The following is a 57,312-nucleotide window of genomic DNA, read 5'->3' as shown; positions in this document are numbered from 1 at the left end:
TACCAGCGCTTCCTCTGGGCCCTGCGCAACGGCGCGCTGCCGGCCGGGCGGATCATCGCCAACGCCGGCGCCGGCGAGCACAAGCCGGCCACCTCGACGATCAACTGCACGGTATCGGCGAGCATCGGCGACTCCATGGACGACATCCTCGACAAGGTCCACGAGGCCGGCATGACCCTCAAGGCTGGCTGCGGCATCGGCTACGAGTTCAGCACCCTGCGCCCGCGCGGCGCCTACGTGTCCGGCGCTGGCGCCTACACCAGCGGGCCGCTGTCGTTCATGGACATCTACGACAAGATGTGCTTCACCGTCAGCTCTGCCGGCGGGCGGCGCGGCGCGCAGATGGCCACCTTCGACATCGCCCACCCGGACGTCCGCGAGTTCATCCGCGCCAAGCGCGAGGACGGTCGGCTGCGCCAGTTCAACCTCAGCCTGCTGGTCAGCGACGCCTTCATGCAGGCGGTGGAGGCCGACGCCGACTGGCCGTTGGTGTTCCCCCTGCATCCCAAGGAGCGCGACGAGGTCGATCTCGACGACCCCGAGCAGGTGATCTGGCGCGACTGGCCGATCCAGGACGGCTACCTGACCGACGACCAGGGCCGGGTGGCCTGCAAGGTGCACGGCAAGGTCAAGGCCCGCCACCTGTGGGACATGGTGATGGTCTCCACCTACGACTTCGCCGAGCCGGGCTTCATCCTCATCGACCGGGTAAACCAGTGGAACAACAACTGGTGGTGCGAGCAGATCCGCGCCACCAACCCTTGCGGCGAGCAGCCGCTGCCGCCCTACGGCGCCTGCCTGCTCGGCTCGGTGAACCTCACCGCCTTCGTCATCGACCCCTTCGGTGCGGAGGCGCGCTTTGACTGGGAGCGCTTCCGCGAGGTAGTGCGGGTGTTCACCCGGATGCTCGACAACGTGGTGGAGATCAACGGCCTGCCGCTCGAACAGCAGCGCCGCGAGATCTTCGACAAGCGCCGCCACGGCATGGGCTTCCTCGGCCTCGGCTCGGCGCTGTGCATGCTCAAGCTGCGCTACGGCAGCCCGCAGGCCTGCGCCTTCACCGAGGAGGTGAGCCGCGAGATGGCCCTGGTCGGCTGGCAGGTAGCCCTCGAGCTGGCCCGCGAGAAGGGCCCGGCGCCGTTGCTGGAGCGCGAGTTCGAGGTCACCCCGGCGATGCTGCGCCTGCGTCCGGAGATGGCCGCCGACGGCTACCGGGTCGGCGACAAGGTGCCCGGGCGGATCCTCCACGCCCGTTACTCGCGCTACATGCAGCGCCTCGCCGAGCACGCCCCGGAACTGGTCGAGGCGCTGGCCGAGACCGGCGCGCGGTTCACCCACCACAGCTCCATCGCGCCCACCGGGACCATCAGCCTGAGCCTGGCCAACAACGCCTCCAACGGCATCGAGCCGAGCTTCGCCCACCAGTACTCGCGCAACGTGATCCGCCCGGGGCGCAAGACCAAGGAGAAGGTCGAGGTGCTCAGCCACGAGTTCCTCGTCTACCGCCAGTTGATCAACCCGGATGCGCAGATCGGCCAGTTGCCGGACTACTTCGTCAGCGCCGACGACATCGGCCCGCGCGAACATGTGGACATCCAGGCGGCGGCGCAGAAGTGGATCGACTCGTCGATCTCCAAGACCGCCAACGTGCCCACCGACTACCCCTTCGAGGACTTCAAGGACATCTACCTGTATGCCTGGCGCCAGGGCCTCAAGGGCTGCACCACCTTCCGTTTCAACCCGGCGGCCTTCCAGGGCGTGCTGGTCAAGCAGAGCGACCTGGAGAACACCCGTTACCGCTTCAAGCTGGAGGATGGCAGCGTGGTCGAGCTGCGCGGCGACGAGGAAGTCGAGTACGACGGCGAGACCCACAGTGCGGCGAACCTGTTCGACGCGCTGAAGGAAGGCTATTACGGCAAGTATTGAGCGTGTGGCGCGGCCCGCCGGCCGCCGAGAGACAGCGCCGAGGACAACACATGGCCATCAGGATCGATAAGAAAATCACCGGCTTCGAGGTGGTCGACTTGGCCGCCGAGCGTGAGCGCCAGGCCGCCGAGGAGGCCGCCTCCGTCGTCCAGCTGGACGAGACCCTGCAGCGTCCGGAAACCCTGGTCGGGGTCACCTACAAGATCAAGTCACCGCTGTTCGAGCACGCGCTCTACGTGACCATCAACGACATCATCCTCAACCCCGGCACCCCCCACGAGGTGCGCCGGCCCTTCGAGATCTTCATCAATTCCAAGGGCATGGAGCACTTCCAGTGGATCGTCGCGCTGACCCGCATCATGTCCGCGGTGTTCCGCAAGGGGGGCGACTGTACCTTCCTGGTCGAGGAGCTCAAGGCGGTATTCGACCCGCGCGGCGGCTACCTGAAGCGCGGCGGCATCTATATGCCGTCCATCGTCGCCGAGATCGGCGAGGTGCTGGAGCGCCACCTGATCGCCATCGGCCTGATGCAGGGCCAGCAGCTCGACGAGGAGCAGCGCCTCTACCTGGCCGAGAAGCGCGCCGCCTACGAGGCCCAGCTCGGCGTCAACAAGGCCGAGCCGGGCGACGGCTTCCCGCCCGGCGCGCAGCTGTGCGGCAAGTGCAACACCCAGGCGGTGGTGAAGATGGATGGCTGCGCCACCTGCCTGAACTGCGGCTACTCCAAGTGCGGCTGAGCTAGTTCAGACGCACCGCCAGGCGCGCCACGTGGGCGCCCTGGAAGCGTGCCAGGGCCAGCTCCTTGTCCGTCGGTGTGCGCGCACCGTCCGGGCCGGCCAGGGTCGCCGCGCCGTAGGGCGAGCCGCCGCGCACCTCGCCGATGTCGGAGAGTTCGGCGGCGCTGTAGGGCAGGCCGACGATCAGCATGCCGTGGTGCGCCAGGGTGTGCCAGAACGAGGTGATGGTGGTCTCGTTGCCGCCGCCGGTGCCGGTGGAGGTGAACACGCTGCCCAGCTTGCCGACCAACGCGCCCTTCACCCACAGCCCGCCGGTCTGGTCGAGAAAGTTGCGCATCTGCGCGCTCATGTTGCCGAAGCGGGTCGGCGTGCCGAACAGGATGGCGTCGTAGTCGGCCAGCTCCTGCGGGGTGGCCAGCGGCGCGGCTTGGTCGAGCTTGGCGCCGGCCTGGCGGGCGATGTCCGCGGGCATGGTTTCCGGCACCCGCTTGAGGGCCACCTCCACCCCGGGCACGCCGCGCGCGCCTTCGGCCACAACCTCGGCCATGCGTTCGATGTGGCCGTACATCGAATAGTAGAGCACCAGGATCTTCTTCATCGCGGGGACCTTCGAAACTGTCGGTTGGATGCTTCAGCCTAGACCCGTCTGGCGCCGCCTGCGCGACGCCGGCGCCCTGGGCCGCTATCATCGCCGCACACGCAAGACGGGGGATCCGAGATGCTCAATGGCCTGTGGCTGGGCTTTTTCATGGTCGCCGGCATCGCCGCGCTGGGCGCCTGGCTGGTGGGGGGCGACGCGGCGGTGTTCGCGCGAATGGTGGAGAGCCTGTTCGCCATGGCCAAGCTGTCGGTGGAGGTGATGATCCTCCTGTTCGGCACCATGACCCTGTGGCTGGGCTTCCTGCGCATCGCCGAGCGCGCCGGGCTGGTGGACGCCCTGGGGCGCGCCCTCGGTCCGCTGTTCGCCCGGCTGATGCCCGAGGTGCCGCGCGGCCATCCGGCGCTCGGCTTCATCACGCTGAACTGCGCGGCCAACGGCCTGGGCCTGGACAACGCCGCCACGCCGATCGGCCTGAAGGCCATGAAGGCCCTCCAGGAGCTCAACCCCAGCCGCGACACGGCGAGCAACGCACAGATCCTCTTTCTGGTGCTCAACGCCTCCTCGCTGACCCTGCTGCCGGTGTCGATCTTCATGTACCGCGCCCAGCAGGGCGCCGAGGACCCGACCCTGGTGTTCCTGCCGATCCTCCTCGCCACCAGTGCCTCGACCCTGGCCGGCCTGCTCAGCGTGGCGCTGGTCCAGCGCCTGCGCCTCTGGGACCCGGTGGTGCTTGCCTACCTGCTGCCGGGCGCCCTGCTGCTCGGCGGCTTCATGGCTTTCCTCGCCACCCTGAGCGCCAGCGCCCTGGCCGCGCTGTCCTCGCTGCTCGGCAACCTGACCCTGTTCGGCCTGATCCTGGTGTTCCTGCTTGCCGGGGCGCTGAAGCGGGTGAAGGTCTACGAATGCTTCGTGGAGGGCGCCAGGGAGGGCTTCGAGGTGGCCAGGAACCTGCTGCCCTACCTGGTCGCCATGCTCTGCGCGATCGGCGTGCTGCGCGCCTCCGGGGCCCTGGAGTTCGCCCTCGACGGCATCCGTCACCTGGTCGCCTGGGTCGGCTGGGACACCCGCTTCGTCGAGGCGCTGCCCACCGCGCTGGTCAAGCCGTTCTCCGGCAGCGCGGCGCGCGCCATGCTCATCGAGACCATGCAGACCCACGGGGTGGACAGCTTCCCGGCGCTGATCGCGGCGACCATCCAGGGCAGCACCGAGACCACCTTCTACGTGCTCGCCGTGTACTTCGGCGCGGTGGGCATCCAGCGTGCCCGTCACGCGGTGGGCTGCGCCCTGCTCGCCGACCTGGCCGGGGTGCTGGCGGCGATCGGCGTCTGCTACTGGTTCTTCGCCTGAGCCGGCTGGCCGGCGCCGTCTACCACTCTGAAGCGCAGCACGCCGATCAGTTGATCGTTCTCCGTGATCACCCGCACCTGCCAGTCGCCGACCGGCTGCGGCGGGAAGTTGCGCTTGTGGGTCCAGGCCCGGTAGCCGGCCTTGCGCCCGCCGTGGATGTCCAGGGCGATGCGGTCCACTTCCCGGCCGTTGTGCCGCCAGACGTGGTAGATGCGCTCGGCCAGGCCGCGCGGCGCGCTGATCGCGGTGTAGGCGTAGAGGCCCTCGGCGCGCAGGCGGCCGACCTCGATCTCGCTCAACGGCTCGCCGGGGGCGCGCTGGCGGTTGTCCACCCGATGGGTCACCGCCACCTCGGTCAGCCACAGGCTGGCCGGCGGCACCCAGGAGCGCAGCAGCCAGCCGGCGCCGCCCAGGGCCAGGGTCAAGGCGATCAGCGCCAGGCCGCGCCACCAGCGCTGTACCGGGAAGGTGGTCAGCAGGCTGGGGAAGGACAGCAGCACGGCGGTGCCCAGGGCCAGCTTGTAGCTTTCCGCGGTGGTCAGCTGGAAGATCACCGGCAGGGCGGTGAGCATCACGGCGAACAGGGTCAGGGTGTGCAGCGCTAGGTACAACCAGCGGCGCGGCACCAGGCCGCGGAAGTACAGGGGGTCGATGATCGACACCAGGGCGCCGAGGCCGAGCAGCCCGGTGAACAGTGCCTGGCCGCTGTTCCAGGTGGTGGTGAAGAAGAAGAACGGCAGGACGAAGAACAGGCTTTCCTGGTGGATCAGCTGGGTGCCGTAGCTGATCAGCGGCTGGGGGATCCTGCGGCCGATCAGGCGGGTCAGCACCCGGGTGAACAGGCCCTCGAGGACCAGCCACAGCCAGCTGACCAGCATGATGACCGCCATCACCATGGCCGAGCGCGACTGACGGTCGACCAGCACGAAGCTGGCCACTCCGGAGATGAAGCCGAACGCCGCCACCACGCCGGGATAGCGTTGCAGCAGGGCGATCAGACGGGCGATGTAGGCTTTCCAGCGCGGCGGGATCATGATGGGGATGGGTTTCCGGCAGGTGCGCAGCATACTGCCCGGGGCGGACGGGTAAAAGCGCGGCGCGACGGATGCTGTCGCGTTCCGCCATGCCGGCTGGCCGCCGCTGCCACTGCCGATGGCACCGCCGGCCACTAGGCTGGTGAACTACAACAAGAAGACCGAGCCTTGCGCGATGAACTACGACGAAAGCCATCAACAGATTCTCGGGCTGGTCCTGGCGCTGATGATCTTCGGGGTTTCCCTGGAGCTGCGTCTGCGCCAGTTCGCCAGCATTCTGCGCCGTCCGCAGCCGGTGCTCGCCGGCATGCTCGGGCAGTGCCTGATCCTGCCCTGGGCGACCCTGGCGGTGACCCTGCTGGTCGACCTGCATCCCGGCCTGGAGCTGGGCCTGCTGCTGGTCGCCTGCTGTCCCGGCGGCAACCTGTCCAACGTGATGACCCATCTGGCGCGCGGCAACGTGGCGCTGTCGATGAGCATGACCGCGCTGTCCAGCCTGCTGGCCCTGGTCCTTTTGCCGATCAACTTCACCCTGACCGGCTCCCTCAACCCGGAGGCCTCGGCCTACCTGGCCGGGCGCCTCGATGCTCTGGAGATGGATGCGCGGAGCATCCTGGTCAGCCTGGTGTTTCTCCTCGGCCTGCCGCTGCTGCTCGGCATGCTGGTGGGCAACCTGGCGCCGCGTTTCGCCGAGCGCATCATGCCCTGGTTCAAGCGCTTCGCCCTGCTGGCCTTCGCGGTCTTCGTGATCGCTGCGGTGGCCGGCAACTGGCAGCTGTTCGCCGAGAACCTCGGCCTGGTGCTGTTCATCGTGGTCCTGCACAACCTGAGCGCCATCGTTCTCGGCTGGCTGATGGCGAAGCTGGCCCGCCAGGCGGGCGCCAACCTGCGCGCAATGGTCATCGAGATCAGCATGCACAACTCCGGGCTCGGTCTCGGGTTGATCTTCGCCCAGTTCGGCGGTGAGCCGAACATGGCCCTGGTAGCCGCCTTCTGGGGCACCTGGCACATGGTCAGCGGCGCTCTGCTGGTGCTGTTTTGGCGCAACCGGCCGCTGCCGGCCGCGGAGGAGGGCCTGCCATGCGCGTCCTGATCACCGGCGCTGCCGGCTTCATCGGCCAGCAGGTGCTTGCCGACCTGACCGTCTACCACCCGGAATGGTCGCTGATCGCCAGCGACATCCGGCCCCTTGGCCAGCAGTGGCTGAAGCCCAACGTCGAGGCGCTGACCCTGGACATCGCCGACGCCGCCGCCGTGCGCGACTGCGTGGCGCGCTGGCGGCCGCAGGCCATCGTCCACCTCGCCTCGGTGGTCACCCCGCCGCCGGGGATGAGCGAGGCGCGCCTGCACGCCATCGACGTGGGCGGCACCCGGGCGCTGCTCGAGGCGGCCATCGAATACGAGGTGGACCAGCTGGTGGTGACCAGCTCCGGGGCCGCCTACGGCTACTACCCGGAGAACGCCGAGTGGATCGACGAAAGCCATCCGCTGCGCGGCCATGCCCAGTTCGCCTATGCCAAGCACAAGCGGGAGGTGGAGATCCTCCTCGCCGAGGCTCGCGAGCGCCATCCGTGGCTGCGCCAGCTGGTGCTGCGCCCGGGCACCATCCTCGGCAAGCGGGTCGACAACCAGATCACCGCGCTGTTCCGCAAGCGCGCGGTGATGGGGGTGAAGGGCAGCGACAGCCGCTTCGTGTTCATCTGGGACCAGGACGTGGTGAACATCATCCGCCTGGGCCTGGAGCGCGCTGCCGAGGGTATCTACAACCTGGCCGGGGACGGCGCCCTGAGCCTCAGGGAGATCGCCGAGATCCTCGGCAAGCCCTACCGGCCGCTGCCGCCGGGGCTGATCCGCGGCGTGCTGGGCCTGCTCAAGCCCCTCGGCCTGACCCAGTACGGTCCCGAGCAGCTGGACTTCCTGCGCTACCGGCCGGTACTCGCCAACCGCCGGCTCAAGGAGGAGTTCGGCTACCAGCCGCGCTACAGCAGTCGTGAGGCCTTCCTGGCCTTCCTCGCCGCCCAGGGCATCGAGGCGCGCGGCTAGGCGCTCAGGACCCGTCGGTGGGCGCCGCCCGGCCGGCCTGGGCGGCGTAGCGGGCGCGGTATTCGCCGGGGGTCAGCCCGGTCCAGTGGCGGAAAGCGCGGAAGAACACGCTGGGTTCCGAATAGCCGAGCAGTACGGCGATCTCCGCGGCCGGCAGGCGGCCGTCGCGCAGATGGCGCTCAGCGAGCTGCCGGCGGGTGTCGTTGAGCAGCTGCTGGTAGCTGCTGCCCTCCTCGGCCAGGCGCCGCTGCAGGGTGCGCTCGCTGAGATGCAGGGTGCGCGCCAGCTCGGCGCGGTTCGGCTCGCCATGGGCCAGTTGGGCGCCGAGCAGGGTCACCACCCGGGCCACCAGGCTCTCGCTGGGCAGCCGGGCGAGCAACGCCTCGGCGTGCTGGCGGAGCAGCTGCTGCAGCGGCGGGTTGGCCTGGATCAGGCTGGCGTCGCGCAACGCGGCGGGCAGCACCAGGGCGTAGTCGGCGGCGCAGAAGCGCAGCTCGCAGGCGAACAGCTCGCGGTAGGCGGCCTGCTCGGCCGGCGCCGGGTGGCCGAACTCGGCGCGCAGCAGGCGGAAGTCGTCGAGCAGCGGGGCCATCATCCGCACCCAGAAGCTCATCAGCGCCAGCACCCGGGTACGGGTCGCCGGCCGCCCGGGGTGCAGCGGCCGGTAAATCAGGCGCAGTGCCTCGGCATCCTCCTCCAGGCACAGCTCGCCGCCCTCGCCCACCAGGCGCTGGTAGCGCAGCCCGGCGGCCAGGGCCTCGCTCAGGGTCGGGCTGCTCTGCAGCAGGTAGCCGAGCACGCTGAACGGCCCCGGCGCCAGGTGCTGGCCAAGGGCGAGGCCCGGTTCGGGGTGATCGATGCGCTCGCCGAGTAGCTCCCAGAGGCGTTCCTGGATGGCGAAGGGCACCCGCGCGTCGGGGTCGGCCAGCTGGCTTTCCTCCAGGCCGATGGCGGCCAGCAGGGCGCCGCGTTCCAGGCCGAGGCGCTGGGCGGCATGCAGCACCGCCTGGGTGACGCTGGCGCCGACGGAGGCGTGGGGACTGTCGATGAGGCTCATGCGGGGGATTCTGCCCAAGGCGCTGTGCCGGCGTCCAACTTCCGCTCAGGGCGAGGAAGATCGCTGCCCTTCCTCCTCGCTGCCGGTAGCCAGGGCGCCGCTGTCGCGGCCCTCCAGCACCAGGTAGGCGCTGCTGCAGAACAGCGAGTTGAGGCGGCGCATGTCGGCGATCAGCTCCAGGTGCAGGGAGCTGGTCTCCAGGCTCTGCAGGTTGCGCTGGTGCAGGCGCCCGACGTGGGCATGGGCCAGGCGCCGCTCCTGGGCGCGGAAGCGGCGCTTCTCGCGGAGCAGCTGGCGGGCGCTCTCCTCGTCGCCGTAGACGAACACCGCCATGCCCAGGTGCAGGTTGGCCAGCAGACGGGCGTGCAGCTCGCTGAGCTCCTCCAGGCCGTGGTCCGAGAAAGGCTGGCGCTGGCCGGTCTTGGGATCCTGGATCTTGCCGAGCATGGTCTCGATCAGGTCGCCGGCCTGCTCCAGGTTGAGGGCCAGTTCGAGGATCTCCGCCCAGCGCCGGCGCTCCCGGGGGCTCAGGCTCTCCTCGTCGATGCGCGCCAGGTATAGCTTGACCGCGCTGTACAGGCTGTCCACGTCGTCGTCCAGGCGGCGTAGCTCGCGGCTGGCCTCCGGGCGGGTATCGCGCAGCACCTCGAGCAGGTGCTGCAGCATGGTCTCGATCAGGTCGCCGAGGCGCAGGGTCTCGCGCACCGCGTTGGCCAGCGCCAGACCGGGGGTCTGCAGGGCCGCCGGGTCCAGGTAGCGCGGGCGCATCACCCCGTCGTCCTGGGGACGGTCCGGCAGCAGGCGCTTGCAGAGGCGCGCCATCCAGCCCACGCTGGGCAGCAGCAGTAGGCAGCGCAGGCTGTTGTAGAGCAGGTGGAAGAGGATCACCAGGCCCTGGGGGCTGAGCGCCAGGCTGTCCAGCCAGTTCGCCAGAGGCTCCAGCGCCGGGATGATCAGCAGCAGGCCGAGCAGCTTGTAGAGCAGGCTGCCGATGGCCACCCGCCGGCCGGCCGGGCTCTGCAGGCTGGCGCTGAGCAGCGCGGTCAGCCCGCTGCCGATGTTGGCGCCGACCACCAGACCGATGGCCACCGGCAGGCTGATCAGCTTGGCCCCGGCCAGGGTCGCGGTGAGCAGCACGGCGGCCAGGCTGGAATAGGAGATCACCGCGAACAGCGCGCCGACCATGGCGTCGAGCAGCAGGTCGCCGGTCAGCGAGGCGAACAGCACGCGGATGCCCTGGGCCTGGGTGATCGGCTGGGCGGCGGCAACGATCAGTTCCAGGGCGAGGAGGATCAGGCCCAGGCCGATGGCCACCCGGCCGAGCTGCCCGGCGCGGGTCTGCTTGCGCGACAGGAAGAAGATCACCCCGAAGAAGATCAACAGCGGCGACAGCCAGTGCAGGTCGAGGGTCAGCACCCGGGCCATCAGCGCGGTGCCGACGTCGGCGCCGAGCATGATGGCCAGGGCCGGGGCAAGGCCCATCAGGCCCTGGGCGACGAAGGAGGTGACCAGCAGGGCGGTGGCATTGCTGCTCTGCACCAGGGCGGTGACCCCGATGCCGGCGAGGAAGGCCAGCGGCCGGCGGCGCATGTTGCGGCCGAGCAGGGTGCGCAGCTGGCTGCCGAAGACCCGCAGGATGCCGGTGCGGACGATATGCGTGCCCCACACCAGCAGGGCCACGGCGGAGAGCAGATTGAGCAGGGTCAGCATGGTGCGGCTTTCCCCCTTCAGCCGGCGGTTACAGGAATGCCTGACAGCAACGGGCACCTCCTGCCTAGCTTTACCGAGAAGGTGCCGAAAAAGCCAGCTTAGGCCGTATTGCCCGGTCGCGGCGGCTCCATCGGTGCGTGGCGAACTGCTACCCTAGCGGCCAATCTCTGGCTGGCGACACCTTGCGATGCTCTCCCTCTACCACGCCCCCGACCTGGAAACCCTCGGCGAGCTGGCCGCCACCCTGCTCGCTCAGCCGCAGCGCGACCCGCTGGCCCCGGCGCGGGTGGTGGTGCCCAGCCACGGCATGGGCCGCTGGCTGACCCTCGAGCTGGCGCGCCGGCAGGGCATCGCCATGCACCTGGAGCTGCAGCTGCCCTCGGCCTTCGTCTGGCAGCTCAGCCGCCAGGTGCTCGGCGAGCTGCCGGAGCAGTCCGCCTTCGCCCCGGCGACCCTCGCCTGGCGCCTCTACGACTGGCTCTGCGAACCGGCCAACCTGGCCCGCGCGCCGCGCCTGGCGCGTTACCTGGAGGGCGGCGACGAGCGCCGCCGGCTGAGTCTGGCGACGCGCATCGCCGACGTCTTCGACCAGTACCTGCTGTACCGCGATGACTGGCTGGCCGCCTGGGAGCGCGGCGAGCGCTGCGATCTCGGCCCGGACGAGGACTGGCAGGCGCTGCTCTGGGCCGAGCTGACCCGTGACGGCCACCCGCACCGCGCCCGCCTGCTCGACGACCTGCTGCGCCGCCTGTACGCCGCCGAGCCCCTGGCCGGCCTGCCCGAGCGCCTGCTGGTGTTCGGCATCAGCAGCCTGCCGCCGCACCACCTGCGGGTGCTCGCCGGCCTGGCGCGGCACACCGAGGTGGTGCTGTTCGCCCTCAACCCCTGCCGCGAGGCCTGGGGGGAGATCCGCGACCTGGCCGAGCTGGCCCGCCAGCCGGCCCTAGACCCCGACGACTGGTACCTGGACGTCGGCCACCCGCTGCTCGCCAGCCTCGGCAAGCAGGGCCGCGACTTCTTCGACAGCCTGTTCGCCACCCTCTTCGCCGAGCAGGGCCAGGAAGTGGGCATCTACCCAGGCGACGCCGAGCTGCGCGACGACAGCCTGCTGCACGCCCTGCAGCAGGACATCCTGCGCCTGCGCACCCGGCGTCCCGAGGAACGCCTGGAACTGCGCGACGACGACCGCTCCCTGGAGCTGCACATCGCCCACTCCCCGCTGCGCGAGGTGGAGATCCTCCACGACCAACTGCTCGCCCGCTTCGCCGCCGACCCCGGGCTGAGCCCCGACCAGGTGGTGGTGCTGACCCCAGACATCGAGCGCTACGCGCCCTTCATCGAGGCGGTGTTCGCCCCCCGCGAGGGCGTGCCGCGGATTCCCTACAGCCTCGCCGACCGCAGCCGGCGCGCCGAGGAACCACTGCTGGAGGCCTTCATCGAGCTGCTCGGGCTGCCGGAAAGCCGCTTCGCCGCCGAGGAGATACTCGCCTGGCTGGAACAGCCGGCGATCGCCCGGCGCGCCGGCATCGAGCGCGAGGAGCTGCCGCTGCTGCGCGACTGGCTGCGCGATGCCGGGGTGCGCTGGGGCCGCGACGCCGCACACCGCGCCAGCCTGGGCCTGCCGGCGGAGGACTCGTTCACCTGGCGCGAGGGCCTCGACCGCCTGCTGTTGGGCTTCGCCGCGCCGCCGCAGCTGGCCGGCGACGCCCCGCCACTGCTCGGCGAACACTGGCCGCTGGATGCTCTGGAAGGCGCCCGTGGCCAGCTGCTCGGCCGCCTGGCGGCCTTCGTCGACCAGCTCGGGGCCTTCGCCGAACGCCTGCAGCGCCCGCGCCCGCTGGCCGAGTGGGCCGACGCGCTGCAGCAGCTGATCGACGCCCTGTTCGACGAGAGCGAGGCCGGCGAGCCCCTGCTGCTGCTCAGCCAGGCCTGCGCGGCGCTGCGCGAGCAGGCCCGCGACGCCGGCATCCAGCGCCCGGTGGAGCTGGCCCTGGTGCGCCAGCAGCTCGGCGCCCTGCTGGATGCCGGTGGGGGGGCCAGCGGCTTCCTCACCGGCGCGGTGACCTTCTGCACCATGGTGCCGATGCGCAGCCTGCCGTTCCGCCTGGTCTGCCTGCTCGGCCTCGACGACGGCGCCCTGCCCCGCCGCACCCCGGCCGCCGGCTTCGACCTGATCGCCCAGCACCCGCGGCGCGGCGACCGCGCGCGGCGCCTGGACGACCGCTACCTGCTGCTGGAGACCCTGCTGTCCGCCCGTGACGCCCTGTACCTCAGCTACGTCGGCCGCGACCCGCGGGACAACGCCGAGCTGCCGCCCTCGGTGCTGGTCAGCGAGCTGCTCGAGGCGGTGGACGTCACCGCGCGAGTTCCCGGCGACGACCAGGCCCGGGCCAGTGCGCGGATCTGCTTCACCCACCCGCTGCAGCCCTTCGCCCCCGGCAACTTCGCCGGCGACCGCCTGGCCGGCTTCGCCGCGCCCTGGTTCCGCGCCGCACGGCGCCTCGCCGAGCCGCCCGCCGCCGCGCCCGCGCCCTTCGCCACGCTGCTGCCGGAGCCGGAGGACGCCGACTGGCTGCGCATCGAGCCGGCCGATCTGCTGGCCTGCTTCCGCCACCCGGCGCGCTTCCTTCTCGAGCGGCGCCTCGGCCTGCGCCTCGCCGAGCCGGAGGAAGCCCTTGCCGGCGACGAACCCTTCGCCCTCGAGCGGCCCGCCTACCGCGGCCTGCGCCAGCTCGCCCTGCAGGCCGTGGAGCACGGCTGGAGCGAGGACGACGAACGGCGGGTGGCGCGCGCCGCCGGCTGGCTGCCCAGCGGCGAGCTGGGCCAGGCGCTGTGGGGCAGATTGCGCGGCCCGGTGCGCGCCTTCGCCCCGCGGCTGTTCGAACTGCGACCGGCCACCGCGCCGCAGCCGCTGGCGGTGGATATCGAACTGGCCGGGGTGCACATCCACGGCTGGCTGGACGGGGTCACCGCCGAGGGCCTGTTCGAGTGGCGGCTGAACCGCCCGGCGGCCTGGGACCTGCCCGGCTTCTGGCTGCGCCACCTGCTGCTCAACCTGGCCGCCGGCGAAGGCATCGCCCGCCACAGCCTGCTGATCTCCCCGGACGGCGATTGGCAGCTGGGCCCGCTCCATGACGCCGCGGCGCTCCTCGAACCCTGGCTGCGCGCTTACCGCCAGGCGCTTTGCGAGCCGCTGCCGTTCCTGGTGCGCAGCAGCTACGAGTTCGCCCGCGCCAGGTGCACGCCCAGCGCGCGCAGCCGCAAGGATCCCCTGGAGGCCGGCCGCGCCGCGGCGCGCGTCGCCTGGCTGGGCGGCGAGTTCAGCCCGCTGCCCGGCGAATCCCAGGACCCCTGGTACGCCCTCGCCTTCCGCGACCGCGAGCCGCTCGACGAGCGCTTCGAAGCCCTCGCCGAGGAACTGCTCGGCCCGCCGCTGCAGGCCCTGGCCGCGGAGGACGACGCATGAGCCTCGACCTGCAGACCTCGCCGTTCGACGGCCGCAGCCTGATCGAGGCGAGCGCCGGCACCGGCAAGACCTGGACGCTCACCGCGCTCTACACGCGCCTGCTGCTGGAGCGCCAGCTGAGCGTCGGACAGATCCTGGTGGTCACCTACACCACCGCGGCCACCGCCGAGCTGCGCGAACGCATCCGCAGCCGCCTGGCCGAGCTGCTGGCGATCTACGAAGGATCGCCCAGCACCGACCCCTTCCTCGTCGCGCTGCACGCCCGGCATCCCGACGACGCAGCGCGCCGCCGACTGCTGCTGGCGGTGCACGGCTTCGACGAGGCGGCCATCTTCACCATCCACGGCTTCTGCCAGCGCGCCCTGCAGGACGCTGCCTTCGAGGCCGGCGGCGACTTCGACAACGAGCTGGTGCAGGACGACCGCGAGTTGCTCGACGCCCTGCTCGCCGACGCCTGGCGCCACGAGCTGGCCAGCGCCGAGCCGGCCTGGGCGCGCTACCTGGCGCAGCGCAGGATCACCCCGGCCTGGCTGCGCGAACGGCTGCGCAGCCACCTCGGCAAGCCCTACCTGCGCGTCGAGCCCCAGGCGCAGGCGCACGGCGACGAGCTGGCCGCCGCCGAGGCCGCCTGGCAGCAGGCCGCGGCGCTCTGGCAGCGCGACGGCGCCGCCTGGCTGGCCGAGCTGCAGGCCCACGGCGGGCTCAGCCAGAGCACCCACAAGCAGGCCAAACTGGCGCCCTGGGCGGCCGGCCTGGACGCCTACTTCGCCGACCCGGCGGCGCTCTTCCAGGCCCCGGAAGGCCTCGCCAAGCTGGGCGCGGCGGCTCTCGCCAAGGCGACGAAAAAGGGCGCCACGCCGCCCGCGCACCCCCTCGCCGAGGCCTTCGACCGCCTGCGCGAGGCCCTGGAGGCCGCCGCCCCGGCCGGCGAGCGGCGGCTGATCGCCCTGCAGGTGCGCCTGCTCGCCCAGCTCGACCGTGAACTGCCGGCGCGCAAGGCGGCGCAGCGCCTGCTGGCCTTCGACGATCTGCTCAACCGCCTCGATCAGGCCCTGCAGGGGCCGGCCGGCGCCGAGCTGGCGGCGGCCCTGCGCGCCCGCTACCCGCTGGCGCTGATCGACGAGTTCCAGGACACCGACCCGATCCAGTTCGCCATCTTCGACCGCATCTACCCGTCCCAGGCTCCGGAGGCCGCGCTCTGCTTCGTCGGCGATCCCAAGCAGGCCATCTACGCCTTCCGCGGCGCCGACCTGGCCACCTACCTGAACGCCCGGGACAGCGCGGCGCGGCGCTACGACCTGCCGAACAACTACCGCTCCACCGCCGAGCTGATCGCCGCCCTCAACCGGCTGTTCGCCCGCCCGCAGCCGTTCGCCGTGGCCGGCCTCGACTACCCGCCGGTGAACGCCGGGGCCAAGGCCCGCGACCGCCTGGTGCTGCCCGACGCACTGGCCGGCGCGCCGCTCGGCCTGGTCTGGCTGGGCGACGAGCCGCTCAACAAGCAACAGGCCGGTGAACGCGCGGCCCTCGACTGCGCCCGGCGCATCGCCGCCCTGCTCGCCGCCAGCGCCCGCGGTGACGCCTACTTCGACACCGACAAAGGGCGCCGGCCGCTCAAGGGCGGTGACATCGCCGTGCTGGTCGCCAACCACCGCCAGGCCGCGGAGATCGCCGAGCAGCTCGCCGCACGCGGGGTGCCCAGCGTGCGCCGCGGCAACCAGAGCGTCTGGCACAGCGAGGAGGCCGGCGAACTCGCCGCGGTGCTCGCCGCCTACGCCGAGCCGGGCCGCGAGGGGGTGTTGCGCTACGCCCTGGCCACCCGCCTGCTCGGCCGAGACGCCGCCCGGCTGGCGCGCTGCCAGGACGACGAGCGGGAATGGGACCGCGAGCGCGAGGATGCCGAGCTGTACCACCAGCTCTGGCAGCAGCATGGCTTCATGCGCGCCTTCCGCGTCTGGCTGGACCGCGAGCAGGTGGCCGAGCGCCTGCTCGCCCTGCCCGACGGCGAGCGGCGCCTCACCAACCTGCTGCACCTGGCCGAGCTGCTCCAGGCGGAAAGCCTCCGCCGCCCCGGCCTGGAACCGCTGCTCGCCTGGCTGAACGCCCAGCGCGCCAGCGAGGGGGCCGGCGAGGACGCCCTGCTGCGCCTGGAAAGCGATGCCGAGCGGGTGCAGATCGTCACCATCCACACCTCCAAGGGCCTGGAATACCCGCTGGTGTTCTGCCCCTACCTGTGGGACGGCCGCCTGCTCGGTGCGCATACCGACAGCGCGCGCTGCCACGACGAGGCCGGCCGGCCGCTGCTCGACCTGGGCAGCGCGGAGCTGGACGAGCGCTTGCAGCGCGCCCGCCACGAGGTGTTCGCCGAGAAGCTGCGTCTCGCCTACGTGGCCCTGACCCGGGCCCGCGACCGCCTGTGGCTGCACTGGGGCCCGGTGGCCCTGCCGGCGGTCAGGAAGGACGGCAGCCTCCCCGACGAGGGCCTGCACAGCAGCGCCCTGGCCTGGCTGCTGCACGGCCGCGAGCTGCCGGGGCACGAGCCGCTCGGCGAGCTCGCCGGGCATCTGGTCGGCCGCGACGGTGCGGCCCTGCGCGCCGAGCTGGACGAACTGGTGGCCGGCTGCGCGCACCTGCAGCGCCTCGAGCCGCTGGCGGAGGAAGCCAGCGCCGGCGGCGAGCAGCGCGCCGAGGCGCCGCGCCAGCTGGCGGTGCTCGATCGCCCGCTGAGCAGCGCCTGGCGGGTCGGCAGCTTCTCCGGCCTGGCCGCCGGCCGGCACATGGAGGCCCCGGACCGCGACGCCCTCGCGCTGCCCAGCGCCAGCGAGCCCGGCACGGGGATCTTCGCCTTCCCCCGCGGCGCCCGCGCCGGCACCTGCCTGCACGCCATCCTCGAGGACTGGGCGCGGGGCAAGGGCGAGCTGGACGCGCTGGTGACCAGCCAACTGAGCGCCCACGGCCTGGACGCCGGGCTCTGGGGCACCACGGTCAGCGAGCACCTGCGCCGCGTGCTGGACTGTCCGCTGGACGGCCAAAGCCTGCGCCTGGCCACCCTCGACCCGTTGCGCCGCCTGCCCGAGCTGGGCTTCACCTTCCCGGTGGCCGGGCTGGACGTGACGCGCCTGCGGAGGATCCTCTGCGACCCCGCCCACGGCCTGGCCGCGCCACTGCGCGAGGCCGCCGCGCGTCTGGAGTTCGAATCGCTCAAGGGCTTCCTCAAGGGCTTCATCGACCTGACCTTCGAGCACCGGGGGCGCTGGTACATCGCCGACTACAAGTCCAACTGGCTGGGCCCGGACGCCAGCCACTACGGCGCCGAGCGCCTGCTCCAGGCCTTGGCCGGCGAGCACTACTACCTGCAGTACCTGATCTACCTGGTGGCCCTGCGCCGCTTCCTGCGTCAGCGCCTGGCGGACTTCCGCGACGAGCAGTTGGGCGGCGCCTGGTACCTGTTCCTGCGCGGCATGCCGGAGGCCGGGGTGTACTTCGCCCGCCCGGCGGACAGCCTGCTGGAGGCGCTGGATCAGCTGTTCGCCGGGGAGGTGGAGGGATGATCGTCCGCCCCTGCCCCGCCCCATTCACGCCCCTATCCTGCGAGGCCCAGCCATGACCCTCGCCGACCTCCCCCTCGGTCCCCTGGAACGCGCCCTGCTGGACAGCCTGCGGCGCCTCGACCCGCAGGCCGACGACAGCGTGCTGGCCGCCGCCGCGCTGTGTAGCCAGGCACTCGGCGCCGGCGACGTATGCCTGCCGCTGGCGCGCTGGGCGGGACGCCGGCCCTGGCCGGAGCAGCCCTTTGCCCTGCCCGCCCTGGCCGCCTGGCAAGAGCGCCTGCGGGCCTCGCCGCTGGTCGGCGCGCCCGGCGTCTATGCGCCGCTGATCCTCGACCAGGGGCGCCTCTACCTGGCCCGCTACCAGGCTTACGAGGTGCGCCTGGCGGAGCAGCTGCTGGCCCGGGTCGAGCGCCGCCCGGCGGTGGATGAAGAACGCCTGGCCGAGAGCCTGGCGCGGCTGTTCGCCTTCAACCGCCAGCAGCCGGACTGGCAGCGCCTGGCCGCCGCCCAGGCGGTGCGCGGCAACCTGGCGGTGATCTCCGGTGGCCCCGGCACCGGCAAGACCACCACGGTGGTGCGTCTGCTCGCCGCGCTGCTCGAACAGCCCGGCGGCGAGCGTCTGGCCATCGGTCTGGCGGCGCCCACCGGCAAGGCCGCGGCGCGCATGGCCGAAGCGATCCGCAACGCCAAGGCCGAGCTGCCGGTCAGCGCCGCGGTGAAAGCCGCCCTGCCCGAGGAGGCGCGCACCCTGCATCGCCTGCTCGGCAGCCGCGGCGACAGCCCGGCGGTGCGCCACCATGCCGGCAACCCTCTGCCCCTGGACGTGCTGGTGGTGGACGAGGCGTCGATGGTCGATCTGGCGCTGATGGCCAAGCTGGTCGACGCCCTTCCGCCCCAGGCGCGGCTGATCCTGCTCGGCGACAAGGACCAGTTGGCCGCGGTGGAGGCCGGCGCGGTGTTCGCCGAACTGTGCGAGGGCCAGGGCTTCTCCGCGGCCACCGCCGCCGAATTGCAGCGCCTCACCGGCCAGCCGGTGCCGGCCGGGGCGCCGCGCTCGCGGCTCGGCGAGGCGGTGGTGCTGCTCACTCACAGTCACCGCTTCGCCGGCGACAGCGGCATCGGCGAGCTGGCTCGACGGATCAACGGCGGCGACGTCGCCGGTACCCTGTCGCTGCTCGAGGAGTCCCGTGAGGATCTGGCTTGGCAGGGGCAGCCGAGCCCGGCGATCCTGCTCGAACGCCTCGAGCAGGGCTATCTGCCCTATCTGGAGGCAGCGCAGACGGGCGATCCGGCCGCGGCCTTCGCCGCCTTTAACGCCTTCCGCGCGCTCTGCGCGCAGCGCGAGGGTCCGTTCGGCGTGGCCGGCCTCAACGAGGGCCTGGAGACGCGCTTCAAGCGCCGCCTGCGCCGCGAGGCGCGGGACAACTGGTACCCCGGGCGGGCGCTGATGGTGCGCCAGAACGACTACGCCCTGGGGCTGTTCAACGGCGATATCGGCCTGTGCCTGCCCACGGCCGAGGGGTTGCGGGTGTTCTTCGAGGGGGAGAACGGCTTTCGCGCCTTCGCCCCGGCGCGCCTGCCCAGCCACGACAGCGCCTTCGCCATGACCGTGCACAAGAGCCAGGGCTCGGAGTTCGCCGAGGTGCTCCTGGTGCTGCCCGAGGCGCCCAGCCCGCTGCTGACCCGTTCCCTGCTCTACACCGGGATCACCCGCGCCAAGCGCAAGGTCGAGCTGTGGGCCCTGGCCGAGCGCCTCGCCGACTGCGTGCGGACCCGCGCCGAGCGCGCCGCCGGGCTGGCCGCGCGCCTGGCCCTGGCGGAGGCCGCGCCGCCGGGCGACGAGCAGCTGCGCCTGTTCTAGGGGCGCAGGCCGAGCAGGGCGCGCAGCAGGCGCCGGTCGTGCTGGTAGATGTCCGGGGCGTAGCGGGCGCGGCCACGGTCATCCACCTCCACCGTCCAGTAGCCGATCAGCAGCGGCAGCTTGGGGCGTACCCGGTATTCCTGGGTGCGCCCGCTGGCCAGGCGCAGCTCCACCTCGGCCAGCTCCTCGGCGGGCAGCAGCCGGGCGAGCAGGCTGTCGACCGCCTCGACGCGCACGCAGCCGGAGCTGAAGAAGCGCGGCGACTTCTCGAACAGCAACTGGCTGGGGGTGTCGTGCAGGTACACCGCGAAGGGGTTGGGGAAGCGCAGCGCCAGGCGGCCCAGCGGGTTGTGCGGGCCGGCGGCCTGGCTGAGGCGGATCGGTCCGGGGTTGTCCCAGTCGATCAGCGCCGGGTCGAGGCGCTGGCCGGCGCGGTCTTCGACGTTCATCTGGTGGCGTGCCAGGTAGCCGGGATCGCGGCGGATCGCTGGCAGCTTGTCCTCACGGAAGATGGTCGGCGGCACTATCCAGCGCGGGTTGAGGGTTAGGCGGTCGATCTGCGAGACCAGCAGCGGGGTCTGGCGGTCCGGGCGACCGACCTGGGTGCGGGTGCGCCAGAGCTCGCGACCGTCCTCCAGGACCAGCAGCTCGGCGGCCGCCACGTTGATCGCCAGGCGCGCCCGGGCCAGGTCCTCGGCCAGCCAGCGCAGGCGTTCCAGGTTGACGCGCAGCTGGTCGCGGCGGGTCAGGGCATCGACGTTCAGCTCGGCGAGGCTGGCCGGGCCGAGCAGGCCGTCGGGCTTGAGGGCGTGGCTGCGCTGGAAGTCCTCCAGGGCGGCGACCAGCTCGAGGTCGAACAGGCTGTCCTGGCGCTGGGCAGCGGTGGCCGGCAGATAGCCCTCGGCGGCCAGACGCTGGCGCAGCGCCGGCACTCGCGGGTCGCTGCGTCCGGGGCGCAGCAGCGGGCCGTCCGCCAGCGCGCTCCAGCTGGGCAGCGGGCGTTGCCGCTGCTCGGCGTAGAGGGCGCGCAGGGCCTGGTACTGGGGCAGGGCGGGGCGCGCCGCGGCGAAGGCCCGGGCCGGTTCGGCGAGTTCGCGCAGAGCGATGGACAGCGCCTTGGGGGCCGGATCCGGGCGCGGCAGCTCCTCGGCGCGCCACAGCGGCTCCAGGCGGGCCTGCTCGAGGCGCCCGCCGGCCAGGTGGCGCAGGGCCTGCAGGTAGGCGTGGCTGGCCAGCAGGTCGGCGCAGCCGGGGGCCGGCTCCAGGCGCGCTGGCAGCGTGTAGTCGGCCGGGTTCAGGCCGTCGTCGGCGAGCTGCTCCAGCTGTTCGCCCAGGGCGGCGAGGTGGGCCTGGTCGCGCCAGGCAGGCCGGTCGTCGCGTTGCCGGTAGAAGGCGTCCAGCTGGGCGCGTGCGGCGGCGTCCAGGCTGGCCGGCAGGGGCGCGCAGCGCGTCGGCAGGTCGTCGAGCAGCAGGCGCAGCGGCGGGACGGGAGCGTTGGTTTCCGCGGCGGCGCTGGCGCAGGCCAGAGTCAGCAGGGCGGTGCAGAACAGGGGAATACGGAACGCGCGCATCGCAGGTCCAGCGGGAAAATGCCAGCCGGCACCATAGCACAGGGCCGCCGCGCCCCGGCGCGGGGCAGGCGGGGCAGTGGTCGGGAAGCTAGCGCTGCTCGCTCTGCGGGGTGACGCGCAGCACTTCCTCGATGGTGGTCAGCCCGGCGGCGACCTTCTGCGCGCCGGACAGCCGCAGGCTGCGCATGCCGTCCTTGAAGGCCGCGCGGCGCAGGGCGATGAGGTCGGTGTCGGCGTTGATCAGCGGCTTGATGTGGTCGTTGACCAGCATGATCTCGTAGACCCCGGCGCGCCCGCGGTAGCCGGTATCACGGCACTCCAGGCAGCCCACGGCGCGCTGCGCGTGGCTGGGCAGCGGCGCGCTCCACGGTCGGGTGAGCTCCTGCCAGTCGCTCGCCTCGAGCTGTACCGGGGCCTTGCAGTGCGGGCAGAGGGTGCGCACCAGGCGCTGGGCCATGACCCCCAGCAGGGTGGCGCGCAGCAGGTAGTAGGGCACCCCCAGCTCGAGCAGGCGGGTGATCGCCGAAGGGGCGTCGTTGGTGTGCAGGGTGGAGAGCACCAGATGCCCGGTGAGCGCCGCCTGGATGGCCATCTCGGCGGTCTCCAGGTCGCGGATCTCGCCGACCATGATGATGTCCGGGTCCTGGCGCATCAGCGCGCGCACGCCGCTGGCGAAGGTCAGGTCGATGTTGTGCTGGACCTGCATCTGGTTGAACGCCGGCTCGATCATCTCGATCGGATCCTCGATGGTGCAGACGTTCACCTCCGGCGTGGCCAACTGCTTGAGGGTGGTGTACAGGGTGGTGGTCTTGCCCGAGCCGGTCGGCCCGGTGACCAGGATGATGCCGTTGGGCTGGCGGGTCATGGACTGCCAGCGGCGCAGGTCGTCGGCGGAGAAGCCGAGCTGGTCGAAGCTCTTGAGCAGCACCTCGGGGTCGAAGATGCGCATCACCATCTTCTCGCCGAAGGCGGTGGGCAGGGTGGACAGGCGCAGTTCCACCTCGCCGCCGTCCGGGGTCTTGGTCTTGATGCGGCCGTCCTGCGGCTTGCGCTTCTCGGCGACGTTCATCCGCCCGAGGGTCTTCAGGCGGCTGACCACTGCCATGGTCACCTGGGGCGGGAACTGGTAGACGTTGTGCAGCACCCCGTCGATGCGGAAGCGCACCGTGCCCTGCTCGCGGCGCGGCTCGATGTGGATGTCGCTGGCGCGCTGCTGGTAGGCGTACTGGAACAGCCAGTCGACGATGTTGACGATGTGCGCGTCGTTGGCGTCCGGCTCCTGGTCCTGGGCGCCGAGGCTGAGCAGCTGCTCGAAGTTGCCGACGCCACTGACCTTCATGTCGGTGGCGCTGGCGCCGCTGACCGACTTGGCCAGTCGGTAGAACTCCACGGTGAAGCGGTGGATGTCCGCCGGGTTGGCCACCACGCGTTTGATCGGCCGCTTCAGGACGTGCTGCAGGTCGGCCTCCCAGCGCCGCACGAAGGGCTGGGCGCTGGCGATGGTCACCGAGTCGCGCTCCACCGCCACGGCGAGGATGCCGTGGCGCTGGGCGAAGGCGTAGGACATCAGCGGGGTGACCGCGGCCACGTCGATCTTCAGTGGGTCGATGCGCAGGTAGGGCTGTCCGGACCACTCCGCCAGCCAGGCGGTGAGGCTCTCCAGGTCCAGCTTGCGGCCGGGCCGCTTGAGGTCGTCCAGCTCCTGGCTGGCGAGGAATTCCAGGGGATGCTGCTGGTTGTTCACCGCGCTGCGGCGGATCGCCAGGCATTGCTCGGCGGCGTCCTGGTCGATGCGGCCCTGGGCGACCAGCTCCTTGAGCAGGTCGGCGAGATCGAGAACGCGGTCGGCAGTCGGGGTGAAGACGGACATCGGATCTCCGGCAGCTGGCGGTGGAGCAGGGGAGGCCGGCGGCCTCCCCTTTGTGCTGCAGCTTAGCGGGTCAGGCGCTTCCAGGCCTTGAGCGTGGCCACAGTATGGGCCTGGGCGCTGCGCGCGACCAGTTGCTCGGCGCTTTCCGCCGGCTGCCCGGCCAGCTCCGCCAGCTTGGCCAGCTCGCCGTACAGGCGGTCCACTTCCGGCAGCTCCAGCACGCCGCGGGCCAGGCGTAGCCAGACCAGCATGCGCTCCAGGCGCGGCAGCTGCTCGCCGAGGTCGGCCGGCTGCTGCTGGTAGCGCTGCAGGTTGAGGGCGGCGGCCTCGTCGCTCAGCTCGCGCTTCAGCCAGTTGCCCAGGGGCGCGGCGCCCTGGCGTTCGCCGCGATGGCTGCGCTGGCTGGTCCAGGCGCGGCGCAGCAGCCAGAGGGAGGCAGCCAGGGAGAAGCGCCCCCAGCGCGTGTCCTCCAGCTCCGCGGCGAACTGTCCGGCGGCGGCCTGGCGGGCGGCTTCGTCATGCTGGCCGGCGAGGATCCGCGGCCGCCAGTCGTCGAGCAGGGCGTCGAGGCTGGCGCGCAGCTCGTGGCTGGTGGCCCGCGGCGCGGCTTGACCGAGGCTGCCGAGCAGGGCGCGGAGGTCGATCAGTTGCTCCAGCCAGTCGGCCAGCAGGCGCCAGTGGCCGCTCCAGCGGTACTGTTCGGCGAGTCGCTGGCTGTTGCCCAGCAGGTGCCAGGCGAGGGCGGCGAAGGCCTCGTCCAGCGGCTGCTCGGCGGTCAGTGCGGGCAGTGGCAGGCGCACTTGGTAGCTGTCTGCGTCGAACAGCCGGTAGCCGCGCTCGGCCTTGCTGATGTCGCAGGGCATCAGCGGCAGGTCGGCGGCCAGGGCCTCGGCCAGCTCCAGCACGGCGGCCGGCTCGCCCTGGCGCAGCTCCAGCTCCAGCTCGCAGATTTCCTCCTCACGGTCGCCGGCGACCACCTTGCCCAGGTCCAGGGCGGCCTCGATGACCACCCTGGCCTTGCCGCGGCCCCAGGCGATCTCCGCGTACTCGCGAACGAAGTCGGTGGTGAACGCCGGGTGGATCTGGCGCTTGTCCAGCTCGGCGAGGGCGGCCGGCCAGCAGTCGTCGGTGAGCCGGGCGAGGTCCAGCTCGGGACTGTCCAGGCGCCATTCCCATTCGTTGCGCTCGGACAGCCCGGCGACGCTCTGGCCGCGGCTCTTCAGGGTCTGGATATAGGCATCGCCGTCGCGCCGCACGCGCAGGGCGACCCTGGCGGCGGCCAGGTCGCGGGCGGCGGTGTCGTAGTACTGGTTGTACAGCTCGCGCTGCTGCCAGCCGGACTTGTTGCGCTTCTTCAGCAGCGGGTGGTCGCGCAGGGCGGCCAGAGTGGTGCGGTTGACGCGCAGTTTGATCTCGGTTTCTTTGTTCATCACGGGCAACGGAATGCGGGGCGGCGCGCAGATGGCCGCGGGAACCCGCAAGTCTACAGGAGCGCCGGCCAGTGCGTGCGGCCTTGCATTTGCCTCTAAGATGAACCTGACTGCTGGAGAATGCCGATGCCCCTGCCGCCCCTCAAGGAACAGTTCGCCGCGCTGATCGCCGCGCCCTCGGTGAGCTGCACCCAGCCCGCCCTGGACCAGTCCAACCGCGCGGTGATCGAGCTGCTCGCGCTCTGGCTCGGCGACCTCGGCCTGCGCTGCGAGACCCAGGAAGTCGCTCCCGGCAAGTTCAACCTGCTGGCCAGCCTGGGCAGCGGCCCGGGCGGCCTGGTGCTGGCCGGGCACAGCGATACCGTGCCCTACGACGCGGCACTCTGGGACAGCGACCCGCTGCGCCTCAGCGAACAGGGCGACCGCTGGGTGGGACTCGGGGTCTGCGACATGAAGGGCTTCTTCCCGCTGATCATCGAGGCGCTGCGCCCGCTGCTCGGCCAGCGCTTCCGCCAGCCGCTGCTGATCCTCGCCACCTGCGACGAGGAAAGCTCCATGGCCGGGGCCCGAGCCCTGGCCGCCGCCGGGCGGCCGCTGGGGCGTGCCGCGGTGATCGGCGAGCCCACCGGACTGAAGCCGATCCGCCTGCACAAGGGGGTGATGATGGAGCGCATCGAGATCCTCGGGCAGAGCGGCCATTCCTCCGATCCCGGCCTCGGCCACAGCGCCCTGGAGGCCATGCACGACGTGCTGGACGCCTTGCGCAGGCTACGCGCCCACTGGCAGAAGGAGTTCCACAATCCGCAGTTCGGCGTGCCGCAGCCGACCCTCAACCTCGGCTGCATCCACGGCGGCGACAACCCCAACCGGATCTGCGGGCAGTGCGCCCTGGAGTTCGACCTGCGCCCGCTGCCGGGCATGGACCCCGAGCAGCTGCGCGCGGCCATCCGCGCCAAGCTGGCGCCGATCGCCGCGCAGCACCAGGTACGCATCGACTTCGCTCCGCTGTTCCCCGCCGTGCCGCCCTTCGAACAGCCGGCGCACAGCGAGCTGGTGCGCCTCGCCGAGCGGCTCAGCGGGCACGCCGCAGGAGCGGTGGCCTTTGGCACCGAGGCGCCCTACCTGCAGCAGCTCGGCTGCGAGACCATCGTCCTCGGCCCCGGCGACATCGCCTGTGCCCACCAGCCGGGGGAATACCTGGAGCTGGCGCGCATCCAGCCTACCGTCGAGCTGCTCCGCGAGCTGATCGCCCACTACTGCCTGCGCGGGCCGGATAGCTGACGGGCAGCGCGGGAGGACGCGCGCGGATCATGTATGATCCGCCGGGACGTCCGAATGGTGCCGCGCGGTGCCGTTCCCGCCATCCAGGGCCAACATCGTCCATCTCGCCCGCAGGCTTTCCATGCACGAATACGTCAACTGGCTCCGCCACGCCTCCCCCTACATCAATGCCCACCGGGACCGTACCTTCGTGGTCATGCTGCCCGGCGACGGCATCGCTCACCCCAACTTCGGCAACATCGTCCACGACCTGGTGCTGCTGCACAGCCTCGGCGTGCGTCTGGTGCTGGTCCACGGCTCGCGGCCGCAGATCGAGGCGCGCCTCGCCGCCCGCGGCCTGACCCCGCACTACCACCGCGACCTGCGGATCACCGACGCGGCCACCCTGGAATGCGTGATCGATGCGGTCGGCCAGCTGCGCATCGCCATCGAGGCGCGCCTGTCCATGGACATGGCCGCCTCGCCGATGCACCACTCGCGGTTGCGGGTGGCCAGCGGCAACTTCGTCACCGCGCGACCGATCGGCGTGGTGGACGGCATCGACTACCACCACACCGGGGAAGTGCGGCGCATCGACCGCAAGGGCATCAGCCGCCTGCTCGACGATCGCGCCATAGTGCTGCTCTCGCCCCTCGGCTACTCGCCCACCGGGGAGATCTTCAACCTCGCCTGCGAGGACGTGGCGACCCGCGCGGCCATCGACCTGGGCGCCGAGAAGCTGGTGCTGTTCGGCGAGGAGCCGGGGGTGCTCGACGAGTCCGGCAAGCTGATCCGCGAGCTGCGCCCGCAGCAGGTGCCGGCACACCTGGAGCGTCTCGGCCACAGCTACCAGGCGGAGCTGCTGGACGCCGCCGCCGAGGCCTGCCGGCGCGGGGTGAAGCGCAGCCACATCGTCAGCTTCGCGCAGAACGGCTCGCTGCTCACCGAACTGTTCACCCGCGACGGCTGCGGCACCCTGGTCACCCAGGAGCTGTTCGAGTCGCTGCGCGAGGCGACCATCGAGGACGTCGGCGGGCTGATCGAGCTGATCACCCCACTGGAGGAGCAGGGCATCCTGGTGCGCCGCTCGCGGGAGATCCTCGAGCGGGAGATCGAGCAGTTCAGCATCATCGAGCGCGACGGGCTGATCATCGCCTGCGCCGCCCTCTACCCGATCGCCGACTCGGACAGCGGCGAGCTGGCCTGCCTGGCGGTGCGCCCGGACTACCGCCACGGCGGCCGCGGCGACGAGCTGCTCGAGCGCATCGAGGCGCGCGCCCGGGCCATGGGCCTGAAGACCCTGTTCGTGCTCACAACCCGCACCGCCCACTGGTTCCGCGAGCGCGGCTTCGTGCCGAGCAGCGTGGAGCGCCTGCCGGCGGCACGCGCCTCGCTGTACAACTACCAGCGCAATTCGAAGATCTTCGAGAAGGCCCTGTAGACGGGGAGCGCCTCAGGCGCTCTTCTGGGCCAATCGGTACTGCGCGCGGCCGTCGTCCCAGCCGGCCTCCCAAGCCGCTGCGGGCACGGCCGCGCGGTAGGGCTGACGTTCGCGGGGCTGGCCGGTGAGGCCGACCATGTAGCCTTGCTGGTAGGCCTTCTCCAGGCTTTCCAGGCTCCACTGCCGGTCGTCTGCGCTGAACTCCATCGGGATGCGAGCTGCTAGGGTGAAGGAATGCCATCATCCTAGCCAGCGATGCGGCGGCCGGTCGTGCCGCCGATCCCGGGTTTTGCTCCGCTGGTGCGTTTTGTGACGGCCTCGACGTTCAGACCGCCACGCCGATGATGCTCGCCTGGTAGGCGGCCACGAAGGCGTCGAAGTCGCCGCGCGGCTGGGCCTCCAGCTCCGCCTGCTCGGCCAGGGACTGCGTGGCCAAGGCCTCGAAGGCCTGGCGCTCGGCGTCGCTGAGCGGCAGGGCGCGGAAGAAGGCCTCGTGTTGGCGGCTCTGGCGCAGAGCGAACTGGACGAAGCTCTCGCCGCGCTCGCGCATCTCGGCGAGGATCCGCGCCGAGGGGGTCAGCTCCGGGTCCTCCAGCTTGGCGCGCTGCGCCGCCAAGGCGCGGGCATGGGCGTCGTCGCCGTGGTGACGGTCGAGCAGGGCGGCGATCGGCGCCATGGCCTCGAGCAGCTCCAGGCCCCAGTCGCGCAGCAGCACCTGGCGGCCCTGGTGCTGCAGGTGCAGGCCGGGCCGCCGGCCTTCCTTGACGGTCTTCAGGAAGTTCTCGGTGCAGCTGCGGCACTCGCCGTTCTCCAGCAGCGGGCTGTCCAGCAGGGCGCAGTAGATCAGGAAGAGGTCGAGGAAGCGGGCTTCCTCCAGGTCGATGCCCAGGGGCAGGAAGGGGTTGATGTCCAGGCAGCGTACCTCGACGTACTGCACGCCGCGGGCCATCAGCGCCTGGATCGGCCGCTCGCCGCTGTAGGTGACGCGCTTCGGACGGATGCTCGAGTAGTACTCGTTCTCGATCTGGATGACGTTGGTGTTCAGCTGCTGCCACTCGCCGTCGCGCTTGGTGCCGAACGCCGCGTAGGGCGGGTAGGGGGTGGACACCGCCAGGCGCAGGCTGTCGGTGTAGCTGGCCAGGTCGTTGTAGCAGGGAGTCAGGCTGCTCTGCGCGCTGCTCTGGTAGCCCAGGTCGCTCATCCGCAGGCTGGTCGCCCAGGGCAGGTACAGGGTGTGCTCGTCGAACGCCTGGAGCTGGTGCGGGCGGCCGCGCAGGAAGCCGGCGTCCAGCGCCGGCGAGGCGCCGAACAGGTACATCAGCAGCCAGCTGTAGCGGCGGAAGTTGCGGATCAGGCCGATGTAGCTCTCCGACTGGTAGTCGCGTGGCGGACGGGTGTCGCCCTCGCTGCGCTGCAGCAGTGGCCAGAGCGCCTCGGCCAGGGAGAAGTTGTAGTGGATTCCGGCGATGCACTGCATGGTCTTGCCGTAGCGCAGCGCCAGACCCTTGCGGTAGACGTGCTTGAGGCGACCGATGTTGGAGCTGCCGTACTCGGCGATGGGGATGGCCTCCTCGTCCGGCAGCGGGCAGGGCATGGAGGCGCTCCACAGTCGCTCGTCCCCGAGGTGGGCGTAGGTGAAGCGGTGGATGCGCTCCAGATCGGCCAGGGTGACCGCCGGGTCGGTCTCGGCCGGGGTGATGAACTCCAGCAGGGATTCCGAGTAGTCGGTGGTGATCTGCGGGTGGGTGAGTGCCGAGCCGAGCGCACGCGGGTGCGGGGTGAGGGCAAGCTGCCCGTCATCGTCGACGCGCAGGCATTCGCGCTCGATACCGTGCAGGTTGCCGCCCAGCAGGGGCAGGTATTCGGGGGCGCCAAGCAAAGCCAGGCGACGTTGCAGAAGCTCGCTCAAGATATTGTTCCTTCACACGTCGGTCGGCCCAATATGGGCACTCGCTTGGCTGCCCTCAAGCAGCTGAACCATAAAAAATATGTGCTCAGGTCGTAGGCTGCCAGGGGGGCTGGGACGGGCCCCGCCGCGCGATCGCCGCGGGGCCGTGGTGTGCCGCGGGCGTTCAGCGCTTGAGCTTCTTGGCGTTGGCAAACAGCGCGGCCATGCCGCCGGTCGCCGGCGCCGGACGCTCCTCGCGGGCATGCCGCTCGCTGCGCGGGGCGTTGCCGCGGCCGCCGCGCGGACCGTCAACCTTGGCCCCGGGGGTGTCGGAGAGGCGCATGGACAGGCCGATACGGTTGCGCGGGATGTCCACCTCCAGCACCTTGACCCTGACCACATCGCCGGTCTTGACCGCCTCGCGGGGATCCTTGACGAACTTCTCTGACAGCGCGCTGATGTGCACCAGACCGTCCTGGTGCACGCCGATGTCGACGAAGGCGCCGAAGTTGGTGACGTTGGTCACCACGCCCTCGAGGATCATCCCCGGCTTGAGGTCGGCGAGGGTCTCCACGCCGTCCTGGAAGGCCGCGGTCTTGAACTCGGGGCGCGGGTCGCGACCGGGCTTGTCCAGTTCCCTGAGGATGTCGGTGACGGTCGGCAGGCCGAAGGTCTCGTCGGTGAAGCGCTTGGGATCCAGGCTGCGCAGGAAGGCCGAGTCGCCGATCAGGCTGCGGATGTCGCGGCCGGTATCCTCGGCGATGCGTTGCACCACCGGGTAGCTCTCCGGGTGCACCGCGGAGGCGTCCAGCGGGTTGTCGCCGTTCATCACGCGGAGGAAGCCGGCGGCCTGCTCGAAGGTCTTGTCGCCGAGGCGCGGCACCTTCTTGAGGTCGGCGCGGCTCTTGAAGGCGCCGTTGGCGTCGCGGAACTGCACGATGTTCTGCGCCAGGCTGGCGTTGAGGCCGGAGATGCGCGCCAGCAGGGCGGCCGAGGCGGTGTTGACGTCCACCCCCACGGCGTTCACGCAGTCCTCCACCACCGCGTCCAGGGAGCGGGCCAGCTTGAGCTGGGAGACGTCGTGCTGGTACTGGCCGACGCCGATGGACTTGGGATCGATCTTCACCAGCTCGGCCAGCGGATCCTGCAGGCGACGGGCGATGGACACCGCGCCGCGCAGCGACACGTCGAGATCCGGGAACTCCCGGGCGGCCAGCTCGGAAGCCGAGTACACCGAGGCGCCGGCCTCGCTGACCATCACCTTGGTGAGCTTGAGCTGCGGGTATTTCCTGATCAGCTCGCCGGCCAGCTTGTCGGTCTCGCGGCTGGCGGTGCCGTTGCCGATGGCGATCAGCTCCACCTGGTGCTTGGCGCACAGCGCGGCGAGCACGGCGATGGTCTGGTCCCACTGGTTCTTCGGCGCGTGGGGGTAGACGGTGGCGGTTTCCAGTAGCTTGCCGGTGGCGTCCACCACCGCGACCTTGACCCCGGTGCGCAGACCCGGGTCGAGGCCCAGGGTGGCGCGCGGGCCAGCCGGGGCGGCGAGCAGCAGGTCGTGCAGGTTGCGGGCGAACACGCTGATCGCCTCGTCCTCGGCGCGCTCGCGCAGTTCGCCGAGCAGGTCGGTCTCCAGGTGGCTGTACAGCTTGACCTTCCAGGTCCAGCGCACCACCTCGGCCAGCCACTTGTCGGCGGCGCGGCCCTGGTTACGGATGCCGAAGCGCTCGGCGATCATCCCCTCGCAGGGATGGGCGCTGCCGGGCAGCTCCTCGCCGACTTTCAGGCTGATGCTCAGCACCCCCTCGTTGCGCCCGCGGAAGATCGCCAGGGCGCGGTGCGAGGGCACGCCGCGCAGGGGTTCGTCGTGCTCGAAGTAGTCGCTGAACTTGGCGCCTTCGCTTTCCTTGCCGGGCACCAGGCGGGCGCTGAGGGTGGCTTCGGCCTTGAGGAAGGAGCGCAGCTTGTCGAGCAGGCTGGCGTCCTCGGCGAAGCGCTCCATGAGGATGTACTTGGCGCCTTCCAGCACCGCCTTGACGTCGGCGAAGCCCTTCTCGGCGTCGATGTAGCGCTCGGCCTCCGCCTCTGGATCGAGCTCGGGGTTGCCGAACAGGGCGTCGGCCAGCTCGCCGAGGCCAGCCTCCAGGGCGATCTGGCCCTTGGTGCGGCGTTTCTGCTTGTAGGGCAGGTAGAGGTCCTCGAGGCGGGTCTTGGTGTCGGCGGCGAGGATCTCGCGCTTGAGTTCCGGGGTCAGCTTGCCCTGTTCCTCGATGCTGGCGAGGATCGCGGTGCGGCGCTCCTCCAGCTCGCGCAGGTAGCGCAGGCGCTCCTCCAGCAGGCGCAGCTGGGTGTCGTCCAGGCTGCCGGTGACCTCCTTGCGGTAACGGGCGATGAAGGGCACGGTGGCGCCCTCGTCGAGCAGCGCCACGGCGGCCGCCACCTGCTGCGGCAGGACGCGTCCGGAGGGCAGGGCGGAAAGCTCTTCGGCGATACGTTGGTTGATGCTATCCATAACGGGCGATGACATAGAACTATCCGAACTCCGAGCAGGAAAAGGACAAGCTGCGCTTGCCGCAAAGGGCCGGCATTATACCCGGCGCGTCCGCGCGTGCCCGGATACGACCATCGGCTGCCGGGAAAAATCTGTTAACGAATGCCGGCCCAGTGTCCGCTGCCCCTGGGCCATAATGGCCGACGTTTGCAAAGGAGCCCCTATGAGCAGCACTGCCGCCGCTGAAGGCGAGAAAATCCTCATCGTCGACGACGACCCCGGCCTGCGTCGCCTGCTCGAGCGCTTCCTCAGCGAGCAGGGCTACCGCGTGCGCTCGGTGGAGAACATCGAGCAGATGGACCGGCTGCTGGCCCGCGAACTCTTTCAGTTGCTGGTGCTCGACCTGATGCTGCCCGGCGAGGACGGTCTGTCCGCCTGCAAGCGCCTGCGCGAGAGCGGCAACCAGGTGCCGATCATCATGCTCACCGCCAAGGGCGACGAGGCCAGCCGCATCCAGGGCCTGGAGCTGGGCGCCGACGACTACCTGGGCAAGCCCTTCAACCCCCGCGAGCTGCTGGCGCGCATCAAGGCGGTGTTGCGCCGCCAGGTGCCGGTGGTGCCCGGCGCGCCGGCCAGCGCCGACGAGGAGGTGAGCTTCGGCGACTACCGGTTGTCCTTGGCCACCCGCGAGCTGAAGAAGGGCGACCAGGTGCACATGCTCACCACCGGCGAGTTCGCCGTGCTCAAGGCGCTGGTCCAGCACGCCCGCGAGCCGCTGACCCGCGACAAGCTGATGAACCTGGCACGCGGCCGAGAATGGGACGCCCTGGAGCGCTCCATCGACGTGCAGATCTCCCGCCTGCGCCGGCTGATCGAGCCGGACCCCTCCAAGCCGCGCTACATTCAGACGGTCTGGGGGGTCGGCTACGTCTTCGTGCCGGATGGCAACAAGTGACGCCGTCTGACCGCGGCCTGTCCCGCGAGGTGCGCGGCCCGAGGCCGCCTGACCGATGAAAACTCCCGTCTGGTTCCCGCAAAGCTTCTTCGCCCGCACCCTCTGGCTGGTGCTCGGGGTGGTGCTGTTCTCCAAGGCGCTGACCCTGGTCTACCTGCTGATGAACGAGGACGTGCTGGTGGACCGTCAGTACAGCCACGGCGCGGCCCTGACCCTGCGCGCCTACTGGGCGACCCGCCCGGAGTTCCGCGACGAGGTGGCCAGGGCCGCCGGCCTGCGCTGGCGCGCCGACAGCGAGCCGCCGGCCAGCGAGTACCACTGGCCCTACACCGCGATCTTCCAGCGCCAGATGCGCATGGAGCTGGGCCCGGACACCGAGACCCGGCTGCGGGTCAACCAGCCGTCTTCGCTGTGGGTGCGCGCGCCGAGTCTCGGCGAGGGCTGGGTCGAGGTGCCGCTGTACCCGCACCCGTTGCGCGGCCAGAAGATCTGGAACGTGCTCGGCTGGTTCATGGCCATCGGTCTGCTGTCCACCGCCGCCGCCTGGATCTTCGTCCGTCAGCTCAACGCACCGCTCAAGCGCCTGGTGTTCGCCGCCCGGGAACTGGGCCGCGGGCGCAGCGTGCGCCTGCCGGTGAGCGACACCCCGAGCGAGATGACCGAGGTGTACCGGGCCTTCAACCAGATGGCCGAGGACGTCGAGCAGGCCGCCCGCGAGCGCGAGCTGATGCTCGCCGGGGTGTCCCACGACCTGCGCACCCCGCTGACCCGCCTGCGCCTGTCCCTGGAGCTGCTGGACAGCGACAGTGAGTTGACCGAGGACATGATCCGTGACGTCGAGGACATGGACACCATCCTCGACCAGTTCCTCGCCTTCATCCGCGACGGCCGCGACGAGCGGGTCGAGGAGACCGACCTCGGCGAGCTGGTGCGCGAGGCGGTGGCGCCCTTCAACCAGCCGGAGGAGCGCGTGCGCCTGTGCCTGGAGCCGCTGCCCAGCGTCCCGCTGCGCCGCCTGTCGATCAAGCGGCTGCTCAACAACCTGATCGAGAATGCCCTGCACCACGGTGGCGGCGGCGTCGAGGTGGCCGCCTACCTGTCCGGCGACGGCGCCGCGCCCTACGTGGTACTCAGCGTGCTGGACCGCGGCGCGGGTGTCGACCCGGCCGAGTTGCCGGATATCTTCAACCCCTTCATCCGTGGTGATCGGGCGCGCGGCGGACGCGGCACCGGCCTGGGGCTGGCCATCGTCAAGCGCATCGCCGCCCAGCACGGCGGCAGCGTCGAGCTGCGCAACCGCGAGGGCGGCGGCCTGGAGGCGCGGGTCTGTCTGCCGCTGGGGCTGATGTTGCCGCGCGACGCCGCCTGAGCCGCCCAACGGAGCACGGTATCCGACCAGCCTGATATCAGACTGCCTGCCCCTCGGGCAGACAGGCGAGAACGATGGGCAAATGGCGACGAACGTCGGTAAACCGGCGGGTCACGGCAGGGGAGGCGTGGCCGGTAGTTGGACTATGCTGTCGCGGCGGAAGGACTCGAGGACAGTATGCACGCCGTTTCCGATCGACAGCCCACATGGACTTGGTGGCTCCCCCTGGCGCTGCTCCACCTGGGGTCCTGGCTGGCCCTACTTACCCGTCTGAGCGACGGGACCGTGTTCTGGTACCTGCCGCTGCCCCTCGGCCTGGTCTTCCTGCTTTGGTGGGGGCCGCGGGTGCTGCCGGCGATGTTCCTCAACGGCCTGCTCAGCGCCCCGCTGTGGGGGCTGGCGTGGTCCTGGGCACCGCTTTTCGGGCTGTTCGAGGCCCTGACCCTGGCTTGCGCCTGGCCGCTGTTACGGCGCCCTGGCTTCGATGCGGCGCTGCCGAACCTCGGCCACCTGCTGCGCTTCATCCTGCTCGGCGTGCTGCTGCCAGTTACCCTGGGCACGCTGGGCATGGTGGGTATCCTCACCCTGAGCGTCGGTGCGGAGCCGACCAGCTGGGCGCTGGCCGGCCTGGGCCAGTGGCTGGCCGACTGCCTCACCTGCCTGGTGTTCGCCATTCCGCTGCTGACCTATGCCACGCCGCTGCTGCGCCAGCGCGGCTGGGTGGCTGCGGCAGCTGGCGCCGAGCCGGTGCCGCTCGGCGCGTCGCTGCACCGCCTGCCGCCCTGGCCGCTGCTGCTGGTGCTGGCGGTCGGTCTGGCTTGGGCCATGGAGCTACTGCCGCTGGTGTTCGCCCTGGCCCTGATGGGGCTGGTGCTGCTCGGCCTGGCCCTGGTCTGGGCGCTGCCCGGTGCTTCCAGTGGTGCCCTGCTGTGCGGCCTGGGCCTGCTGGTGCACTCCCTGCCCGGGGGCAGCGAGGCCGAGCGCGCCATCACCACCGGCTGGTTCGACGAACTGCACCTGAGCCTGCTGCTGCTGGTGTTCGCCGCGCTGCTGGTGGGGCGCAGCCTCAGCGACTTGCACCTGGCCCTGGAGCGGCGCGCGGAGATGCAGCGCCAGCTGGCGCTGACCCAGCGGGCCATCGACGCCAGTCCCATGGGCGTGTGCATCGCCGATGCTCGCCAGCCGGACCTGCCGCTGATCTACTGCAACCCGGCCTTCGAACGGATGACCGGCTACAGCCGCGACGAGGTGATTGGCCGCAACGGCCGCTTCCTGCAGGGCGTCGACCGCCACCAGAGCGAGCTGCACGGCCTGCGCGCCGCCCTGGCCCGCGGCGAGCCCTGCCAGGCGGTGCTGCGCAACTACCGCAAGGACGGCAGCCTGTTCTGGAACGAGATCACCCTGGCACCGATGCGCGATGCCCAGGGGATCAGCCACTTCGTCGGCCTGCTGCACGACGTCAGCGCCCGCGAGCAGCAGGTGGTCGAGCTGGCCCGCAGCCGCGAGGAGCTGCTGCGCCAGACCCACCTGCTGGCGCAGATCGAGGCGATCGCCGACATCGGCGGCTGGATGATCGATCCGAGCGACCGCAGCATGTTCTGGAGCGAGGGCTGCTTTCGGCTGTTCGAACTGGACCCCACCGGCGCTACTCCCAGCATCGATCAGACCTTCAGCTACCTGGATGCGGAAAGCCGGGCGCGTAGCGAACGTGCCCTACAGCAGGCTCTGGAGCAGCACACTCCGTTCGACATCGACCTGCGCCTCACCACCGCGCGCGGCAATCTGCGCTACATCCGGGTGCGCGGGCTGGTGGAGCGCGACGGCAACCAGGTGATCCGCGTCTACGGCGCCCTGCAGGATCTCACCGAGCGCAAGCGTGCCGAGCAGCAGTTGCAGGAGCGTGACGAATGGCTGCGGCTGTTCTTCGAGGCGCCTTTGGTGGGCATGGCGATACTCGGTCCGCAGCGGCTCTGGCTGGAGGTCAACAGCAAGCTCTGCGAGATCCTCGGGCGCAGCCGCGACGAGCTGCGCGGCATGACCTGGACGGCGGTCACCCACGAGGACGACCTGCTGGTCGAGGCTCCGCTGTTTCTGGCGGTGTGCGCCGGCCAGCGCGACGACTACGAGCTGGACAAGCGCTTCCTGCGTCCCGACGGCAGCCTGGTCTACGCGCGCCTCAGCCTGCGCGCGGTGCGCGACGCGGAGGGCCGTCTGGAGGCCTGCCTGGTGCTGATCGAGGACATCACCGCGCGGCGCGAGGCGGAGGACCGCTACCGCACCCTGGTGGAGAACGCCCCGGAGGCGATCCTGATGTTCGACACCGAGCTGGGCATCGTCGAGGCCAACGAGAACGCCGCGCAGCTGGTCGGCCTGCCCCGCGAGCAGCTGATTGGCCGCCACCCGATCAGCTTCAGCCCGCCGCAGCAGCCCGACGGGCGCTCGTCCGAGGAGGCCGCGCGGGAATACGGCAAGGCGGTGTTGAACGGCGAGAAGCCGGTGTTCGAGTGGCTGCTGCGCGACGTCCACGGCCACCAGCGGCCCTGCGAGGTTCGCTTGGTACGGCTGCCCGGCGGCGAGCGGCCGCTGGTGCGGCTGAGCGTCACCGACATCTCCGAACGCAAGCGCTACCAGCGGGAGATCGAGCGCCTGGCGTTCAGCGACGAGCTTACCGGGCTGCCCAACCGCCGCCTGCTGCTCGACCGCCTGCAGCATGCCATGCTCCGCGAGCAGCGCGAGGGCAGTTACGGCGCGCTGCTGTTCATCGATCTCGACCACTTCAAGATGGTCAACGACAGTCTGGGCCACCCGGTCGGCGACGCCCTGCTCTGCGAGGTGACCGCGCGTCTGGCCGGCTGCCTGCGCTCCCAGGACACGCTGGCGCGGCTCGGCGGCGACGAGTTCGTGGTGCTCCTCGAGGCCCTCGGCAGCAGCCCGGCGGAGGCCGGCGAGCACGCCGCCGAGGTGGGCGAGAAGCTGCTCGCCAGTCTGGTCGGCAGCTACCTGCTCGACGGCCACGAGCTGGCGGTCAGCGCCAGCATCGGCATCGCCCTGCACCCGATCCCCGGGCAGGGCGCCGCCGATGTGCTCAAGCAGGCGGACACCGCCATGTACCGGGCCAAGCAGGGCGGGCGCAATGCCCTGCACTTCTTCGCACCGGAGATGCAGGCGCTGATGGACCAGCGTCTACTGCTGCAGAGCGAGTTGCGCCAGGCCATGGCCCGCGGCCAGTTGCACCTGGTTTACCAGCCGCAGCTGGAACTGGCCGGCGGGCGCCTGGTGGGCGCCGAGGTGCTGCTGCGCTGGGTGCACCCGGAGCGTGGCGAGATTCCAACCAGCCAGTTCATCCCCCTGGCCGAGGAGACCGGGCTGATCCACGAGCTGGGCGCCTGGGTGCTGGACAACGCCTGCGCCGCCCTGGCCCGCTGGCAGGCTCGCTGGCCGCAGCTGGTGCTAGCCATCAACCTGAGCCCCCGTGAGCTGCGCCAGGCGGGACTGGTGGAGCGGGTGAGCGCCTGCCTGGCGCGCCACGGCCTGCCGGCCACCGCGCTGGAGCTGGAGATCACCGAGGGCGTGCTGCTCGAGGAGGTGGAGCAGTGCATCGCCACCATGCAGACTCTCAAGGCCCTCGGCGTGCGCTTCGCCATCGACGACTTCGGCACTGGCTATTCCTCGCTCACCTACCTGAAGCGCCTGCCGCTGGACCGCCTGAAACTCGACCGCAGCTTCGTCGGCGACCTGGACGGCGAGGCCAGCGGCCTGGTGCTGGTGGAGTCGATCCTGGTGATCGCCCGCAAGCTCGGCCTGGAGTGCATCGCCGAGGGGGTGGAGAACCAGGCCCAGTTGGACTGCATGCTGCGCCACGGCTGCACGTTGGGCCAAGGCTACTACTTCGCTCGGCCGATGGACGAGGCGGCCTTCGAGGCCTGGCTGGACGGCCAGCGGCCGGCACCCGCCGGCGTGCGCCTGGCCCAGGATCTGCCCCCGGCGCGCGGGTGAGACCGCGGCGTGCTCATCGCGGCGCCTTATCACGCCTCATTCAGGCGGTCGGCGGTTGCTTGTCCGGCCCCCGGAGCTGGCCGACACTCGCAGTTCCTAGGCCCCATAAGAAGACCGATGGAGGAGTTCGCCCATGTCCGCTGCCATCCGCTTCGAAGACCAGGTGGTGATCGTCACCGGCGCCGGGGGTGGCCTTGGCCGCGCCCATGCCCTGCTGTTCGCCCGCCACGGCGCCCGGGTGGTGGTCAACGACCTGGGTGTCAGTACCCACGGCGAGGGTGCGAGCAGCGCGGCGGCCGACAAGGTGGTGGCGGAGATCCGCGAGGCCGGTGGCATCGCGGTGGCCAGCTACGACTCGGTGACCGACGGCGAGAAGATTGTGCAGTGCGCCCTGGACGCCTTCGGTCGTGTTGACGTGGTGGTCAACAATGCCGGGATCCTCCGCGACAAGACCTTCCACAAGATGGACGACGGCGACTGGGAGCTGGTCTACCGGGTCCATGTCGAGGGCGCCTACAAGGTGACCCGCGCCGCCTGGCCGCACCTGCGTGGGCAGAACTACGGGCGGGTGATCTTCACCTCCTCCACCTCGGGGATCTACGGCAACTTCGGGCAGAGCAACTACGCCATGGCCAAGCTCGGCCTCTATGGGCTGACCCGCACCCTGGCCCTGGAAGGCCGCAAGCACAACATCCTGGTCAACGCCATCGCCCCCACCGGCGGCACGCGGATGACTGAGGGGCTGCTCCCGTCCCAGGTGTTCGCCCAGCTCAAGCCTGAGCTGGTCAGCCCGCTGGTGGTCTACCTGGGCAGCGCCGCCTGCCAGGACAGCGGCGGCCTGTTCGAGGTGGGCGGCGGCTGGATCGGCAAGACCCGCTGGGAGCGCAGCCTGGGCGTCGGTTTCGACCCCAACGCCGGCTTCAGCCCCGAGGACGTGGCTGCCCAGTGGCAGCGCATCTGTGACTTCGAGGGCGCCGTGCACCCGGCGGACAACGTCGAGGCGCTGCGCGAGATGATGGCCAACCTGCAGCGGCACGCCCTCTAGGCCGCCCGGTGCCCTTCTCCGGCAAGGAGAGGGGATGGGACTGCCGGCGGCTTCGCAGCGCGCCGCTCCCCTTTGGAAAGGCGCCGGGGCAGGCCCGTTCAGCTCCCCCCGCGCAGATGGCGCCCGAACAGCGCCTGCAGCTGCTCCGGGCCGTCACTGCCGGCCGGGTAGGGGCGGGGGCTCTGATAGTGCTCGTGCCAGCCTTGCAGGATGGGGTCGACCCAGGCCCAGGCCGCCTCCACCTCATCTCGGCGCATGAACAGCGTCGAATCGCCCTCGATCACGTCCAGCAGCAGGCGCTCGTAGGCGTCCCAGCGGCGCTTCTGCTGGAACGCCTGGGCCAGGTTGAGGTCCAGCTCCACCGGCTCCAGGCGCATGCCCTTGCCCGGCGCCTTGGCCATCAGCTGCAGGCTGATGCGTTCCTCCGGCTGCAGGCGGATCAGCAGGCGGTTGGCCTCGCCGCCGTTGAACAGACGGTGCGGCACGGGCTTGAACTGGATGACGATCTCCGAGGTCTTGCGCGCCATGCGCTTGCCGGTGCACAGGAAGAACGGCACCCCGGCCCAGCGCCAGTTGTCGATCTCGGCGAGTAGGGCGACGAAGGTCTCGGTGTCGCTGTCGTTGTCGACGTTCTTCTCGAACCAGTAGGCCGGCACCTCCTGGCCGCCGATCTTGCCGGCGGCGTACTGGCCGCGCACCGTCTTGTCGCGAACGTCCAGACCGCCGATCGGTTTCAGCGCCTGCAGCACGCGCAGCTTTTCGTCGCGCACCGCCTCGGCGTCGAAGCGCGCCGGCGCCTCCATGGCCACCAGGCAGAGTAGCTGCAGCAGGTGGTTCTGCACCATGTCGCGCATCGCACCGGCCTGGTCGTAGTAGGCGCCGCGGTTCTCCACACCGAGGGTCTCGTAGACGTTGATGCGCACGTGGTCGATGTGCCCGGCGCGCCACAGCGGCTCGAACAGGGCGTTGGCGAAGCGCAGCGCCATCAGGTTCTGCACGGTCTCCTTGCCCAGGTAGTGGTCGATGCGGAATACCCGCGACTCGTCGAACACCTTGCCGATCGCCGCGTTGATCGCCCGCGCCGATTCCAGCGAGTGGCCGAGCGGCTTCTCCAGGACGATGCGCGACTGCGGTCCGGCCAGCCCGGCGATGGCCAGGTGCTCGACCACCGCCTCGAACAGCCGCGGCGCGGTAGCCAGGTAGTAGACCTGCTGTGCCGGACTACCCTCCAAGCGACGTGCCAGGCGGCTGAAGTCGGCGCTCTGCTCGATGTCCATGGCGAAGTAGTCGAGGCGCTCGGCGAAGCCCTGCCAGGTGGCGGCATCGAAGTCGGCACGCGCCACCTGGGCGCGGCAGCGGCGTTCGGCGAGGGCCTGGTAGGCGGCACGCTCGAGCGGCTGGCGGGCCAGGGCGAGGATGCGGGTCTGCGCATGCAGGCGACCGTCGCGGTGCAGGTAGTAGAGCGCGGGTAGCAGCTTGTGCAGGGCGAGATCACCGGTCCCGCCGAAGACCAGCATGGTGCAAGGAAGGGTCAAGGCATCCCTCCGGATGGCCGGCGATATGTGCACACCGGCAGGAAAACGGGTATTAACCAAGCACTGGGCTGCATCATGTAGTATAACTACAAGCGCACTACAGCCCGGCGAGTGCCGATCATAACCGAGTCAGCGTCCGATGGAGTTCCGTCGACCTGCCCCAGCGTGAAGAGTCTGCCTGTGAACCTGTTGCAACACATCGCCCAGTCGCGTCATCTGCTGCGCAAGTCCGAACTCAAGGTTGCCGACCACGTGCTGCTCGATCCGGCCGCCGTGATGCACAGCTCCATGGCCGACCTGGCCCAAGGCGTCGGAGTCAGCGAGCCGACCATCGTGCGCTTCTGTCGCGCCATTGGCTGCAGCGGCTTCCAGGATCTCAAGCTCAGGCTGGCGCAGAGCCTGGCTGCCGGCGCCAGCTTCGGGCAGTTCGCGATCAGCGAGAACGATTCGGTCGCCGACTTCAGCCTGAAGATCTTCGACACCACCCTGCACACCCTGATGGAGGTACGCGAGAAGCTCGACCCGGATGCCCTACAGCGTGCCATCAACGTCTGTGCCGGAGCCCAGCGCATCGAGTTCTACGGCTTCGGCGCCTCCGGGGCGGTGGCCGCGGACGCCCAGCACAAGTTCTTCCGCCTGCTGCTCACCGCCGCGGCTTACTCGGACCCGCACATGCAGGCGATGTCCGCGGTGACCCTCAAACCCACCGACGTGGCCGTGTGCATCTCCCAGTCCGGGCGTTCCAAGGACCTGCTGATCACCGCCAACCTGGTCCGCGAGACCGGTGCCAACCTGATCACCCTATGTCCCAGCCAGACCCCGCTGGCCGACCTGGCCACGGTCAACCTGGCCATCGACGTGCAGGAAGACACCGAGATCTACACCCCGCTGACCTCGCGCATCGCCCACCTGGTGGTGATCGACGTGCTGGCCATGGGTGTGGCCATGGCTCGCGGGCCGAACCTGGTGAACCACCTGAAGAGCGTCAAGCGCAGCCTGCGTAGCCTGCGCCTGTCGCCGAAGACGGTGAAAACTGGGGAAGAGTGAGGTACCGCCGCGCGGTCATGCCTGCTTCACCGCGCCGTCACCGGGCTGTCACCTGGCCTGGGCATGCTGAAGCTCCCCGTCCCCAACAGGGAGAAGCCCGCATGTCGCGTCCCGATTCCTATGCCTACGAATCCGCCAGCGCCCGCCGGCGCAAGCAGGAGGATCTGCGTCGCATGGCCTTCCGCCGAGCCATCGAGGACTATGCCGAGCAGCGCCATCTGCAGCGGGAGCTGGCCGAGTACCCCGAACTGGTGGTCGCCGACTACCTCATTGCGGCCCACGCGCGTCTGCGTCGAAGCGCGCCGCCAGCGCGTTGATCTCCGCGCGTTCCTCGCGGATGAACGCCTGGAAGGCTGCGGCCACCGGCGACAGGCGCTTGCCGCGGCCGTAGACCACGCACCAGCTGCGCTGCAGCGGCAGCTCCTCCACCGGCAGTTCGCGCAGGGTGCCGAGGGCCAGTTCGCGACGCACCGCGTGGCGCGGCAGCAGGGCCAGGCCGAGGCCGGCCAGCACCCCTTCCACCTGGGCCTCGCTGGAGCCCAGCTCCAGGGTCTGGCTGAAGTGCGCACGCTTCTGGTGGGCGTATTCCTCGATGGCCCGCCGGGTTCCGGAGCCCGGCTCGCGGATCAGCAGCGGCCAGGCACCCAGGTCGGCCAGGCGCAGGCTCTCCCGGACGCATAGCGGGTGGTCCGCCGGCGCCACGGCGACGATCGGGTTGTTGAGGAAGGGCAGGAACTCCACTGCCGGCTCGCTGGGCACTTGGGACATGATCAGCAGGTCGTCGCGGCTGACCGTCAGACGGCGCACCGCCAGGCTGTGGTTGACCACGGTGAGCTGCAGGCTGACCTCCGGGTGGCGGCGGCGGAAGGCGGCGAACAGGTGCGGCACGAAGTACTTGGCGCTGGATTCGATGGCCAGGTTGAGCTGGCCCTGCAGCGAGCCGCGCAGGTTGGAGAGCTGCATGTCGAGGCTCTCCAGGCGCCCGAAGATGTCCGCGCTGGCCTTCAGCAGGGCCTCGGCGGCATCGGTCAGGTAGAGTTTCTTGCCGATGTACTCGAACAACGGCTGACCGACCAGTTCTTCCAGCTGGCGAATCTGCAGACTGACCGCCGGCTGGGTCAGCGCCATCTCCTCCGCGGCGCGGCTGTAGGAGCGGCTCTCGCACACCGAACGGAACACCTGCAGCTGGCGCAGGGTCATGCGCATCAAGGACTTACGCATGAGCGGTCACCCTCGAGAAGGACTCGGAAACTATGAATATAAGTCCTTACTAATGACTATCCAAACAAATATTAATTTTTAGTAATTGTGTGCCGGGAGTAGGTTTTCCGTGACGACCGCGGCGTGGCCATGGTCGAGCGTCGGGCGATGCGAGTCGCCCGTCTGTCCACCTGGGGCCTGTCTGCGCAGCGTGAACGGACCCTGAGAGAGAGAACCTGACCGTGATCAAGAAAATCCTGATCGCCAACCGTGGGGAAATCGCCGTCCGCATCGTGCGCGCCTGCGCCGAAATGGGCATCCGCTCGGTGGCCATCTACTCCGAGGCGGACCGCCATGCGCTGCACGTCAAGCGTGCCGACGAAGCGCACAGCGTCGGCGAGGACCCGCTGGCCGGCTACCTGAACCCGCGCAAGCTGGTCAACCTGGCGGTGGAAACCGGCTGTGACGCCCTGCACCCGGGCTACGGCTTCCTGTCCGAGAACGCCGAACTGGCGGAGATCTGTGCCGAACGCGGCATCAAGTTCATCGGCCCGAGCGCGGAGGTGATCCGCCGCATGGGCGACAAGACCGAGGCGCGCCGCTCGATGATCGCCGCCGGCGTGCCGGTCACCCCGGGCACCGAGGGCAACGTGGCCAGCCTCGAAGAGGCGCTCAGCGAGGCCGAGCGCATCGGCTACCCGATCATGCTCAAGGCCACCTCCGGCGGTGGCGGGCGCGGCATCCGACGCTGCAACAGCCGCGAGGAGCTGGAGGCCGCCTATCCGCGAGTGATCTCCGAGGCCACCAAGGCGTTCGGCTCGGCCGAGGTGTTCCTCGAGAAGTGCATCGTCAATCCCAAGCACATCGAGGCCCAGGTGCTCGCCGACAGCTTTGGCAACACCGTGCACCTGTTCGAGCGCGACTGTTCGATCCAGCGCCGCAACCAGAAGCTCATCGAGATCGCCCCCAGCCCGCAGCTCACCCCCGAGCAGCGCGCCTACATCGGCGATCTGGCGGTGCGTGCCGCCAAGGCGGTGGGCTACGAGAACGCCGGCACCGTGGAGTTCCTGCTCGCCGACGGCGAGGTGTACTTCATGGAGATGAACACCCGCGTGCAGGTGGAGCACACCATCACCGAGGAAATCACCGGCATCGACATCGTCCGTGAGCAGATCCGCATCGCCTCGGGCCTGCCCCTGTCGGTCAAGCAGGAAGACATCCAGCACCGCGGTTTCGCCCTGCAGTTCCGGATCAACGCCGAGGATCCGAAGAACAACTTCCTGCCCAGTTTCGGCAAGATCACCCGCTACTACGCGCCCGGCGGTCCCGGGGTGCGCACCGACACGGCGATCTACACCGGCTACACCATTCCGCCCTACTACGACTCCATGTGCCTCAAGCTGATCGTCTGGGCGCTGACCTGGGAGGAGGCGCTGGACCGCGGCCTGCGGGCGCTGGATGACATGCGCGTGCAGGGTGTGAAGACCACCGCCCCCTACTACCAGGAGATCCTGCGCAACCCCGAGTTCCGCAGCGGCCAGTTCAACACCAGTTTCGTCGAGAGCCATCCGGAACTGACCAACTATTCGATCAAGCGCAAACCGGAAGAGCTGGCCCTGGCCATCGCCGCCGCCATCGCTGCCCACGCCGGCCTGTGAGGAACGCCCCATGAGCAAGAGAATCACCGTCACCGATACCATCCTGCGCGATGCCCACCAGTCCCTGCTGGCCACCCGCATGCGCACCGAGGACATGCTGCCGATCTGCGAGAAGCTCGACAAAGTCGGCTACTGGTCCCTGGAAGTCTGGGGTGGCGCCACCTTCGATGCCTGCGTACGCTTCCTCAAGGAAGATCCCTGGGAACGCCTGCGCAAGCTCAAGGCGGCGCTGCCCAACACCCGCCTGCAGATGCTCCTGCGCGGCCAGAACCTGCTCGGCTACCGCCACTACAGCGACGACGTGGTGCGCGCCTTCGTGGCCAAGGCCGCGGTGAACGGCATCGACGTGTTCCGCATCTTCGACGCCATGAACGACGTGCGTAACCTGCGCGTCTCCATCGAGGCGGTGAAGGCCGCCGGCAAGCACGCCCAGGGCACCATCTGCTACACCACCAGCCCGGTGCACACCATCGAGGCCTTCGTCAAGCAGGCCCAGCAGATGGCCGAGATGGGCGTCGACTCCATCGCCATCAAGGACATGGCCGGCCTGCTCACCCCCTATGCCACCGGCGAGCTGGTCAAGGCCCTGAAGGACAACCTGCCGCACCTGGACGTGGTGATCCACTCCCACGACACCGCCGGGGTGGCCAGCATGTGCCAGCTGAAGGCCATCGAGAACGGCGCCGACCGCATCGACACCGCCATCTCCAGCATGGCCTGGGGCACCAGCCACCCGGGTACCGAGTCGATGGTCGCGGCGCTGCGCGGCACCCCCTACGACACCGGCCTGGACCTGGAGCTGATCCAGGAGATCGGCCTGTACTTCTACGCCGTGCGCAAGAAGTACCACCAGTTCGAGAGCGAGTTCACCGGGGTCGACACCCGCGTGCAGGTCAACCAGGTGCCGGGCGGGATGATTTCCAACCTCGCCAACCAGCTCAAGGAGCAGGGGGCCCTGCACCGCATGGACGAGGTGCTGGCGGAGATCCCGCGGGTGCGCGCCGACCTCGGCTACCCGCCGCTGGTCACCCCGACCTCGCAGATCGTCGGTACCCAGGCGTTCTTCAACGTGCTCGCCGGCGAGCGCTACAAGACCATCACCAACGAGGTGAAGCTCTATCTGCAGGGTCGCTATGGTAAGGCCCCGGGCGAGGTCAACGAGCAGCTGCGCAAGCAGGCGATCGGCAACGAGGAAGTCATCGACGTGCGTCCGGCCGACTTGCTCAAGCCGGAGCTGGCCAAGCTGCGCGGCGAGATCGGTGCGCTGGCCAAGAGCGAGGAGGACGTGCTGACCTACGCCATGTTCCCGGACATCGGCCGCAAGTTCCTCGAGGAGCGCGAGGCCGGCACCCTGAAGCCGGAAGAGCTGCTGCCGATTCCCAGCGGCAACGGCGTGCAGGCCGCCGGTGGCGAGGGCGTGCCCACCGAGTTCGTCATCGACGTGCACGGCGAGACCTACCGGGTGGACATCACCGGGGTGGGCATCAAGGGTGAAGGCAAGCGCCATTTCTACCTGTCCATCGACGGCATGCCGGAAGAGGTAGTGTTCGAGCCGCTCAACGAGTTCGTCGCCGGCACTGGCAGCAAGCGCAAGCAGGCCAGCGCGCCGGGCGAAGTGTCCACCACCATGCCGGGCAACATCGTCGACGTGCTGGTCAAGGAAGGCGATCAGGTCAAGGCCGGTCAGGCCGTGCTGATCACCGAGGCGATGAAGATGGAAGCCGAGGTCCAGGCGCCCATCGGCGGCACCGTCAAGGCAGTCCATGTGGCCAAGGGTGACCGCGTCAACCCGGGAGAGGTGCTGATCGAGATCGAATGATCCCGGTCGCCCGCGCAAAAGGGGAGCCAGATGGCTCCCCTTTTTGCGTTACGGCAGATGAGCTGCTCAGCTGCCCGACTTGATCTTCGTCCAGGCCCGGGTCCGCGCCCGTTCGGCCTTCTGCGGCAACGGTTCGGTGGCGAACAGGGTCTTCAGTTGCTCGCCGCTCGGGCTCAGGTGCGGGTTGTCGCGGATCGCCGCGCTGACCAGCGGCATGCCGTCCTTGTTGGGGTTCGGGTAGCCGAGGAAGTCGCTGATCGGCGCTATCACCTGGGGGGCCAGCAGGTGGTTGAGGAACTCGTGGGCCTCGTCGATGTTCTTGGCGTTCTTCGGAATGGCGAAGCTGTCGAACCAGATGGGCGCGCCCTCCTTGGGCAGGCGCCAGTCGACCACCACGCCGTTGCCGGCCTCCTTGGCGCGGTTGGCGAACTGGTAGAAGCTGCCGGAGTAGCCGACCGCCACGCAGATGTCGCCGTTGGCGATGTCGGTCATGTACTTGGCCGAGTGGAAGTAAGCGATGTACGGGCGCAGCTTCTCCATCAGCGCCACCGCCTGGTCGTAGTCCTTCGGCTCGGTGCTGTTCGGCGGCAGGCCCAGGTAGTGGAGGACGATCGGCAGGATCTCCGAGGGCGAGTCGAGCATGGCCACGCCGCACTGCTTGAGCTTGGCGAGGTTCTCCTCCTTGAGCACCAGGTCCCAGCTGTCCACCGGTGCGTTCTCGCCTAGGGCGGCCCTGACCTTGTCCGGGTTGAAGCCGATCAGCACGGTGCCGTACATGTAGGGCATGCCGAACTGGTTGCCGGGATCGTTGGCGGCGAAGATCTCCAGCAGGCCCGGATCCAGATGCTGCCAGTTCGGCAGCTTGGACTTGTCTAGCTTCTCGAAGGCACCGGTGGCCGCCGCGCGGGCCAGGAAGATGTTCGACGGCACCACCAGGTCGTAGCCGGAGTTGCCGGTGAGCAGCTTGGCCTCCATGGTCTCGTTGGTGTCGTAGACGTCCCAGGTCAGCTTGATGCCGCTCTGCTTGGCGAAGTCCTTGGGCACCTCCGGCAGGATGTAGTCGGCCCAGTTGTAAACCCGCAGTTCGCGCGCATCGGCGTGCAGCGCCGCGGCGAGCAGGCTGGCGCCGCACAGGGCGGCGCCGAGCAGGCGTTTGATGCTGTGCATGGTGTTTCCTCCCCAGGTTGCGCGCTCAGGCGCCTTCGAAACCTTCCAACACGTTCACGGCGTTGATGCCGATTTCCGCCACTGCGTAGCCACCCTCCATGACGAACAGGGTGGGCTTGCCGAGGCGCGCGATGCGCTCGCCCATGCGCAGGTAGTCCGGGCTGTCCAGCTTGAACTGCGAGATCGGATCCTCCTTGAAGGTGTCCACGCCGAGGGATACCACCAGCACGTCCGGCGCGTAGGCGGCGATACGCTGGCAGGCCTGCTCCAGGGCCGCGCTCCAGACGTCCCAGGCGCTGCCGGCGGGCAGTGGCAGGTTGAGGTTGTAGCCGGCACCGGCGCCTTCTCCCTGCTCGTCGGCATAGCCGAGGAAGAACGGGAACTCGAAGCGCGGGTCGCCGTGGATGGAGGTGAACAGCACCTCGGCGCGGTCGTAGAAGATCGACTGGGTGCCGTTGCCGTGGTGGTAATCCACGTCGAGGATGGCTACCCGCGCGGCGCCCTGGTCGAGGAAGGCCTGGGCGGCGATGGCGGCGTTGTTCAGGTAGCAATAGCCGCCCATCAGGTCGGCGGCGGCATGGTGTCCCGGCGGGCGGCACAGGGCGAAGGCGCTATAGGCGCCCTCGGCCATGCAGCGCTGGGCGCTGAGGGCCACCTGGGCTGCGCTGTAGGCGGCCTGCCAGGTGCCGGCGGTGATCGGCGCACCGCCATCGAAGCTGTAGTAGCCGAGCTGGCCGTGCAGGCTGTCGGGGAGCACGCCGCGCAGGGTGCGTGCCGGCCAGGTGAAGGGCAGCAGGTCGCCACCCTTGCCGAGCTGCGCCCAGCGCGCCCAGGCGCCTTCGAAGAAGCGCAGGTAGTCGGGGGTGTGGATGCGCTCGATGGGCGCCCGGCCGAAGTCCTCGGGGCCGCGCACTTCGCCGAGGCGGCGCTCCCGGACCTGCTGCAGCACGTGGTCGGCGCGCGAGGGCATCTCGAAGCAGGGCTTGAGTTCGCCGTCGATCAGCTCGCAGCGACCGTGGTGCAGGTGATGGTCGTCGCTATAGATGGTCAGCATCTGCTTGTTCTCCGCTGGTGTGCTGTCGACCCATTGTTGGCAGGGACATTCGGCGGAGAAAACGCGCGGAACGGCCAAAAAGGGATAGATGTGGCCAAAGATGCGCGACGCCCGGCCGTCGTGCCGCTATGTTTCTTCCTTGCCCCTGCGCCTGGCGCAGGGTCTTGCCTTCCCTCCGCAGCGCAGGACCAGTGCAATGAGCGAGCAGACCCAGCAATTCGGTAGCGACAACTATTCCGGCATCTGCCCGGAGGCCTGGGCAGCGATGGCCGAGGCGAATCGCGGCCACGAGCGTGCCTATGGCGAGGACAGCTGGACCCAGCGTGCCGCCGACCACTTCCGCCGGCTGTTCGAGACCGATTGCGAGGTGTTCTTCGCCTTCAACGGCACCGCGGCCAACTCCCTGGCCCTGGCTGCCTCGTGCCAGAGCTACCACAGCGTGATCTGCGCGGAGACCGCACACGTCGAGACCGACGAGTGCGGCGCTCCGGAGTTCTTCTCCAACGGCTCCAAGCTGCTGCTGGCGCGCACCGTGCAGGGCAAGCTGACCCCGCCGGCGATCCGCGAGGTGGCCCTGAAGCGGCAGGACATCCACTATCCCAAGCCGCGGGTGGTGACCCTCACCCAGGCCACCGAGGTGGGCACCGTGTACCGTCCCGCGGAGGTGCGGGCGATCAGCCAGGTGTGCCGGGAGCTGGGCCTTAGCCTGCACATGGACGGCGCGCGCTTCGCCAACGCCTGCGCCTTCCTCGGCTGCAGTCCGGCCGAGCTGAGCTGGCGGGCCGGCGTCGACGTGCTGTGCTTCGGCGGTACCAAGAACGGCATGGCGGTGGGCGAGGCCATCCTGTTCTTCAACAAGGCCCTGGCCGAGGACTTCGATTACCGCTGCAAGCAGGCCGGCCAACTGGCCTCGAAGATGCGCTACCTGTCGGGGCCCTGGGTGGGCATGCTGGAGAATGGCGCCTGGCTGCGCCATGCCGGCCACGCCAACCGCTGCGCACGGCTGCTCGCCGAGCTGGTAGCGGATGTGCCGGGTGTCGAGCTGATGTTCCCGGTGGAGGCCAACGGGGTGTTCCTGCAGCTCTCGGAAACCGCCATCCGGCGCCTGACCGACTGGGGCTGGCGCTTCTACACCTTCATCGGCGCCGGCGGGGCGCGCTTCATGTGCTCCTGGGACACCGAGGAGGCGCGGGTCCGCGAGCTGGCCGCGGACATCCGCAGGGCGATGGCCTAGTAGGCGCGGAACTGCCGCGGCGAGACCCCGCTCCAGCGCTGGAAGGCGTGGCGGAAGCTGGCGGTCTCGCTGTAGCCCATGGCCTCGGCGATGCGGTGGATCGGCAGGCGTTCGCGTTCCAGCAACTGGCGGGCGCGCTCGTAGCGCACCCCGTCGAGCAGCGCCTGGTAGCTGGTGCCGGCCTCGCTGAGGCGGCGCCGCAGGGTGCGCGGCGAGCAGCGCATCTGCCGCGCCAGCTCCTCGAGGCCCGGGGCCCCCGGCAGCTGGGCAGCGAGCAGCTGGCGGGCGCGGGTCACCCAGGCCTGGTTGGCGGTGAATTCGCTGTTCAGCAGCCGGCAGCGCTCGCGCATCTCGTGATGGGTCACCGGGTCGGCCAGCGGCAGGCGGTGCTCCAGCCAGTCCACCGTGAAGCCGAAGGCGTTGCGCCGGGCGCCGAACTGGATCGGACAGGGGAAGCTGGTGGCGTACCCGGCGTGGTAGTCCGGTGCGGGGTAGCCGAACTGTGCACCGACCAGGGGCAGCGGCTGGCCGAGCAGGTCGTCGCAGATCAGCTTCAGCGAGGCCAGGCAGTACTCGACGTTGAATACCCTGAGCTCCGGGCGGTCGCGGTAGCCTTCGGCGACCATCCACACGGTGTCGCCCTCGCGCTGCAGGCTGAGCTCGAAGTAGGTGCCGAGCAGCGCCGGGTAGTTGAGCGCCAGATCCAGGGCGTCACCCAGGGTGGCACTGGAGAGCAGGGTGTAACCGAGCAACCCATAACTGGACACGTGCATGCGCTGGCCGAGCCGCAGGCCGATGTCGGGCCGCTCGGCCAGCGCGTTGGCGTAGACGCGCATCTCCTGCGCCGTGGTGATGCGCCGGTCGGGGCGTTGCAGGTCTTCCAGGCGGATGCCGCTGCCGGCCAGCAGGCGCTGCGCCGTGGCCTGGTCGTCGCCGCAGAGGATGCGCAGCAGCAGCGAGATACCGTGCAGGCTTGTCAGGTACGAATGCAGCATAGGCTCGAGTCGACCGTGGATGCGTCGGGAAATCAGGCAAGAACCATGCCCTGTCGCCGACTCGGCGGGATCGCTGCTACTCCGCCAGTTCGCCGCAGAGGTCGAGGGTGAACCAGTGCGCCGCCTCGTCGCGCGATAGCCCGGCGCCGAGCAGGGCGAACAGCTTGGCCAGCGCCGCCTCCCGGGTCATCCCGCCACCGCTCACCACCCCGATCTGCTGCAGGCGGTGGCCGGCCGCGTAGACGCCGAACTCCACGTGGCCCTGCGGGCACTGGCTGATCGCCGCGAGCAGCACGCCGCGCTGCTGGGCCTCGCGCAGGGTGGCTAGGAAGTCCGCGTCGTCGGCCGGGCCGGTGCCGCTGCCGTAGCACTCCAGGAGCAGGGCCTCGACGCCGCTGTCCAGCAGGGCGCGCAGCTGGCCGGCATCCAGCCCGGGGAACAGCGGCTGCACGGCGATGCGTACCGGGCGGCGCGGCTGCCGGTAGTCGAGCGCGGAGGGAAGCGTCGCGGCGCGCTGACCGTGGCGCCGGCGCGGCAGCACGGTGAAGGCGTCGAAGGCATCACTGCGCAGCTTGCCGACCCGCACGCCGTGCAACAGGCGGCCATCGAAGTACACCTGCACCCCCGGGCGTTCGCCGCGCTGCAGCATGCGCAGGGCGCCGAACAGGTTGGGCCAGGCATCGCCTCCCTCGACCCCGGCCGGCTGCATGGCCCCGGTGAGCAGCACCGGCTGCGGCAGGCCGAGCAGGAGGAAGCTCAGCGCCGCGGCGCTGTAGGCCAGGGTGTCGGTGCCGTGCAGGACCAGCACGCTGTCGCAGCCTTCCTCGGCGAGGCCGTCGAGGATCGCCTGGCGCATCGCCAGCCAGTGGGCCTGGGTCATGTTGGCGCTGTCGATCGGCGGCAGCAGCTCGCGGAAGCGCCAGTCCGGCAGAGCGATGTCGCCTTCTTCCCGGGACTGCTGGGCGCGCAAGCGGGCCTCGAAGCCGGAGGCCGGGACCAGGCCGTCGGCGCCCATCTGCATACCGATGGTGCCGCCGGTATAGAGGATGAGGATGCGCTTGGCTGCGGGCATGACGGGAATCCCTGCGGGTCGGTGGAAGGGTCCGGGCAATTGTTGGGGATAAAAAAAGGGATGGCCAGAGCCATCCCTATGGAATGAGGAGAGCAGGAGTTCTCCTCTCTGGTGAGACTCGGTGTCAGGCGCTCAGCGGCACCAGCCGCGGGGCGATCATGTTCTCGGGGCGCAGGATGTCGGCCAGCGCAGCGTCGTCCAGCAACTGCTCCTCGCGCACCAGCTCGAGCACCCCGCGGCCGGTTTCCAGGGCGGTCTTGGCGATGCGGGTGGCGTTCTCGTAGCCGATGTAGGGGTTCAGCGCGGTGACCAGACCGATGGAGTTCTCCATCAACTGGCGGCAGCGTTCCTCGTTGGCGGTGATGCCCTCGATGCACAGCTCGCGGAGCATCTCCATTGCGCGGCTGAGCAGGCGGATGGAGTCGAAGATCTTGTAGGCGATCAGCGGCTCCATGACGTTCAGCTGCAACTGCCCGCCCTCGGCGGCGAGGGTCAGCGCCAGGTCGTTGCCGATCACCTCGAAGGCCACCTGGTTGACCGCCTCGGGGATCACCGGGTTGACCTTGCCGGGCATGATCGAGCTGCCCGGCTGGCGCGGCGGCAGGTTGATCTCGTTGATCCCCGTGCGCGGGCCGCTGGAGAGCAGGCGCAGGTCGTTGCAGATCTTCGACAGCTTGACCGCGAGGCGCTTGAGCATGCCGGAGAACAGCACGAAGGCGCCCATGTCGCTGGTGGCCTCGATCAGGTCGGCAGCCGGCTTCACCGGGTGGCCGCTGATGATCGCCAGGCGCTCCACGGCCAGCTTCTGGTACTGCGGGTCGGCGTTGATCCCGGTGCCGATCGCGGTGCCGCCGAGGTTCACCTCGTGGAGCAGGGTCGGCACCAGCAGCTTGAGGTGCTGCAGGTCTTCGCCGAGGGTGGTGGCGAAGGCGTGGAATTCCTGGCCGAGGGTCATGGGCACGGCATCCTGCAGCTGGGTGCGACCCATCTTCAGCACGTGGGCGAACTCCAGGCCCTTGGCAGCCAGTGCCTGGATCAGCTTGTCCAGGGCGTTGAGCAGGCTGTCGTGGCCGAGCAGCAGGCCGATGCGGATGGCGGTCGGGTACGCGTCGTTGGTCGACTGCGCCATGTTCACGTCGTTGTTCGGGTGCAGGTGCTGGTACTCGCCCTTCTCGAAACCCATGGCCTCCAGGGCGACGTTGGCGATCACCTCGTTGGCGTTCATGTTGGTCGAGGTGCCGGCGCCGCCTTGGATCATGTCCACTACGAACTGGTCGTGGAACTCGCCCTGGATGATCCGCGCGCAGGCGGTGGTGATCGCGGTGTGCTTGGCGGCGGACAGGTGGCCGAGCTTGCGGTTGGCGTCCGCCGCGGCCTGCTTGACCATGGCCAGGGCGATCACCAGTTTCGGATAGTGCGACAGCGGTACGCCGGAGAGTCGAAAATTCTGCACGGCACGCAGGGTCTGGATGCCGTAATAGGCATCGGCGGGGACTTCCAGGGTGCCGAGAAGGTCCTTTTCGATACGGAAAGATGCAGCAGCGGACATGATGATTCTTTCTCGTGGGCATACGGCGTTGGCCGCGATGCCGCATAAGCTAGGACTTTTTGCTAGCTGCCGGCCAATGCTGTTAACCGCTATGGTATGCAGGAACGGCATGACCCCGGATGTGACTTTCCCCTCCGGGGCGTCGTGCAAGATTTTGTACAGTTCGCCCAGGTAGCCCGACAGCGCCGCATCGCCCCATGAATCTGGAAACCAAATGGCTGGAGGACTTCGTTGCCCTGGCCGCCACCCGCAGCTTCTCCCAGGCCGCCGAGCGGCGCTTCGTCACCCAGCCGGCCTTCAGCCGGCGCATCCGCAGCCTGGAGAGCGCCCTGGGCCTGACCCTGGTGAACCGCGCGCGCACCCCGGTGGAGCTCACCGAGGCCGGCCAACTGTTCCTGGTCACCGCGCGCAGCATGGTCGAGCAGCTCAACGAGGTGGTCCGCCACCTGCACCACCTGGAGGGTCAGCAGGGCGAGGTGCTGCAGTTCGCTGCGGCGCACTCCCTGGCCCTGGGCTTCTTCCCGCAGTGGATCGCCCACCTGCGCAGCGAGGGGTTGAACATCTCCAGCCGCCTGGTGGCCACCAACGTCGGTGAGGCGGTGCACGCCCTGCGCGAGGGCGGCTGCGACCTGATCCTGGCGTTCTACGACCCGGACGCCGCCATGCAGCTCGACCCGGAGATATTCCCCTCCCTGCACCTGGGCAGCAGCGAGATGCTGCCGGTCTGTGCGGTGGACGGCGAAGGTCGCCCGCTGTACGCCCTGGACGGCCAGCAGAGCGTGCCGCTGCTGGCCTACAGCGCCGGCGCCTTCCTCGGCCGCTCGGTCAACGCCTTGCTGCGCCAGCGGGCCCTGCGCGCCACCACGGTGTACGAGACGGCCATGGCCGACAGCCTGAAGAGCATGGCCCTGCAGGGCCTTGGCGTGGCCTGGGTGCCGCGCCTGTCGGTGAGCGCCGAGCTGGCGCGCGGCGAGCTGGCCGTGTGCGGCGACCCGTCCTGGCAGATCCCCCTGGAGATCCGCCTGTACCGCTGCGCCCTGCAGCGCAAGGCGGCGGTACGCCTGCTCTGGCGCAAGCTGGAGAGCGGTCTGGGCCGCGCCGGCGAGTGAACACCGGCGCCGCCGCACCTGTCGATCGGCGACTGCGGCTGCGGCGGATGATCCTTCCTTGCGGCTGGCGACGGATGGTCGGCCAGCTGCTCGCCCGGCGCGGCTTTGCGGTATACTGCGCGGCCTTCGAGCCGGCTCCGCTCGCCGGTTCGCCCCACGTACAAGCCACGCTTCCTTTCGCGTGGCTTGTTGGTTTTTGACGCGCCGAGAGGCGCCCAACCGAGAGGCACGACGATGAGCGCACTGGTTGGCGTGATCATGGGCTCCAAGTCCGACTGGAGCACCCTGAGCCATACCGCCGATATGCTGGACAAGCTGGGCATCCCCTACGAAGTCAAGGTGGTGTCCGCCCACCGCACCCCGGATCTGTTGTTCCAGTACGCCGAACAGGCCGAGTCGCGCGGCATCCAGGTGATCATCGCGGGAGCCGGCGGTGCCGCCCACCTGCCAGGCATGTGCGCGGCCAAGACCCACCTGCCGGTGCTCGGCGTGCCGGTGCAGTCGTCGATGCTCTCCGGAGTGGACTCCCTGCTGTCCATCGTGCAGATGCCCGCCGGTGTGCCGGTCGCCACCCTGGCCATCGGCAAGGCCGGGGCGATCAACGCCGCGCTGCTCGCCGCCAGCATCCTCGGCCACCAGCACCCGCAGTTCCACGCGGCGCTCAAGCAGTTCCGCAGCGAGCAGACCCAGTCGGTGCTGGACAACCCGGATCCGCGCGAGGCCTGAGTCATGAAGATCGGTGTGATTGGAGGCGGCCAGCTGGGTCGCATGCTGGCCCTGGCGGGCACCCCGCTGGGCATGAGCTTCGCCTTCCTGGACCCGGCGCCGGATGCCTGTGCCCAGGCCCTGGGTGAGCATATCCGCGCCGACTACGGTGACCAGGAGCACCTGCGCCGGCTGGCCGACGAGGTGGATCTGGTCACCTTCGAGTTCGAGAGCGTGCCGGCCGAGACCGTGGCCTTCCTGTCCCAGTTCGTGCCGGTCTACCCCAGTGCCGAGGCGTTGCGCATCGCCCGCGATCGCTGGTTCGAGAAGTCCCTGTTCAGGGAGCTGGGCATCCCCACTCCGGCCTTCGCCAACGTGCTGTCCCAGGCCGAGCTGGACGCCGCAGTGGCCGAGATCGGCCTGCCGGCGGTGCTCAAGACCCGCACCCTGGGCTACGACGGCAAGGGCCAGAAGGTCCTCCGCCAGCCGGAAGATGTCGTCGGCGCCTTCGCCGAGCTGGGCAGCGTGCCCTGCATTCTCGAAGGCTTCGTGCCCTTCACCGGCGAGGTGTCGCTGGTCGCCGTGCGCGCCCGCGACGGTGAGACGCGTTTCTACCCGTTGGTCCACAACACCCACGAGAACGGCATCCTGCGCCTGTCGGTGGCCAGCACCGCGCACCCCCTGCAGACCCTGGCCGAGGACTACGTCGGCCGGGTGCTGGACAAGCTGGACTACGTCGGCGTGCTGGCCTTCGAGTTCTTCGAGGTGGACGGCGGCCTGAAGGCCAACGAGATCGCCCCGCGGGTGCATAACTCCGGGCACTGGACCATCGAAGGCGCCGAGTGCAGCCAGTTCGAGAACCACCTGCGCGCCGTCGCCGGCCTGCCGCTGGGCTCCACTGCCAAGGTCGGTGAGAGCGCCATGCTCAACTTCATCGGCGCGGTGCCGCCGGTGGAGCAGGTGATCGCCATCGAGGACTGCCACCTGCACCACTACGGCAAGGCCTTCAAGACCGGCCGCAAGGTCGGCCACGCCACCCTGCGCTGCGCTGACCGCGAGCGCCTGCAGCAGCAGATCGCCGCCGTCCAGGCGCTGATAGCCAAGGCCTGAGCCGCCCGGCAGGCAGCGCGGCCAGCGCCTGCCTGCCGCTGCGCGGAACCTTGTCCTCCTGCCGCCGTCAGAGAAATAAGGCCGTGCCTGGCGAGGCGGTCTTCCCATTCCATGAACGGAGGCAATGCCATGGGTATCATCGCAACCATCATCATCGGCCTGATCATTGGCCTGGTGGCTCGCTTCATCAAACCCGGCGACGACAGCATGGGCTGGATCATGACCATCCTGCTCGGCATCGGTGGCTCCCTGCTGGCCACCTACGGCGGCCAGGCTCTCGGCATCTACCAGGCGGGGCAGGGCGCCGGGTTCATCGGCGCCGTGGTGGGCGCGGTGGTCCTGCTGATCATCTACGGCCTGGTGACCAGGCGCTAGGCGTCCTTCCCGCGCGACCAGACGGGGTATGATCTGCGGCCAGATGTTTGCGGTGGGTCCATCATGCGCCGTCTGAGTCTGCTCATTCTGCTGCTATGCAGCTCTCTGTCCCGGGCCGAACTGCCGGAAACCGACTGGCTGGAATTGATGCCGCCGGAAGACCGCCAGGCCCTCGAAGCCATGCCGGAAATCAGCCATGACGGCCCCGAGGCGGCCGGTACTTTCACCGCTCAGGGTGGCCTCAAACAGGCTGAGGGGTTACCGGAAGTCATGTACTCCAGCAAGACGGTGCCGGCCCTGGACGGCAGGTCCATCCGCATCGGCGGCTATCCGGTACCCTTGGAGAGCAATGCTAGAGGCGCCAGCACCGAGTTCTTCCTGGTGCCCTATCCGGGCGCGTGCATCCACGTTCCGCCGCCGCCGCCGAACCAGATGATTCTGGTCCGCTATCCACGCGGCATTACCTTAGGCGACATCTACACCCCGCTCTGGGTCAGCGGTGCGCTGAAGATCGAGAAGGTCAGCAACGACCTTGCCGATGCGGCCTACGCCATGGATGCCGACGAAGTCAGGGTGGTGGAGGAAGACGACCTTTGATCGGCTGATCAATCGGTCAGGAAATTCTTTTGCAAATAGGTGTTGACGGAGAAATTTAGGCCCCTATAATGCGCACCACTTCCGGCGCGCGGCCAACGAAAAAACACTTGATAATCAAAGGGTTATCGGGGTTTCGGAGGAGGCGGAAGGCCAATGTTGGTCGGTGCGGGAAGCGAGCTTCGGGAGGTTGACAGCAGGAATTGATGCTGTATGATTCGCCTCCCGCTGCCGGGCGGAGCGAAGAGCGAAGAGTTCGGTGGCACGCAAGCGGTTGAAGTAGAAAAGAAATTTTCGAAAAGCGCTTGACGGGGAGTAGGGCTGCTGTAGAATGCGCGGCCTTGGTTGAGGCGAAAGGCTCACCCAACTGTTCTTTAACAAGTGAATCAAGCAATTCGTGTGGGTGCTTGTGGGGTAAGACTGGTGATCGCAAGATTATCAGC

The 57,312-nt window shown here is 69.8% G+C and carries 41 protein-coding genes (1 of these 41 only partly in view); 24 read left to right on the top strand and 17 right to left on the bottom strand.

Annotation, left to right across the window (positions count from 1 at the left end; all coding sequences use genetic code 11):
* Nucleotides 1–1,926: the 3' portion of an adenosylcobalamin-dependent ribonucleoside-diphosphate reductase gene (locus tag H165_RS0110650; RefSeq protein ID WP_017938924.1), read on the top strand. The gene continues 204 nt to the left of window position 1, outside the view; only the last 1,926 of its 2,130 coding nucleotides appear in the window; its start codon lies off the left edge, out of view; its stop codon occupies nucleotides 1,924–1,926.
* Between the two features lie 50 nt (nucleotides 1,927–1,976).
* The gene (locus H165_RS0110645; RefSeq protein WP_017938923.1) at nucleotides 1,977–2,663 is read left to right on the top strand and encodes a TSCPD domain-containing protein; all 687 of its coding nucleotides are present in this window, start codon (nucleotides 1,977–1,979) and stop codon (nucleotides 2,661–2,663) included.
* 1 nt (nucleotide 2,664) lies between these two features.
* On the opposite strand, the gene wrbA is transcribed toward H165_RS0110645, so the two are convergent.
* A complete protein-coding gene (gene wrbA / locus H165_RS0110640; RefSeq protein WP_017938922.1) occupies nucleotides 2,665–3,261 on the bottom strand; it encodes an NAD(P)H:quinone oxidoreductase in 597 nt (198 codons plus the stop codon).
* A 120-nt stretch (nucleotides 3,262–3,381) separates the two neighbouring features.
* Between wrbA and H165_RS0110635 the strand changes: the two genes are divergently transcribed.
* Nucleotides 3,382–4,611 carry a nucleoside recognition domain-containing protein gene (locus tag H165_RS0110635; protein WP_017938921.1) on the top strand — a complete coding sequence of 410 codons (1,230 nt, stop codon included), beginning with the start codon at nucleotides 3,382–3,384 and terminating at the stop codon, nucleotides 4,609–4,611.
* Here H165_RS0110635 and H165_RS0110630 read toward each other — a convergent pair.
* A complete protein-coding gene (locus H165_RS0110630; protein ID WP_017938920.1) occupies nucleotides 4,593–5,645 on the bottom strand; it encodes a DUF5924 family protein in 1,053 nt (350 codons plus the stop codon). The genes H165_RS0110635 and H165_RS0110630 overlap by 19 nt on opposite strands.
* A gap of 175 nt (nucleotides 5,646–5,820) precedes the next feature.
* Here H165_RS0110630 and H165_RS0110625 point away from each other — a divergent pair, with 175 nt between their 5' ends.
* Entirely contained in the window at nucleotides 5,821–6,738 is a 918-nt protein-coding gene (locus H165_RS0110625) for a bile acid:sodium symporter family protein (RefSeq protein WP_017938919.1), read from the top strand.
* Entirely contained in the window at nucleotides 6,726–7,688 is a 963-nt protein-coding gene (locus H165_RS0110620; RefSeq protein WP_017938918.1) for an SDR family oxidoreductase, read from the top strand. The genes H165_RS0110625 and H165_RS0110620 overlap by 13 nt, the downstream gene beginning before the upstream one ends.
* Nucleotides 7,689–7,692: 4 nt before the next feature.
* Here the strand turns inward: H165_RS0110620 and H165_RS0110615 are convergent, their stop codons facing one another.
* On the bottom strand, nucleotides 7,693–8,745 hold the full coding sequence (locus H165_RS0110615; protein WP_017938917.1) for an AraC family transcriptional regulator: 1,053 nt from the start codon (nucleotides 8,743–8,745) through the stop codon (nucleotides 7,693–7,695).
* Between the two features lie 45 nt (nucleotides 8,746–8,790).
* Nucleotides 8,791–10,455, bottom strand: coding sequence for a Na/Pi cotransporter family protein (locus H165_RS0110610; protein WP_017938916.1), 1,665 nt, complete (start codon nucleotides 10,453–10,455; stop codon nucleotides 8,791–8,793).
* A gap of 187 nt (nucleotides 10,456–10,642) precedes the next feature.
* Here H165_RS0110610 and recC point away from each other — a divergent pair, with 187 nt between their 5' ends.
* Genes recC through recD form a run of 3 tightly spaced genes read left to right on the top strand, consistent with a single transcriptional unit; the run spans nucleotide 10,643 to nucleotide 19,333 of the window.
* Nucleotides 10,643–13,921 (top strand): exodeoxyribonuclease V subunit gamma, encoded by a 3,279-nt coding sequence (recC, locus tag H165_RS0110605; RefSeq protein WP_017938915.1) that lies wholly within the window; start codon nucleotides 10,643–10,645, stop codon nucleotides 13,919–13,921.
* Nucleotides 13,918–17,472 (top strand): exodeoxyribonuclease V subunit beta, encoded by a 3,555-nt coding sequence (recB, locus tag H165_RS0110600; protein WP_017938914.1) that lies wholly within the window; start codon nucleotides 13,918–13,920, stop codon nucleotides 17,470–17,472. Before recC ends, recB begins: the two co-directional genes overlap by 4 nt.
* A gap of 52 nt (nucleotides 17,473–17,524) precedes the next feature.
* Nucleotides 17,525–19,333 (top strand): exodeoxyribonuclease V subunit alpha, encoded by a 1,809-nt coding sequence (recD, locus tag H165_RS0110595; protein ID WP_017938913.1) that lies wholly within the window; start codon nucleotides 17,525–17,527, stop codon nucleotides 19,331–19,333.
* On the opposite strand, the gene H165_RS0110590 is transcribed toward recD, so the two are convergent.
* The 3 genes from H165_RS0110590 to H165_RS0110580 all read right to left on the bottom strand — a co-directional run bounded on the left by H165_RS0110590 (nucleotide 19,330) and on the right by H165_RS0110580 (nucleotide 24,204).
* Nucleotides 19,330–20,904, bottom strand: a complete 1,575-nt coding sequence (locus H165_RS0110590; RefSeq protein ID WP_017938912.1) for a L,D-transpeptidase family protein — start codon at nucleotides 20,902–20,904, stop codon at nucleotides 19,330–19,332. The two genes, recD and H165_RS0110590, sit on opposite strands and share 4 nt — an antisense overlap.
* Nucleotides 20,905–20,992: 88 nt before the next feature.
* Complete coding sequence (tfpB, locus tag H165_RS0110585; RefSeq protein WP_017938911.1) at nucleotides 20,993–22,774, bottom strand: type IV pilus assembly ATPase TfpB; 1,782 nt, start codon at nucleotides 22,772–22,774, stop codon at nucleotides 20,993–20,995.
* Between the two features lie 62 nt (nucleotides 22,775–22,836).
* Entirely contained in the window at nucleotides 22,837–24,204 is a 1,368-nt protein-coding gene (locus tag H165_RS0110580) for a CYTH domain-containing protein (RefSeq protein WP_017938910.1), read from the bottom strand.
* Nucleotides 24,205–24,330: 126 nt separating this feature from the next.
* On the opposite strand from H165_RS0110580, the gene argE reads away from it, so the two are divergent.
* Entirely contained in the window at nucleotides 24,331–25,485 is a 1,155-nt protein-coding gene (gene argE, locus H165_RS0110575) for an acetylornithine deacetylase (RefSeq protein ID WP_017938909.1), read from the top strand.
* A 121-nt stretch (nucleotides 25,486–25,606) separates the two neighbouring features.
* Nucleotides 25,607–26,905: an amino-acid N-acetyltransferase gene (gene argA, locus H165_RS0110570; RefSeq protein WP_017938908.1), complete on the top strand. Its 1,299-nt coding sequence runs from the start codon at nucleotides 25,607–25,609 to the stop codon at nucleotides 26,903–26,905.
* Nucleotides 26,906–26,917: 12 nt separating this feature from the next.
* Here argA and rmf read toward each other — a convergent pair whose 3' ends face one another.
* From rmf to H165_RS0110555, 3 genes are all read right to left on the bottom strand, one after another.
* On the bottom strand, nucleotides 26,918–27,112 hold the full coding sequence (gene rmf, locus H165_RS0110565) for a ribosome modulation factor (protein WP_017938907.1): 195 nt from the start codon (nucleotides 27,110–27,112) through the stop codon (nucleotides 26,918–26,920).
* A gap of 118 nt (nucleotides 27,113–27,230) precedes the next feature.
* On the bottom strand, nucleotides 27,231–28,814 hold the full coding sequence (gene gshA / locus H165_RS0110560) for a glutamate--cysteine ligase (protein WP_017938906.1): 1,584 nt from the start codon (nucleotides 28,812–28,814) through the stop codon (nucleotides 27,231–27,233).
* A 163-nt stretch (nucleotides 28,815–28,977) separates the two neighbouring features.
* A complete protein-coding gene (locus tag H165_RS0110555; protein WP_017938905.1) occupies nucleotides 28,978–31,302 on the bottom strand; it encodes a Tex family protein in 2,325 nt (774 codons plus the stop codon).
* A 202-nt stretch (nucleotides 31,303–31,504) separates the two neighbouring features.
* On the opposite strand from H165_RS0110555, the gene ompR reads away from it, so the two are divergent.
* The 4 genes from ompR to H165_RS0110535 all read left to right on the top strand — a co-directional run bounded on the left by ompR (nucleotide 31,505) and on the right by H165_RS0110535 (nucleotide 38,646).
* Nucleotides 31,505–32,236, top strand: coding sequence for an osmolarity response regulator transcription factor OmpR (gene ompR, locus H165_RS0110550; protein WP_017938904.1), 732 nt, complete (start codon nucleotides 31,505–31,507; stop codon nucleotides 32,234–32,236).
* A 55-nt stretch (nucleotides 32,237–32,291) separates the two neighbouring features.
* Complete coding sequence (locus H165_RS0110545; protein ID WP_017938903.1) at nucleotides 32,292–33,605, top strand: ATP-binding protein; 1,314 nt, start codon at nucleotides 32,292–32,294, stop codon at nucleotides 33,603–33,605.
* A 177-nt stretch (nucleotides 33,606–33,782) separates the two neighbouring features.
* Entirely contained in the window at nucleotides 33,783–37,601 is a 3,819-nt protein-coding gene (locus H165_RS0110540; protein ID WP_051059502.1) for a bifunctional diguanylate cyclase/phosphodiesterase, read from the top strand.
* A 133-nt stretch (nucleotides 37,602–37,734) separates the two neighbouring features.
* Nucleotides 37,735–38,646 (top strand): SDR family oxidoreductase, encoded by a 912-nt coding sequence (locus H165_RS0110535; protein WP_017938901.1) that lies wholly within the window; start codon nucleotides 37,735–37,737, stop codon nucleotides 38,644–38,646.
* A gap of 98 nt (nucleotides 38,647–38,744) precedes the next feature.
* Here the strand turns inward: H165_RS0110535 and zwf are convergent, their stop codons facing one another.
* Nucleotides 38,745–40,163, bottom strand: coding sequence for a glucose-6-phosphate dehydrogenase (gene zwf, locus H165_RS0110530; RefSeq protein ID WP_017938900.1), 1,419 nt, complete (start codon nucleotides 40,161–40,163; stop codon nucleotides 38,745–38,747).
* A 198-nt stretch (nucleotides 40,164–40,361) separates the two neighbouring features.
* Here zwf and hexR point away from each other — a divergent pair, with 198 nt between their 5' ends.
* Nucleotides 40,362–41,228, top strand: a complete 867-nt coding sequence (hexR, locus tag H165_RS0110525; protein ID WP_017938899.1) for a transcriptional regulator HexR — start codon at nucleotides 40,362–40,364, stop codon at nucleotides 41,226–41,228.
* Nucleotides 41,229–41,329: 101 nt separating this feature from the next.
* Nucleotides 41,330–41,545 (top strand): PA3496 family putative envelope integrity protein, encoded by a 216-nt coding sequence (locus H165_RS0110520; RefSeq protein WP_017938898.1) that lies wholly within the window; start codon nucleotides 41,330–41,332, stop codon nucleotides 41,543–41,545.
* On the opposite strand, the gene H165_RS0110515 is transcribed toward H165_RS0110520, so the two are convergent.
* Nucleotides 41,496–42,449: a LysR family transcriptional regulator gene (locus tag H165_RS0110515; RefSeq protein WP_017938897.1), complete on the bottom strand. Its 954-nt coding sequence runs from the start codon at nucleotides 42,447–42,449 to the stop codon at nucleotides 41,496–41,498. The two genes, H165_RS0110520 and H165_RS0110515, sit on opposite strands and share 50 nt — an antisense overlap.
* Before the next feature lie 221 nt (nucleotides 42,450–42,670).
* Here H165_RS0110515 and H165_RS0110510 point away from each other — a divergent pair, with 221 nt between their 5' ends.
* Both H165_RS0110510 and oadA read left to right on the top strand, forming a co-directional pair.
* The gene (locus tag H165_RS0110510) at nucleotides 42,671–44,086 is read left to right on the top strand and encodes an acetyl-CoA carboxylase biotin carboxylase subunit (RefSeq protein WP_017938896.1); all 1,416 of its coding nucleotides are present in this window, start codon (nucleotides 42,671–42,673) and stop codon (nucleotides 44,084–44,086) included.
* Between the two features lie 10 nt (nucleotides 44,087–44,096).
* Nucleotides 44,097–45,905, top strand: coding sequence for a sodium-extruding oxaloacetate decarboxylase subunit alpha (gene oadA, locus H165_RS0110505; RefSeq protein WP_017938895.1), 1,809 nt, complete (start codon nucleotides 44,097–44,099; stop codon nucleotides 45,903–45,905).
* 66 nt (nucleotides 45,906–45,971) lie between these two features.
* On the opposite strand, the gene H165_RS0110500 is transcribed toward oadA, so the two are convergent.
* Both H165_RS0110500 and H165_RS0110495 read right to left on the bottom strand, forming a co-directional pair.
* The gene (locus tag H165_RS0110500; protein WP_017938894.1) at nucleotides 45,972–47,072 is read right to left on the bottom strand and encodes a polyamine ABC transporter substrate-binding protein; all 1,101 of its coding nucleotides are present in this window, start codon (nucleotides 47,070–47,072) and stop codon (nucleotides 45,972–45,974) included.
* Between the two features lie 25 nt (nucleotides 47,073–47,097).
* Nucleotides 47,098–48,126, bottom strand: a complete 1,029-nt coding sequence (locus H165_RS0110495) for a histone deacetylase family protein (protein WP_017938893.1) — start codon at nucleotides 48,124–48,126, stop codon at nucleotides 47,098–47,100.
* Between the two features lie 196 nt (nucleotides 48,127–48,322).
* Between H165_RS0110495 and H165_RS0110490 the strand changes: the two genes are divergently transcribed.
* A complete protein-coding gene (locus H165_RS0110490) occupies nucleotides 48,323–49,360 on the top strand; it encodes a threonine aldolase family protein (RefSeq protein WP_017938892.1) in 1,038 nt (345 codons plus the stop codon).
* Here the strand turns inward: H165_RS0110490 and H165_RS0110485 are convergent.
* The 3 genes from H165_RS0110485 to H165_RS0110475 all read right to left on the bottom strand — a co-directional run bounded on the left by H165_RS0110485 (nucleotide 49,357) and on the right by H165_RS0110475 (nucleotide 52,976).
* Nucleotides 49,357–50,355, bottom strand: coding sequence for an AraC family transcriptional regulator (locus H165_RS0110485; RefSeq protein ID WP_017938891.1), 999 nt, complete (start codon nucleotides 50,353–50,355; stop codon nucleotides 49,357–49,359). The two genes, H165_RS0110490 and H165_RS0110485, sit on opposite strands and share 4 nt — an antisense overlap.
* Before the next feature lie 76 nt (nucleotides 50,356–50,431).
* On the bottom strand, nucleotides 50,432–51,427 hold the full coding sequence (locus tag H165_RS0110480) for an asparaginase (RefSeq protein ID WP_017938890.1): 996 nt from the start codon (nucleotides 51,425–51,427) through the stop codon (nucleotides 50,432–50,434).
* A gap of 124 nt (nucleotides 51,428–51,551) precedes the next feature.
* The gene (locus tag H165_RS0110475; RefSeq protein WP_017938889.1) at nucleotides 51,552–52,976 is read right to left on the bottom strand and encodes an aspartate ammonia-lyase; all 1,425 of its coding nucleotides are present in this window, start codon (nucleotides 52,974–52,976) and stop codon (nucleotides 51,552–51,554) included.
* 197 nt (nucleotides 52,977–53,173) lie between these two features.
* Between H165_RS0110475 and H165_RS0110470 the strand changes: the two genes are divergently transcribed.
* The 5 genes from H165_RS0110470 (at nucleotide 53,174) to H165_RS0110450 (ending at nucleotide 56,872) form a co-directional block, all read left to right on the top strand.
* A complete protein-coding gene (locus H165_RS0110470) occupies nucleotides 53,174–54,085 on the top strand; it encodes a LysR substrate-binding domain-containing protein (protein WP_017938888.1) in 912 nt (303 codons plus the stop codon).
* Nucleotides 54,086–54,319: 234 nt separating this feature from the next.
* On the top strand, nucleotides 54,320–54,811 hold the full coding sequence (gene purE, locus H165_RS0110465) for a 5-(carboxyamino)imidazole ribonucleotide mutase (protein ID WP_017938887.1): 492 nt from the start codon (nucleotides 54,320–54,322) through the stop codon (nucleotides 54,809–54,811).
* Between the two features lie 3 nt (nucleotides 54,812–54,814).
* Complete coding sequence (locus H165_RS0110460) at nucleotides 54,815–55,900, top strand: 5-(carboxyamino)imidazole ribonucleotide synthase (RefSeq protein WP_017938886.1); 1,086 nt, start codon at nucleotides 54,815–54,817, stop codon at nucleotides 55,898–55,900.
* Between the two features lie 129 nt (nucleotides 55,901–56,029).
* Complete coding sequence (locus tag H165_RS0110455; protein WP_017938885.1) at nucleotides 56,030–56,275, top strand: GlsB/YeaQ/YmgE family stress response membrane protein; 246 nt, start codon at nucleotides 56,030–56,032, stop codon at nucleotides 56,273–56,275.
* Nucleotides 56,276–56,338: 63 nt separating this feature from the next.
* A complete protein-coding gene (locus H165_RS0110450; RefSeq protein ID WP_017938884.1) occupies nucleotides 56,339–56,872 on the top strand; it encodes a DUF3299 domain-containing protein in 534 nt (177 codons plus the stop codon).
* Nucleotides 56,873–57,312 lie beyond the last annotated feature (440 nt).

The sequence above is a fragment of the Pseudomonas thermotolerans DSM 14292 genome (genome assembly GCF_000364625.1).
In the GTDB taxonomy this organism is placed as follows: domain Bacteria; phylum Pseudomonadota; class Gammaproteobacteria; order Pseudomonadales; family Pseudomonadaceae; genus Aquipseudomonas; species Aquipseudomonas thermotolerans.
The sequence above is the reverse complement of the archived record's forward strand: the minus strand, read 5'-3'. Positions and strand labels throughout refer to the sequence as shown.

What these genes read in the sequence shown, in the direction of transcription:
- H165_RS0110480 (WP_017938890.1), bottom strand. Translation starts at nt 51,427, where the DNA reads ATGCCCGCAGCCAAGCGCATCCTCATCCTCTATACCGGCGGCACCATC.
- H165_RS0110495 (WP_017938893.1), bottom strand. Translation starts at nt 48,126, where the DNA reads ATGCTGACCATCTATAGCGACGACCATCACCTGCACCACGGTCGCTGC.
- H165_RS0110450 (WP_017938884.1), top strand. Translation starts at nt 56,339, where the DNA reads ATGCGCCGTCTGAGTCTGCTCATTCTGCTGCTATGCAGCTCTCTGTCC.
- H165_RS0110635 (WP_017938921.1), top strand. Translation starts at nt 3,382, where the DNA reads ATGCTCAATGGCCTGTGGCTGGGCTTTTTCATGGTCGCCGGCATCGCC.
- tfpB (WP_017938911.1), bottom strand. Translation starts at nt 22,774, where the DNA reads ATGTCCGTCTTCACCCCGACTGCCGACCGCGTTCTCGATCTCGCCGAC.
- recD (WP_017938913.1), top strand. Translation starts at nt 17,525, where the DNA reads ATGACCCTCGCCGACCTCCCCCTCGGTCCCCTGGAACGCGCCCTGCTG.
- H165_RS0110580 (WP_017938910.1), bottom strand. Translation starts at nt 24,204, where the DNA reads ATGAACAAAGAAACCGAGATCAAACTGCGCGTCAACCGCACCACTCTG.
- H165_RS0110500 (WP_017938894.1), bottom strand. Translation starts at nt 47,072, where the DNA reads ATGCACAGCATCAAACGCCTGCTCGGCGCCGCCCTGTGCGGCGCCAGC.
- H165_RS0110485 (WP_017938891.1), bottom strand. Translation starts at nt 50,355, where the DNA reads ATGCTGCATTCGTACCTGACAAGCCTGCACGGTATCTCGCTGCTGCTG.
- H165_RS0110515 (WP_017938897.1), bottom strand. Translation starts at nt 42,449, where the DNA reads ATGCGTAAGTCCTTGATGCGCATGACCCTGCGCCAGCTGCAGGTGTTC.
- H165_RS0110540 (WP_051059502.1), top strand. Translation starts at nt 33,783, where the DNA reads ATGCACGCCGTTTCCGATCGACAGCCCACATGGACTTGGTGGCTCCCC.
- H165_RS0110520 (WP_017938898.1), top strand. Translation starts at nt 41,330, where the DNA reads ATGTCGCGTCCCGATTCCTATGCCTACGAATCCGCCAGCGCCCGCCGG.
- H165_RS0110470 (WP_017938888.1), top strand. Translation starts at nt 53,174, where the DNA reads ATGAATCTGGAAACCAAATGGCTGGAGGACTTCGTTGCCCTGGCCGCC.
- H165_RS0110555 (WP_017938905.1), bottom strand. Translation starts at nt 31,302, where the DNA reads ATGGATAGCATCAACCAACGTATCGCCGAAGAGCTTTCCGCCCTGCCC.
- H165_RS0110535 (WP_017938901.1), top strand. Translation starts at nt 37,735, where the DNA reads ATGTCCGCTGCCATCCGCTTCGAAGACCAGGTGGTGATCGTCACCGGC.
- argA (WP_017938908.1), top strand. Translation starts at nt 25,607, where the DNA reads ATGCACGAATACGTCAACTGGCTCCGCCACGCCTCCCCCTACATCAAT.
- H165_RS0110475 (WP_017938889.1), bottom strand. Translation starts at nt 52,976, where the DNA reads ATGTCCGCTGCTGCATCTTTCCGTATCGAAAAGGACCTTCTCGGCACC.
- H165_RS0110455 (WP_017938885.1), top strand. Translation starts at nt 56,030, where the DNA reads ATGGGTATCATCGCAACCATCATCATCGGCCTGATCATTGGCCTGGTG.
- rmf (WP_017938907.1), bottom strand. Translation starts at nt 27,112, where the DNA reads ATGGAGTTCAGCGCAGACGACCGGCAGTGGAGCCTGGAAAGCCTGGAG.
- recB (WP_017938914.1), top strand. Translation starts at nt 13,918, where the DNA reads ATGAGCCTCGACCTGCAGACCTCGCCGTTCGACGGCCGCAGCCTGATC.
- H165_RS0110460 (WP_017938886.1), top strand. Translation starts at nt 54,815, where the DNA reads ATGAAGATCGGTGTGATTGGAGGCGGCCAGCTGGGTCGCATGCTGGCC.
- H165_RS0110645 (WP_017938923.1), top strand. Translation starts at nt 1,977, where the DNA reads ATGGCCATCAGGATCGATAAGAAAATCACCGGCTTCGAGGTGGTCGAC.
- zwf (WP_017938900.1), bottom strand. Translation starts at nt 40,163, where the DNA reads ATGCTGGTCTTCGGCGGGACCGGTGATCTCGCCCTGCACAAGCTGCTA.
- H165_RS0110545 (WP_017938903.1), top strand. Translation starts at nt 32,292, where the DNA reads ATGAAAACTCCCGTCTGGTTCCCGCAAAGCTTCTTCGCCCGCACCCTC.
- H165_RS0110610 (WP_017938916.1), bottom strand. Translation starts at nt 10,455, where the DNA reads ATGCTGACCCTGCTCAATCTGCTCTCCGCCGTGGCCCTGCTGGTGTGG.
- H165_RS0110630 (WP_017938920.1), bottom strand. Translation starts at nt 5,645, where the DNA reads ATGATCCCGCCGCGCTGGAAAGCCTACATCGCCCGTCTGATCGCCCTG.
- H165_RS0110625 (WP_017938919.1), top strand. Translation starts at nt 5,821, where the DNA reads ATGAACTACGACGAAAGCCATCAACAGATTCTCGGGCTGGTCCTGGCG.
- H165_RS0110615 (WP_017938917.1), bottom strand. Translation starts at nt 8,745, where the DNA reads ATGAGCCTCATCGACAGTCCCCACGCCTCCGTCGGCGCCAGCGTCACC.
- H165_RS0110490 (WP_017938892.1), top strand. Translation starts at nt 48,323, where the DNA reads ATGAGCGAGCAGACCCAGCAATTCGGTAGCGACAACTATTCCGGCATC.
- wrbA (WP_017938922.1), bottom strand. Translation starts at nt 3,261, where the DNA reads ATGAAGAAGATCCTGGTGCTCTACTATTCGATGTACGGCCACATCGAA.
- H165_RS0110620 (WP_017938918.1), top strand. Translation starts at nt 6,726, where the DNA reads ATGCGCGTCCTGATCACCGGCGCTGCCGGCTTCATCGGCCAGCAGGTG.
- recC (WP_017938915.1), top strand. Translation starts at nt 10,643, where the DNA reads ATGCTCTCCCTCTACCACGCCCCCGACCTGGAAACCCTCGGCGAGCTG.
- purE (WP_017938887.1), top strand. Translation starts at nt 54,320, where the DNA reads ATGAGCGCACTGGTTGGCGTGATCATGGGCTCCAAGTCCGACTGGAGC.
- oadA (WP_017938895.1), top strand. Translation starts at nt 44,097, where the DNA reads ATGAGCAAGAGAATCACCGTCACCGATACCATCCTGCGCGATGCCCAC.
- H165_RS0110590 (WP_017938912.1), bottom strand. Translation starts at nt 20,904, where the DNA reads ATGCGCGCGTTCCGTATTCCCCTGTTCTGCACCGCCCTGCTGACTCTG.
- ompR (WP_017938904.1), top strand. Translation starts at nt 31,505, where the DNA reads ATGAGCAGCACTGCCGCCGCTGAAGGCGAGAAAATCCTCATCGTCGAC.
- argE (WP_017938909.1), top strand. Translation starts at nt 24,331, where the DNA reads ATGCCCCTGCCGCCCCTCAAGGAACAGTTCGCCGCGCTGATCGCCGCG.